Genomic DNA, 56728 nt, shown 5'->3' with positions numbered 1-56728 from the left:
TGCGGCGCATAGATCAGGCCGAGCTGCTCGAGATCCGACATCACGTTGCGGACCGAGGCCGGCGACAGCGGTAATGCGATCAGGCGCGAAATGTTGCGCGAACCGACCGGCTCGCCGGTTGCGAGATAGCTTTCGACGATTTGACGAAAAATATCGCGCGAACGCTCGTTGAGCTGGGCGAGCCCGGCATGCGGCGCGATCAGGCCAATCGGATCGTGGTGAGTCACACTCCAGTCCCTCACAATTACTGCATAATTTGTCGATCCGGGAGGCCGATGACAAGCATGCATTCGGCCCCCGTCGTACCGGACCCTACCGGGGCCGAAAACCCTCGCCAAAACCCTTGCCGCTGCCCCTTCCCGCTCCTACAAGCACGGCCAGCCAATTTTCTCGGATTTCTGGAGGATTTCATGCGGCCAAGCCGCCGTGCACCCGATGAACTGCGTCCCGTGTCGCTGGAACGCGGCGTCGTCAAATATGCCGAGGGTTCCTGCATGGTGAAGTTCGGGGACACCCATGTGCTGGTGACCGCCACGCTGGAAGAGCGATTGCCGCCGTGGCTGAAGGGCCAGGGCCGCGGCTGGGTCACCGCCGAATACGGCATGCTGCCGCGTGCCACCCTGGAACGCACCCGCCGCGAGGCTTCGGCCGGCAAGCAGGGCGGCCGGACGGTCGAGATTCAGCGGCTGATCGGCCGCTCGCTGCGCGCGGCCGTCGATCTCGAGGCGCTCGGCGAACGCCAGATCACGGTCGATTGCGACGTCATCCAGGCCGACGGCGGCACCCGCACCGCCTCGATCACCGGTGCCTGGGTGGCGCTGGCCGACTGCATCAACTGGATGAAGACCCGCAACATGCTGAAGACCAACGTGTTGCGCGACAATGTGGCGGCGATCTCCTGCGGCATCTACCAGGGCACGCCGGTGCTCGATCTCGACTATGCCGAGGATTCCGAAGCCGACACCGACGCCAATTTCGTCATGACCGGCGACGGCCGGATCATCGAGGTGCAGGGCACCGCCGAGAAGACGCCGTTCTCGGAAGGCGAATTCCTGGCGCTGATGGCGCTGGCGCGCAAAGGTGTCGCGCGTCTGGTCGACTTGCAACAGATCGCGGTGGCGTAGTCAGATTGGGCATGCACCGCCGAATCACCGGAAGGCTCGTCATCGCCACCCATAATCCCGGCAAGCTTGCCGAGATGCGGGAACTGCTGGCGCCGCACGGCGTGGAGGTGGTGTCGGCCGGCGAGCTCGACCTCGCCGAGCCCGAGGAGACCGGCGACAATTTTCGCGCCAACGCGGCGATCAAGGCGATCGCGGCAGCGAAGGCGACCGGACTGCCCGCCTTCGCCGACGATTCCGGCCTCGTGGTCGATGCGCTCGATGGAGCGCCCGGAATCTACTCGGCGCGCTGGGCCGGCGAGGGCAAGGACTTCATGGCGGCGATGACGCGGATCGAGCGGCTGCTGCAGGAACGCGGCGCCACCGCACCGGACCGGCGCAAGGCGCACTTCGTGTCGGCGTTGTGCGTGGCCTGGCCCGACGATCATCTCGAGCAGGTCGAGGCCCGCGTCGATGGAACCCTGGTCTGGCCGCCGCGTGGCACCGCCGGCTTTGGCTACGATCCGGCCTTCCTGCCCGACGGCTACACGCGGACCTTCGGCGAGATGACCAGCATCGAGAAGCACGGCCTGCCGCCGCTCGGGCTCGGCCTGTCGCATCGCGCCCGCGCCTTCGTGAAGCTCGCGGAGATCTGCCTTGAGCCACGCTGACCGAGAAGCCTTCGGCGTCTACGTGCACTGGCCGTTCTGCCTGTCGAAATGCCCGTATTGTGATTTCAACAGCCATGTGCGGCATGCGCCGGTCGACGAGGAGCGTTTCGTGCGCGCGTTCGCCCGCGAGATCGAGACGACGGCCGCGCGCGTGCCGGGGCGGCAGGTGTCCTCGATCTTCCTCGGCGGCGGCACGCCATCGTTGATGCAGCCGAAGACCGTCGGTGCCGTGCTCGATGCGATCGGCAAGCACTGGACGGTGGCGCGCGATGTCGAGGTCACGCTCGAGGCCAATCCGACCAGCGTCGAGGCGACGCGCTTTCGCGGCTATCGCGCAGCCGGCGTCAACCGCGTCTCGCTCGGCGTGCAGGCGCTCGATGACGTCTCGCTGAAGGCGCTAGGCCGCCTGCACACCGCGCGCGAGGCGCTCGACGCGGTCGCGATCGCGCGCTCTGCGTTCGATCGCTACTCGTTCGATCTGATCTATGCCCGCCCCGACCAGACGCCGCGGATGTGGGCCGATGAACTGAAGCAGGCGATCTCGGAAGCGGCCGAGCACCTGTCGCTCTACCAGCTCACGATCGAGGAAGGCACGCCGTTCTTCGGGCTGCATGCCGCCGGCAAATTGCAGACGCCGGACGAAGCGACTGCGCGCGCGCTCTACGACGTGACGCAGGAGGTCTGCGCGCGCGAGGGGTTGCCGGCCTATGAGATCTCCAATCACGCCCGCGCCGGCGCGGAGTGCAAGCATAACCTCGTCTACTGGCGCGGCGAGGAATATGCCGGCATCGGCCCTGGCGCACATGGCCGGCTCGACATCGATGGCGTCAGGCACGCGACCGCAACCGAGCGGCGCCCCGAGGCGTGGCTGTTGAACGTCGAGGAGCGCGGTCACGGCGTCGTCAGCGATGACAGCCTCAACAGCGAAGAACGCGCCGACGAGTTTCTGCTGATGGGGCTGCGGCTCGCCGAGGGCATCGATCCCAAGCGCTATGCGAAGCTCTCCGGCCGCCAGCTCGACCCGCACCGGATCGCGATGCTGCGCGAGGAAGGCGCGATCGCCGTCGACGCCGACGGACGACTGCGGGTGACGACGTCGGGATTCCCGGTGCTCGACGCGGTCGTTGCGGATCTCGCCGCCTAGAACCTATCCCGTTCCGATTGAATCGGAACGAGGCTCTAGATTCTTGTTTTGACGCGTTTTCTTCACGCGAACCGGTATCCACTTCGCTCGAAACCGCTCTAGGTGCACGCTGCCAAAATATCGAAAACAACCCCATGCAAAGGAGCTGGGGGGTGCCGGCGCTCGACAAGGCAGCTTGACCGCCCGACGAAAATCAAGCGCCAAAGCTCTTCGGCGAGCCTGCCACCGGCGTGCTGCCGCCTGAGGCCACCTTCATGACCGCAAGGCCACGCTCATTGGTGCCGTCGGAGCGGAAGCGGAACAAACCATCGATGCCGGCAAAGCCGGACGGATTGGTCAGTGTCTCCGGCGCAAAGCGCTGCGCCCCTTGCGTGCGCGCGAGCGCCGCCATCAGCGCCACGGCATCATAGGCAAGCGTCGCGGTGCGCACGGGCTCGCCGCCATATTTGCCGCGGTAGCGGCCGGCGAAGCTGCGGAAGCCGGACGGATCGGGCGCGGCGTAGAGGCCACCCTGCAAGACGGGGCTCGCGAACACCCGCGGATTGTCCCACAGCCCGGTGCCGAGCAGCTGGATGTTGCGCAGATTGGCGCCGGCTGCGGTCAAGGCATCGGCGGTCGCGACCACCGAATCACCATCGTCGGCGATCAGCAGCGCATCGGCCTGGCCGAGCGCCTGCGCCACGGTTCGCGCCGGCGTCGCGCGATCGGCGCCATATTTCTCGAATGCGACGACGCGGCCGTTCTTGCGGCCGACCGCCTGCTTGAACGCGGCCTCAACCACGTTGCCATAGGCGTTGTCCGGCACCATCGCGGCGAACGAGCGCTTTCCGATCCCCGCCGAGTAGTCGACGATGCGGTTGATGTCGGACTCCGGCAGGAAGCTCAGCAGATAGACGCCGCGCCCGGCCACGCTCGAATCGGTGGAGAACGCGATCACCGAGGTTCCGCGCGGCCGCGTCAGTTGCGCGACGGCCGGCACCGAGCCTGCGAACAGCGGTCCCAGAATGATCTCGGCGCCTTCGGACAGTGCCTGCTGGGCACCCTGCGATGCGCCCTGCGGGCTGCCGCCATCGTCCTTGATCAGGAGCTGGATGTTCGGGTTCTGAAATTCCGCCAGCGCCATTTCGGCCGCGTTCCGCATCGACTGGGCGGCAAGCCCGGCATTGCCGGACGCCGACAGCGGCAGGATCAGGCCGATCTTGACCTGCCCGGTGCCGACCGCCTGCGGCTGCTGCTGCGGGCCGGCAGGACCGCCTTCCTGGTTGCCGCCGAACGGGCTGGAAAACTGGCTCAAGCTTTGCTGCACGCCGGAACAGGCCGTCAGCAGCGGCGCGCCCACGATGAGGCCGAGCGCGGTCCGCCGGGTGGTGCCCGACGGCGGGGACTTGCGGTGATGCGGGCCTTCCATCGTCTCTCTTCTCTTGGCCGACCGTGATCAGCCAGGACTCCATCCAGCTCTGATGAGGCGGGTGGATTCAGGCATATTCTCGGCGAATAGTTAACTAAAACAAAAGGATTATGGCCCCGCGGCGCCCTTGCCGCGGCCTCCATTTCCCCCGTCAGCCAGCGTTCCGTCACCGCCGTTTGCGGATGTGGCGCAAGCGCCGCCATCCCTCTAGATTGGCATTATGCGCGCAAAAGCCAGTTCCCTCCACAGTTCGGATGCCACGACAGGCGCTGCGGCCAGAACATTTTCGATCGGCGGCCAGCAATTGGCCGCGCCAAGGGCAGCACCCGGGCTCCATCTGGTCGCGACCCCGATCGGAAATCTCGCCGACATCACCCTGCGCGCGCTGGAAACGCTGGCCGGTGTCGACGTCATCGCCTGCGAGGACACGAGAATTACCCGGCGGCTGACCGAGCGTTATGCGATCGCCGCGGAGCTTGCGCTCTACCACGAGCACAACGCGGCCCAGGCCCGTCCAAAAATCCTGGAGCGGCTGGCGCAGGGCGCCGCGATCGCGCTGGTTTCCGACGCCGGCACGCCACTGATCTCCGATCCCGGCTTCAAGCTGGTGCGCGACGTCTGCGCCGCCGGGCATGCCGTCATCGCGGTGCCGGGGCCATCATCGGTGCTGACGGCGCTGTCGGTCGCGGCATTGCCGACCGACCGGTTTTTCTTCGAGGGATTTTTGCCCGCCAAGGAGCACGCGCGCCGCGCCCGGCTCAACGAGCTGGCGAGGGTCGATTCGACGCTCGTGATGTTCGAATCGGGCAATCGCGTACAGGACACGCTGCGCGATCTCGCCGCGATCATGGCCGGCCGCGATGCCGCGATCTGCCGCGAGCTGACCAAGCTGCACGAGGAAATCACGCGCGCGCCGGTCGCCGCGCTGGCGGCAAGCGCGGACGCGCTGGAAACGCGCGGCGAGTTCGTGCTGGTCATCGGACCTCCGGCCGATGATGCCGGGGTGATGGACCAGGATGCGCTCGACGATCTGCTGCGGGCGCAGCTCGGCCGCGGCAGCGTCAAGGATGCGGTCGCCCATGCGGTCGAACTGTCGGGCCGGCCGCGCCGCGAGGTCTATGCCCGTGCCCTCGAGCTTGCGAAGACCATCGGGGACGGCAATGGCGAAGACTGACAGCGCCTCGCCCGAGCGCGTCGCGGCGTTCCGGACCGGCATCTCGGCGGAGAGCCGCGCCGCAGCGCTTCTGATCGCCAAGGGCTATCGCATCCTGGCACGACGCTTCCGCACCCCCTTTGGCGAGATCGACCTGGTGGTGCGCCGGCGCAATCTGCTGGCCTTCGTCGAGGTCAAGGCCCGGGCCAGCCTCGACGACGCCGCCTATGCGGTGACGCCGCGGCAGCAGCTGCGCATCATCAATGCCGCCCAGGCCTGGCTGATGGCGCATCCCGAACATGCCGAATTCGAGCTCAGATTCGACGCCGTGCTGATTGCGCCGAAGAGCCTGCCGCGCCATTTGTTAGCGGCATTCGATGCAAGCCCTTAACGTTATCCTCAGACCTCGCGGAACATGCCTATGAAATTGAAGATCGCCGTCCAGATGGATCCCATCGCGCGCATCAATATTCGCGGCGATTCGACCTTTGCGCTGCTGCTCGAGGCGCAGAAGCGCGGCCACGGCATTTCCTACTACACGCCCGACAAGCTGTCGTTGCGCGGCGAGGAGCTGGTGGCGCCGGTGCAGCCTCTCACCGTGCGCGACGAGGTCGGCAATCATTTCACGCTGGGCGAGCCGAAGCGCGAAGCGCTCAACGGCTTCGACGTCGTGTGCTGCTGCGGCAGGATCCGCCGTTCGACCTCGCCTACATCACCTCGACCCATTTCCTCGAGCGCATCCATCCGAAGACCTTGGTCGTCAACGACCCGGCCAGCGTGCGCAACGCGCCGGAAAAGCTGTTCGTGATGAACTTCCCGAAGCTGATGCCGCCAACCTTGATCTCGCGCGATCTCGACGAGATCAACGCATTCCGCGACCATCATGGCGCCGTCGTCATGAAGCCGCTGCACGGCCATGGCGGCGCCGCCGTCTTCCGCGTGATGCCGCAGGACATGAACTTCGGCTCGCTGTTCGACATGTTCTCCGTCACGTTCAAGGAGCCCTGGGTGATCCAGCGCTTCCTCCCCGAGGTGAAGCATGGTGACAAGCGCATCATCCTGGTCGACGGCGAGTTCGCCGGCGCCGTCAACCGCGTGCCGGCGGCGGACGATCTGCGCTCCAACATGGTCCGTGGCGGCGCAGCCACGGCGACCGAACTCTCGGATCGCGAGAGCGAAATCTGCGCCACGCTCGGACCGGCGCTGCGCGAACGCGGCCTGCTGTTCGTCGGCATCGACGTGATCGACGGCAACCTGACCGAGATCAACGTCACCTCGCCGACCGGCATCCGCGCAATCCAACGGCTCAATGGCCCCGACGTCGCGGCGATGATCTGGGATACCATCGAGAAGAAGCGCGCCGCGAAATAATCCTCCCTTGTGCGCCGCACAGCTGGCTGAAATTTTAGCCAGCGTTCGATCGCGCATGCGTTCTCCTTATTCTTCTTGCCAGCTTGCGCAGGCGAGGGCAGCATCCGCTTGCCTGCGTCAGGTCAAGCAGCGGGTCAACGCGCGGGCACAACGCGAAAATCTTATAAAAATTCTGGAGGAAGACGTTATGACGCTCAATGTCTCACGACGATCCTTGCTCGCGCTCGGTGCCGGTCTCGGCGCCAGCACCCTGCTCGGGGGCACCGCACAGGCACGCGCGCCGAAGCTCGGCACGCAGACACCCTATTGGCACCGCTTCATGCTCGGCGAAGCCGAAGTGACCGTCGTATCCGACGGGCCGCTTCCGCTCGGCGATCCCTCCGGCACCTTCACCGGTGTGCCGAAGGAGGAGGTGAAGAAGATGCTCTCCGACAACTTCCTCTCGCCCGACAATGTCGTGCTCGAGCAGAATTCGCCGATCGTCAATACCGGCGACAAGCTGATCCTGTTCGACACCGGCATGGGCACGTCGCAACTGTTCGGCAAGACCACCGGGCGGCAGCAGAAGAGTATGCAGGAAGCCGGCATCAAGCCGGAGGACATCGACGCCGTCGTGCTGTCGCACGCGCATATCGATCATATCGGCGGCATCGTCGGCGCCGACGACAAGCCGTTGTTCCCGAATGCGCAATATTACATCGCGCAGAGCGATCTCGAGTTCTGGACCGACGAAGGCAAGATGGGCAGCCCGTTGAAGGATTTCATCGTGCACGCCCGCAAGAACCTGCTGCCGGTGCGCGACCGCATCGTGTTCTTCAAGGACGGCCAGGAATTCCTGCCCGGCGTGACGGCAATCGCGGCGCCAGGCCACACCGTGGGCCACACCATCTTCATGGTGAGCTCGGGCGGCAAATCCTTCGCCTTCCTCGGCGACCTCTCGCATCACGCGGTGCTGCTGCTGGAGCGGCCGCGGATGGAGTTCTCCTACGACACCGATCCGAAGCAGGCGGCGGCGTCGCGGGTCAAGCTGCTGGAAATGCTGGCCGCGAACAAGACGGCCGTGATGTCCTATCACTTCGCTTGGCCGGGCTACGGCCACGTCGCCAAGGCCGGCGAAGGCTTCCACTACTATCCGGAGCCGATGCAGATGAACCTGTGACGGACTGATTGCGAAGACGGACTGCCTCGGGAGCGGCCGCCGCCGCTCCCGAATGCATTTGCCGCCCGGTGTAAGGAGTGCACGGGGCGCCCGGCCTATTCCGCCGGCGCAAGGCGGCTCGCGGAGCGAGTGCGCATCGTCTCTCGCGCGCCAATCCGCGCACGACGTTTGCGCCACCAGATCACGACGCCCGTCACCGACAGCGCCGCAACCACCAATCCCATCAGCGAGATCAGGATGCGCCCGGGCAAGCCGGCGATCCGGCCGGAATGCAACGGAAGCTGCATCTGCACGAACACGTCGGCCGCGGTGCCGACCCATGGCAGCCGCTCGCCGAGCGGACGGCCGTCCTCGCTGTCGTAGTAAAGCTGCGCCGGCCCGACGCCCGCGGCGCCATGTTCGTCGCCCGGCTCGAAGAATGCGACCGCATAGACGCCATGGGCCGGACCATAATTGATCGAACCGATCGGTGTGGTCCAGCCGCGCGCCTTGCCGTCGGCCGCGGCGCGCGCGGCGATCTCCGCATAGGTGATCCTCGGCTCGATCGGATCGTCGAGATGACGGTATGGTCGCTGCTCGTAGGGTGTCGGCGTGTAGTCGGACACGGTCTTCATCAACGGCGAGAACACCTCGAAATAGAGGTTCAGCGAGAATGCCGTGAATGCGATCACGAACAGCAACGCCCAGGTCCACAGGCTGAAGGCGCGATGAATGTCGAAATTGATTCGATAGGCGCTGCCTGAGGTCTTGATCTTCCAGGCCGGTGCCCAGCGGGTCCAGAAGCTCTTGCCGCTCGGGCCTGATATCGCCGACGCCCGCTGTGCACTTGCGCGCCGCCGCGACGGCAGGGTCAGGTAGAAGCCGACGAAACAATCGATCGTCCAGATCACGGCGATGACGCCGAGGAAGCGCATGCCCCAGCGATCGCTGCCCCAGAATTCGGGGATATGCATCGTGTAATGCAGCTTGTAGAGGAACGAGACGAAGTTTTCGCGGGTCACCGGCCAGACCGCGCCCCAATAGCGGCGTCCGAGCTCGACGCCGGTGTTTGGATCGAGGAAGACCTGGTTGTAGTCGAGCGTGTAGCGTTTGCCGGTCGCCGGATCGATCCGCGGCAGCACGAAGAACCACAGCGATTCGCCCTTCTCCGCCGTCATGAACATGTGGACGACGCGGGCGCGATGATCGCGCTGCTCGATCAGCCGGGCGAGCTCCACCGACGGGATCGCCGGTCCGGAGCTTGTCACCTCGAACAGCTTCCTGTTGAGCACATCGTCGATCTCGTGGTCCCACGAGATGATCGCGCCGGTGACGCCCGAGAAGAACAGGAAGGCCGCGGTGACAAGGCCCGCCCAGCGATGCAGTCGTCCGAAGATCGGTCTCATGGGGATTTCAGCAAGTTGTGGGGTGATCACCAGCGATAGGTCAGCTTCGCGATCGCCTTGCGGCCCTCCGCGTAGAAGCAGCTGGTGTTGCCGTAGCAGGCTGCCACGTAGCGCGTGTCGGCGAGGTTGGTGACGTTGAGCGAGAGGCGATAATTGTCCCTGGTATAGGCGACGAGCGCATCGACGACCGTCGACGCCGGCACCTTGAAGGTGTTGGCATCGTCACCGAACGTCGATCCGACATAGCGGACGCCGGCCCCGAACTGGACCCCGGCGAGCGGACCGCCCTGAACGGTGTAATCGCCCCACAGCGAGAAGCGGTTGAGCGGCACCGTGGTCGGCGCCTTGCCGACATTGACGGGATCCTTGGTGACTTCAGCGTCGACATAGGCGTAGCCGCCGCGGATGTTGACGCCCTCGACTAGTGTCGCGGTGCCCTCGAGCTCAACGCCGCGCGACCTGACTTCGCCGGTCTGCTCGGCGAAATAGAACGGCGGGGCGTAGGTGACGACGTTGGACCGGGTCAGGTCGAAGGCGGCCAGCGTGATCAGCGCATTGATGCCGACCGGCTGGTACTTGACGCCGATTTCGTACTGCACGCCGGACTCCGGCTTCAGCAGCTCGCCGGCGGCATTGGTGCTCAGCACCGGCAGGAATGACTCCGAATAACTGAAATAGGGCGCGATGCCGTTGTCGAAATTGTACATCACGGCGGCGCGACCGGTGAATGCCGAGGCGTCGGTCGACGTCGACGTTTTCGCGAGATTGTTGTCGAGGTCGGTGGTGACGAAATCCTGCCGCCCGCCAAGCAGAAACGACAGCCGGCCGAGCCTGATCTGGTCCTGCAGATAGAGGCCGGCCTGCGACTGCTTGATGCCGGTGTCGTCATACGGTCCGTTGTTGGTCCAGCTGTTGGTATAGACTGGCGCGAAGACGTTGAGCTTGCCGGTGCTGTAGCTCGAGGCCATGTCGCGGAACGAGGTGTTGCGGTAATCGACGCCGAACAACGTCGTATGGCTCAGCATGCCGGTGACGAACTTGCCCTGCAGCTGGTTGTCGACCGCGAAGGAATCGATCGTCGAGCTGCCGCCGGCGCCGCCGCGCGACAGCAGGCCCGCGGCTTCGTCGGCCGCCGATGCATAGCCGGTGCCGTAGAAGCTCTTCTGCTCGTTGTGCATCCACGAATAGCGCAGGTTCTGGCGGAAGGTCAGCGCCTCGTTGAAGTCGTGCGACAGCATGTAGCCGACCGAGGATTGCTCGGTGTCGAACTGGTTGAAGCCGGGCTCGCCGACGAAGCGCGTGTTCGGAATGTAGCGGCCGTTATTGGCCCAGACGGTGCCGGACGGCGGCAGGAATTGCAGGCCCCAGCCGGTGCGTTCCTTCTGGTAGTTCGCGAGGAAGGTGATCGTGGTGTCCTCATTCGGCTTCACGGTGACGGCGGGCGCAATGAAGACGCGATTGTCCTTGGTGTAGTCGACCTGGGTCTCACCATCGCGCGCGACGCCAGTCAGGCGCCACAGCACCGTTCCTTCCTTGTTGGCGCGGCCGCCGATGTCGAACTCGCCCTGATAGCGGTTGAAGCTGCCGCCCGACAGCGACACTTCCCCGAACTCGCGTGCAGTCGGCAGCTTGCTGACATAGTTGAGGATGCCGCCGGTGCCACTGCCGCCGAACATCGCCGAGGATGGCCCCTTCAGGACCTCGAGGCGCTCGGCTCCGTACGGATCGAGCCCGAGGAAGTGCACATAATTGCTGCTCGGCAGCCGCAGGCCGTCGAGATAGAGGCCCGGCATCGTCATGTCGAAGCCGCGGATCTGCAGGCCGCCGAAGCGGGTGTCCGATCCGCCATTCACGTCGCCGCTGACGCCGGCGGTGTAGCGCAATGCCGCGCCCACCGATTCCGCACCCTGGTTCCTGATCTGGTCCGTGGTGACGACCGAGATCGATTGCGGGATTTCGATCAGCGGCGTGTCGGTCTTGGTCGCCGTGCCCGAACGCGCGGCAACGAACCCGACCACCGGACCGCCGGCTCGCTCGCCGGCGCCGGCACCGGATCGTGCCGCCGCTGGCGGCGTCGCCTGCTGGGATCGAGCCACGCGGTTGGCGCGGCTCGCGCGTGCGGCCACCGGACGACGAACCGGTTTTGCATTCGCAGTGATCGCGCGCTGCTGAGGCGCGTCCACGCTCACCGGCGGCAGTTCCGATTGCGCGTCGGCGCGTTCAGTCGTGACTCCTGCGGCAAGGACGGCGGCGGTACACAGACCGATCGTTCGCAGCGCTGGATGTTGACGGGTGGAATGCGAAGCAAGTCGATCGATCACGCGAAGGCGCCCCTGATGTCAGCCTGGATGGATTTGTGATCCGGCTCTACAGCGCGGGGCTCGCGAGTACAGACCTCGGCAGTTGGAATAGATCGAGACTGCGCGCGCGATCAGCGTGCGAACACTGAAACCGCGGGGAAATCGACGACGCGCTGCGACAATAAGCGCGCGATGCTCGTCGTGCTGGAATGATTCTTGAGAATGATTCCTGCAGTTGTCGACGATGCGAGCTGTGTTCGATCGCGCGAGGCGCGTCATGGCGCGCGACGCCCGACGCCACCGCGCCGGCCGGAAACGGAAGCGCCGCGCGGTGAATTGGTACCGGGCGACCAGCCCTCGGCGCCGCGAACGTTCTTGTAATGTTCTTGCACTTGCCGCTCGGTTCCGCTACCTTCGATTGCGGAAGAATAGGGGCAGCATGGTCCAGCGCGTTTCCACCGTCGCATTCGAGGGGATCGAGGCCCGCGCGGTCGACGTGCAGGTGCAGGTTGCGCCGGGATTGCCGGCATTCGCGATCGTCGGCCTGCCCGACAAGGCGGTGTCGGAAGCCCGCGAACGCGTGCGTTCGGCGCTGATCGCCTCCGGCCTCGCGCTTCCCGCCCGCCGCATCACCGTCAACCTCGCACCCGCTGACCTGCCCAAGGAGGGCAGCCATTACGACCTGCCGATCGCGCTCGGCCTGATGGCGGCGATCGGCGCGATCCCGCCGGATGCGCTGAACGGCTTTACCGTGCTCGGCGAGCTCGGGCTCGACGGCTCGCTCGCGCCGGTGGCGGGCGTGCTGCCCGCGGCAATCGGCGCCAATTCGCGCGACGAGGGATTGATCTGCCCGGCCGCCTGCGGCTCGGAAGCCGCCTGGGCCAGTCCGGACATCCAGATCATCGCGGCAGAATCGCTGATCCAGATCGCCAACCACTTCAAGGGCACGCAGGTGCTGTCGCGGCCGCAGCCGAAGGTGCATGAGCGCGAGGAAACGCTTTTGGACCTGCGCGACATCAAGGGCCAGGAGAGCGCGAAACGCGCGCTCGAGATCGCCGCCGCCGGCGGTCATCATCTTCTGATGATCGGCTCGCCCGGCGCCGGCAAATCGATGCTGGCGGCGCGACTGCCCTCGATCCTGCCGCCGCTGTCGCCGTCGGAGCTGCTCGAAGTCTCGATGATCGCCTCGGTTGCCGGCGAGATCCGCGACGGCGCCCTGACCGCGCGACGCCCGTTCCGCAGCCCGCATCATTCCGCCAGCATGGCCGCGCTGACCGGCGGCGGCATGCGCGCCAAACCGGGCGAGATCTCGCTGGCGCATCAGGGCGTGCTGTTCCTCGACGAATTGCCGGAGTTCGATCCGCGCGTGCTGGATTCGCTGCGTCAGCCGCTGGAGAACGGCGAGGTTTCGGTGAGCAGGGCCAACCACCGCGTCACCTATCCGGCGCGCTTCATGCTGGTCGCAGCCATGAACCCGTGCCGTTGCGGCCATGCCTATGAACCCGGCTATTCCTGCAAGCGCGGCCGGCTCGACCGCTGCACCGGCGACTACCAGATGCGGATCTCCGGCCCGCTGATGGATCGCATCGACCTGCGGATCGAGGTGCCCGCCGTGACCGCGGCCGATCTGATCCTGCCGCCGCCGGCGGAGGGATCGGCCGAGGTTGCCGCCCGCGTCGCGGCCGCGCGCGACATCCAGCTCGCGCGCTATGCGGCTGCCGGCATGCCGCATGTCCGCACCAATGCGGAAGCGCCGAGTTCGCTGCTCGAGACCATCGCGCAACCCGACGCGCATGGGCAGAAGCTGCTGCGCGAGGCCGCCGACAACATGCACCTCACCGCGCGCGGTTATCACCGCGTGCTGCGGGTGGCGCGCACGCTTGCCGATCTCGACGGCGCCGAGACGATCGGCCGGCTACATCTCGCCGAAGCGCTGTCTTATCGTGCATTGGCCGACGATTTGCGCCGCGCGGCGTGATCTCCGCCGGCTTCCGGCCGGTGCCCGCCGCGTCAACGTGACAGTAACCACTCTCATTTACGCTCCGCAAACCATAAGCACCGCGATCGGCGGCAAGCTTGGGTCGAGCGAGTTGTGTCATGTTGCGTTTGAAGATTTTGACCTCGGTGGTCCCCCTTGCCGTGGCCGCGGTCCTTGCCCGCGCCGAATTCCTGCCGGGCCCGCGGCCCTGCATCGAGGTGGGCGGCGCCACGATGCAGATCGCATCGATCCCCCGGCTGGCGCAGCTTCACGTCAGCTTCACTGACGACCCCAGCCAGGCCACCGTCCGGGTCCAGATCGCCGACAGCGCCGACGCCGCCGACTTCACCGTGATCGACGACATCGACGACGCCGAGGCCGGCGCCTGCGAGAGCAGCGCGACGGCGCAGCTGATCGGGATTTCCGGCGATGCCTCGGCAACCGGCCCCGTCATCTATCTGACGCGTGATGCTGGCCCGTCCGACTATCGTGTCTTCGTGCAGTCGAAGACGTTCTCAGCGCGGGATGCCGCGGCCCTGATCGTCAGCGCCCGCGGCGGACACCGCCGCCTCGAAGCCGCAACGCCCGCACCTGACAAGCGCGTCCCGAACCGGGTCATGGCGGAATTAACCTCCCGCTAACCTTGTTCTGAGGGCAGCGCGAAATGGCCACCAATTTCAAGCACTTTGCAAGCTGGCCGACGCATCGTCAGCGCCAGATCAAGCTGTCTCAGGGTCACCATTGATGGGGCGTTTCTTCCGGATCAAGTTGCGCCTTCGCCGCTTCCTCCGGCGCCATTCCTGGCTCGCGACGATCGTGCGCTCGTTCACGATCTTCTCCGTCGCGTTTGGCAGCGCCTTCGGGTTCATTTCGGGCGCGCTCTCGCAACAGAGCGGCTACGATCCCAATGCATTCGCGATCGGGGTCAGCTTCCTGTTCGCGCTCGCCTGCCTTTGGATCGTGACGCTCGGCATCCGCCTGCGGCTGATGCGCAAGCGGCTGCGCACCATCGCCATGCACAATGAAGCGATGGCCGACCGCAACTGGGAACTGCAGGAGGCCGAGCAGCGCGCCTCTACCCTGTTCGAGGCGCAGGACGATTTGATCGTGCTGCGCGACCTCGACGGGCTCATCACCTATGCCAACGATGCCTATTGCGAGCTGGCGCAGAGGCCCCGCAGCGAATTGATCGGCAGCACCGCAACGCTGAAGGTGCTCGAACAAGGCGACACCGCGCTCGAATCCAACGGCACGCGGGTCTACGACCAGAAGATCGAGGGACCGCTCGGACCGCGCTGGATCGCGTGGCGTGAAGGCCTCGTGCGCAACGATGCCGGCGCGCCTGCGGAGATGCAGAGCGTCGGCCGCGACGTCACCGACCGCACCGAGAGCGAGCGCGCGCTCGCCGAAGCGCGCGATCAGGCCGACGCCGCCAACCGCGCCAAGTCGCGCTTCCTTGCGATGGCGAGCCACGAGATCCGCACCCCGCTGAACGGCATCATCGGCATGAGCGGATTGCTGATGGATACGCAGCTGACGTTGGAGCAGATGACCTACGTCAAGGCGGTCAAGACATCCGGCGACGCGCTGCTCGCGCTGATCGAGGAGCTGCTCGATTATTCCAAGATCGAGGCCGGCAAGATCGATCTCGAACACCGCGCGTTCGCGCTGTCCGGCCTGATCGAGGACATCACCGAGCTGCTGGCGCCGCGTGCGCAGACAAAGGGCATCGAGATCGCCGCCTATGTCGACGAACGGCTGCCGATGCAGGTGACCGGCGACGCCGCGCGGCTGCGTCAGGTGCTGCTCAATCTCGCCGGCAACGCCATCAAGTTCACCGCGACCGGTGGCGTGGCGCTGATCGTCGAGCCCGGCATCTGGCCGAACGAGATCAGCTTCCTGGTCCGCGACACCGGTATCGGCATCGCACCGGATGCGCAGCAGCGTATCTTCCGGGAGTTCGAGCAAGCCGACGACCGGATCGCGCGCAGCTATGGCGGCACCGGCCTCGGCCTTTCGATCAGCGACCGCATCGTCAAGCGGATGGGCGGCCGCATCACGCTCGCAAGCACGCCGGGCGCCGGCTCGACCTTCGAGGTGTCGATCCCGCTCGTCGCCGCCGATACCGGCGAGGCCAACGGCTTCGCCGCGCCCGACTTGACGGGACAGTCGATCATGCTGGTGGCGCCACACAGCATCGAGGTCTCGCTGATCTCGCGGCGGTTGCAGCGCTGGGGCGCACAGACCTGCATCGTGTCGGATGCCAACGTCGCCGAGGCGCTGCTGCCGGAGCGGAGCTGGCATGCGGTGCTGATCGACCACACGCTCGGCACGCCGGCGATGGAGGCGTTTGCCGACGCCTCCCGCCTCCATGCAACCCATCGCATCGTGATGTTCACGCCGGCGACGCGGCAGGACCTTTCGGCTTCCGAGTCAGCCATGTTCACCGGCTACCTGGTGAAGCCATTGCGCGCGTCGTCGCTCGCCGCGCGCCTGACCGCATCGCCGGAAGTCGCTGCGCCGAGCCTCGCGATCGAGGCGGCCGCCGAGTCCGCGCCCACAGCGCTTGCGTCCGCGCTGCCGGACAAGGGGCTCTCGATCCTGGTCGCCGAGGACAATGAGATCAACGCGCTGTTGATGCGCTCGCTGCTCACCCGGCTCGGCCACAACGTGGTCATCACCACCAATGGTGAGCAGGCGATGGAGTCCTGGCTGTCGGCGACCTCAGCCGGCACGCCCTATGATCTCGTGCTGATGGACATCCAGATGCCGCGCCTCAACGGCATCGAGACCACCAAGCAGATCCGCACCCATGAAGCGGCACAATCCGTCCGCCGGACCCCGATCCTGGCACTGACGGCAAATACGCTGGTGGAAGACCGCTATGCCTGCTTCGAAGCCGGCATGGACGGTTTTCTGATCAAGCCGCTCGACCGCGAAAAGCTGGAAGAAGCGCTCGCGGGCCTCGCCGCCGCACGGCACATTGCGGCGTAGCAGCCAATACCTCAGTGTCGTCCCTGCGCAAGCAGGGACCCATAACCACCGAAGCCAGTTTTGCGTCCGCTGGGGCTACAGCGCTGCAAATCACAGGTACCTGTGGTTATGGGTCCCCGCGTTCGCGGGGACGACAGCTGTGATGTGGCGCTTTCGCTGAGATACGGTTCCTACTACAGCCGGCGCAGCGCGACCGATTGCACCACGTGGTCGGCGCCCTTCTTCAGGATCAGCGTCGCGCGCGGGCGGGTCGGCAGGATGTTGTCCTCGAGATTGGCGAGGTTGGTGCGCTCCCAGATCGCGATCGCGGTCGCCGTGGCTTCCTCGTCCGACAGCGGCGCATAGCGGTGGAAGTAGGACCTCGGATCGGTGAACGCGGTGTCGCGCAGCGCCAGGAAGCGCTTGATGTACCACTCCCGCAGCACGGCCTCGTCGGCGTCGATATAGACCGAGAAGTCGAAGAAGTCGGAGACGAACGGCACCGCCTTGCCGTCGCGCGGCAGCCGCCCGGTCTGCAGCACGTTGACGCCCTCGACGATCAGGATGTCCGGCTGGTCGATCTCGACCCATTTGTTCGGCACGATGTCGTAGGTCAGATGCGAATAGACCGGCGCGCGCACGCGGCGCCGTCCCGCCTTGATGTCGCTGAGGAACGACAGCAGCGTCGGCAGGTCGTAGCTTTCCGGAAAGCCCTTCTTCTGCATGATGCCCTGCCGCTCGAGCACGGCATTCGGAAACAGGAAACCGTCGGTCGTGATCAGGTCGACCTTCGGCCGCGGCGACCAGCGCGCCAGCAGCGCCTGCAGCACGCGAGCCGTGGTCGACTTGCCGACCGCGACGGATCCGGCGACGCCGACGATGTAGGGCATCTTGCGGTCGCGGATGTTGAGGAACTGGCGCTGCGAGTAATACAGCCGCTGCGTCGCATCGACATAGATCGAGAGCAGCCGCGACAGCGGCAGGTAGATGTCCTCGACCTCCTGCAAATCGAGGCGATCGTGCATCGAACGCAGGCGATCGAACTCGCCGGGCTCGAGCGTCATCGGCGTATCGTCACGCAGATGCGACCATTGCTGGCGCGTGAAGATGCGGTAGGGGTTGTACTGTTGATCTGGTGCCCGGATGTCCATGAGGCCGCCCCTCTCGATGCGCTCGATCATTTGCGCTAGTCGCGCTTGCGCGACGCCTTCTCTTCCAGTCCCGACATCGAGGTGCGCTTCTCCAGCGCGGCCTCGACGTCCTCCAGCTTCACGCCGCGGGATTTCAACAGAACCAGCAGGTGAAACACGAGATCGGCACTTTCGGCGATGAGGTGATCGCGGTCATTCTCGACCGCGGCGATCACGGTCTCGACCGCTTCCTCGCCCAATTTCTTGGCGCAATGCTCCGCGCCCTTGTCGAGCAGCTTGCGGGTGTAGGACGCCTCACCGCCCGTTGCAGCGCGGGCGTCGATGGTGGCGGCCAGATCGTGGACCGTGAAACGCGACATCAACTCAACTCAAGCATGCACAGCGGCACCGCACGGGTACCATCCCTTAGGTGGGGACTTAGCATTTTTGTGACAAGGAGTCCCAGCTCTCCCTGTTTGAGCGTGGTCTTCACGGAAAACCGGTTTCCACTTTTCCTGACCACGCTCACGCTAGGGATCGAGCCGCATCGGCAGGCCGGCGCGCACCATGTGATCCTTGGCCTGGCGGATGGTGAATTCCCCGAAGTGGAAGATCGACGCGGCCAGCACGCCGGTGGCGTGACCCTCGCGGACGCCGTCGACCAGGTGGTCGAGATTGCCGACACCACCGGACGCGATGACCGGTACGGGGACACTGTCCGCGATCGCCCGAGTCAGCGGCAGGTCAAAGCCCTGCCTGGTGCCGTCCCGGTCCATCGAGGTCAGCAGGATTTCGCCGGCGCCGAGCGAGACGACCTCCTGGGCGTATTCGATGGCGTCGATCCCGGTGGCATTCCGTCCACCATGAGTGAAGATCTCCCAGCGGTCCGAGCCGCCGGCGCGCTTGACCCGCTTGGCGTCGATCGCGACCACGATGCATTGCTCGCCGTATTTCTCGGCCGCTTCCTTGACGAATTCGCGCCGGCTAACGGCCGCTGAATTGATCGAGACCTTGTCGGCGCCGGAGCGCAGCAGGGTCTTGATGTCGTCGACGGTGCGGACGCCGCCGCCCACGGTCAGCGGCATGAAGCAGGCTTCCGCCGTCCGCCGCACCACGTCCAGCATGATGCCGCGGTTTTCATGGGTGGCGGTGATGTCGAGGAAGGTGAGCTCGTCGGCGCCGGCGGCGTCATAGGCGATCGCGGCCTCGACCGGATCACCGGCGTCGCGCAGATCGACGAAGTTGACGCCCTTGACCACGCGGCCGTCCTTGACGTCGAGGCACGGGATCACGCGAACCTTGAACATGATCTCCTCCTACGCGCCGCGGATCAGCTGAAGGGCAGCGGCCGGATCGAGCCGTCCGTCATAGAGCGCACGGCCGACGATCGCACCGGCCAGCTTCTTCGCACGCGGCTCCAGCAGCGCCTTGACGTCGTCGATCGAGGCAAAGCCGCCGGAGGCGATCACTGGAATCGAGATGCGGTCGGCAAGCGCGATGGTGGCGTCGAGGTTGAGGCCCTTGAGCAGGCCGTCGCGGGCGATGTCGGTAAAGATGATCGCGGCTACGCCGGCATCCTCGAAGCGCTGCGCGATCTCGAGCGCGGTCACATGCGAGGTCTCGGACCAGCCTTCGACCGCGACCTTGCCGTCGCGCGCATCGAGGCCCACGGCGACACGGCCGGGGAATGTCTTCGCCGCGCCCTTCACCAGCTCAGGATCGCGCACCGCGGCGGTGCCGATAATGACGCGCGTGATGCCCTTGTCGAGCCAGGCCTCGATGGTCTTGAGGTCGCGGATGCCGCCGCCGAGCTGCACCGGCATGGTGACGGCCTTCAGCATCGCCTCCACCGCATGCGCATTCATCGGCTTGCCGGCGAAGGCACCGTCGAGATCGACCACGTGGAGATATTCGAAGCCCTGCGCGGCGAAGCTCGCCGCCTGCGCCGCCGGATCGAGATTGAACACGGTGGCGCGCGCCATGTCGCCCTGCTCCAGGCGCACGCACTGGCCGTTCTTCAGATCAATCGCTGGAAAGAGAATCACGGCTTCCACTTCAAGAAATTGGCGATCAAAGCGAGGCCGAAGCGCTGGCTCTTCTCGGGGTGAAACTGGGTGCCGATCGCGGTGTCCTTGCCGACGATCGCGGTCACCGGCCCGCCATAGTCGGCGCGCGCGAGCACGTCCGCCTCATTGGCGGCGTTGAGGTGATAGGAGTGCACGAAATAGGCGTGACGTCCTTTCGGCCCGAGCGGCAGCCGCTCCAGCACCGGATGCTCGCGCACCATGTCGAGCGTATTCCAGCCCATATGCGGGACCTTCAGGCTCTCGTCGCGCGGCTCGATCTTCTCGACATCGCCGCCGATCCAGTTGAAGCCCTCGGTGATCACGTGCTCCTTGCCGCGCGTCGCCATCAGCTGCATGCCGACGCAGATACCGAAGAACGGCCGGGCCTTGACCCGCACCGCCTCGGTCAGCGCCTCCAGCATGCCGTCGACCGCGTCGACGCCGCGGCGGCAATCGGCGAACGCGCCGACGCCGGGCAGCACGATGCGATCGGCGCGATACACCGCATCGGGATCGCGCGTCACCTTGATGGCTTGCGGATCCTCCATGCTGCGCGCGGCGCGCTCAAAGGCCTTGGCCGCCGAATGCAGATTGCCGGAGCCGTAATCGATGATTGCAACGGTCATCGCGTTCCTCCTGGCTCTGGAAACAATCCGATGATGCCGCCTTGCGGCATCGACGGGGGTTTTGAGAATGACTGACCCGGAACGTCGCGGGTCGGCGGCGGCGCGCCGCGATCGACCGAGCGCTGATCGTGGACGGCGCCGCGATGCCGCGCGGTCCAGCGCGCGAAGAAGCGGCGCTCAGCGGCCTCCGCATCGTCGCCCACGACGATGTCGATCTGGCGCCACCTGCGCCGCGACAGCGTCCAGCGCTGCAGGGTCGCGGCCTCGAGGCCGAGCAACACCATCAGCACCAGGTCGACTAAGAAGATCGCGCTACGGCCGACACCAAGCTTGGCCAGCGCGTAATCGATCACGAAAGTAAGAACGAACCAGCCGATCAGCGCCAGCCAGAGCCGATGCCAGGCCAGCCAGATCACGCCCGCAACCGCGGCCCAGAAATGGAAGCCGTCGCGCACGAAGACGAACTTGTCGGTCGCCGCGAGATCGGCGCCGTTGGCCACGGGGGCATGCACTGTATAGACCGGCATCGAACGCTCCGCCGAGGATGGACTCTTAGTTAAAGCACGATCTTTCGGAAAACCGGCATCCACTCTCCCGGATCATGCTCCAGAGATCAGCCGCCGAGCTGACCCTTGGTCGAGGGCACTTCGCCCTGGGCACGCGGATCGATCGCAATTGCCGTCCGCAGCGCCCTCGCCAGACCCTTGAAACAGGATTCGGCGATATGATGGCTGTTCTCGCCATATAGGGTCTCGACGTGCAGAGTCACGCCGGCGTTCATCGCGAAGGCGTTGAACCATTCGCGCACCAGCTCGGTGTCGAACTCACCGATCTTGTCGCGCGGGAATTCGGCCTTGAACACCAGCACCGGGCGGCCGGAAATGTCGATCACGACGCGCGAGAGCGTCTCGTCCATCGGCATGTGGATCGAGGCATAGCGGGTGATGCCGGCCATGTTGCCGAGCGCCTGCTTCACGGCCTGTCCGAGCGCGATCCCGACGTCTTCGGTGGTGTGGTGGTAATCGACATGGAGATCGCCATCCGCCTTCACCGTGATGTCGATGCGCGAATGCCGGGCCAGGAGGTCGAGCATATGGTCGAAGAAGCCGATCCCGGTCGAAACCGTGGATACGCCTGCTCCGTCGAGGTTGACCGTCACCTCGATGTCGGTCTCCTTGGTCTTGCGCTTGATGGTTGCGGTGCGCATGAAAATTAAGCTTTCCCGTGCCGAAAACGCCGGTCTTTTAACAGGCTGATGTCACCTTCGCTACTGCGGGATGACCTCGAAACGCCCCAACTTCCGGCCATGGTGACCGGAATTCGTTGTCGATCTGGTTCTGCCGCGCTTTCCTCACGCGAACCGGTACCCACTTCGCCTGAAAACACGCCGATTTCGTCCCGATTGTAACCCCCTGCCCGACCGCCTAAATCTGCCCGGAAGAGAGGTAACCTATGCAAGCATCCCCAAATGAGCTGCCGGTCTGGCATGGCACCACGATCTGCACGGTCCGCAAGGGCGGCAAGGTGGTGATCGGCGGCGACGGGCAGGTCTCGATCGGCCAGACCGTGATCAAGGCCAATGCCAAGAAGGTCCGCCGGATCGGCAAGGGCGACGTGATCGGCGGCTTTGCCGGCGCCACCGCCGACGCCTTCACCCTGTTCGAGCGACTGGAAAGCAAACTGGAGCAATATCCGGGGCAGCTCACCCGGGCGGCCGTCGAGCTCGCCAAGGACTGGCGGACCGACCGCTACCTGCGCCGGCTGGAGGCCATGATGATCGTGGCCGACAAGGACGTTTCCCTGGTGCTGACCGGCACCGGCGACGTGCTGGAGCCCGAATCCGGGGTCATGGCGATCGGTTCCGGCGGCAATTACGCCCTCGCCGCGGCCCGCGCGCTGGTCGATACCGACAAGGACGCCGAGACCATCGTCCGCCGCGCCCTGGATATCGCCGCTGATATCTGCGTCTACACCAACCGGAACGTGACGATCGAGACGATCGGCGGCTGAGCATGGCCAGCCCCTATCATTTCCGCCCGATGACGCCGGCCGACCTGCCGCTGGTCAAGCAGTGGCTGGCATTGCCGCATGTCCGGGAATGGTGGGGCGATCCGGCCGAGCAATATGCGCTGGTCAGCGGCGACCTCGATGAGCCGGCCATGGACCAGTTCATCGTCGCGGCCGATGCGTCCGATTTGGGCTACATCCAGTGCTACGACCTGACGGCGTGGAATTCCGGCTTCGGGGTCCAGCCTGAGGGCACGCGCGGGGTCGACCTCTTCATCGGCGAGCCCGACATGATGGCAGGTGGCCACGGCTCGGCGCTGATCCGCGCCTTTGTCGATGACCGGCTGGCGCAGGGCGCGCCACGCATCGTCACCGATCCCGATCCGGCCAATGCGCGCGCGATCCGCGCCTACGAGAAGGCGGGTTTTCGAAAGATGGGTATGGTCGATACGCCGGACGGGCCGGCGCTGCTGATGGCACGCGACGCATGACGATCGCGCACAAGCCCATCACCGGCGTTTCAGCGCGGCATTGGCTGGCGATCGCGGCAGCGCTGCTGGTGCTGCAGGCGGCGCTGCTTTATGCGATGGGCCGTCTGCCGATCTGTGCCTGCGGCTACGTCAAGCTCTGGCATGGCTCGGTTCAGAGCTCGGAGAACTCGCAGCACATCGCCGATTGGTACACGCTGTCGCATGTGCTCCATGGCCTGCTGTTCTACGGTCTGACCTTCCTCCTGTTGCCGCGCCTCGCCTGGCCCGGGCGGCTGATTGTCGCGATGCTGATCGAAGGCAGCTGGGAGCTCGTCGAAAACTCCAACTGGATCATCGAGCGCTACCGCGCCGGCACGATCTCGCTGGACTATTACGGCGACACCATCGTCAATTCGGTGTCGGACACCCTTGCGATGGTTGTCGGCTTCCTGCTGGCGCGCAAGCTGCCGATCGCGGCGACCGTCGCGCTCGGCGTGTTGTTCGAAACCGTGCTGCTGCTTCACATTCGCGACAATCTGACACTGAACATCATCATGCTGATCCACCCGTTCGAGGCGATCAGGCAGTGGCAGGCCGGGCCGCCGATTCTTTAGGGGACGATGCCTTGGAGGACTGCCGCTTGCCGAGACCGCGATTCCAACCTAGCTAGAGCCAATGACTCACTTCTCTCCCCGTGAAATCGTTTCTGAACTCGACCGCTTCATCGTCGGCCAGACCGACGCCAAGCGCGCCGTCTCGATCGCGCTGCGCAACCGCTGGCGGCGGCTGCAGCTCGCCGGTTCCCTGCGCGAGGAGGTTCTGCCCAAGAACATCCTGATGATCGGGCCGACCGGCGTCGGCAAGACCGAGATCGCGCGGCGGCTGGCCAAGCTCGCCGGCGCGCCGTTCCTCAAGGTCGAGGCCACCAAGTTCACCGAGGTCGGCTATGTCGGCCGCGACGTCGAGCAGATCGTCCGCGACCTCGTCGAGGTCGCGATCGCGCAGACCCGCGAGCGCAAGCGCAAGGACGTTCAGGCCCGCGCCCAGCTTGCCGCCGAGGAACGCGTGCTGGACGCGCTGGTCGGCCCGGGATCGAGCCCGGCGACGCGCGAGTCGTTCCGCAAGAAGCTGCGCGCCGGCGAGCTCAACGACAAGGAAATCGAGATCGAGACGCAGTCGGGCGGCAGCGGCATGCCGATGTTCGAAATCCCCGGCATGCCCGGCGCCCAGATGGGCGCGATCTCGCTCGGCGACATCTTCGGCAAGATGGGCGGACGCAGCAAGACCCGCCGCCTGACGGTGGAGGGCTCGCACGAAATCCTCGTCAACGAGGAATCCGACAAGCTGCTCGACACCGATCAGCTGGTGCAGGAAGCGATCAACGCGGTCGAGAACAACGGCATCGTGTTCCTCGACGAGATCGACAAGATCTGCGTGCGCGAGAACCGCGCCGGCGGCGACGTCTCCCGCGAGGGCGTGCAGCGCGACCTGCTGCCGCTGATCGAGGGCACCACGGTCTCGACCAAGCACGGCGCCGTCAAGACCGACCACATCCTGTTCATCGCCTCGGGTGCGTTCCATATCGCCAAGCCGTCGGACCTTTTGCCGGAGCTGCAGGGCCGCCTGCCGATCCGCGTCGAGCTGCAGGCACTGACCCGCGACGACATGCGCCGGATCCTGACCGAGCCGGAGGCGTCGCTGATCAAGCAATATGTCGCGCTGATGAAGACCGAAGGCGTCACGCTCGACATCACCGACAATGCCATCGACGCGCTGGCCGATGTCGCCGTGGCGGTGAATTCCACGGTCGAGAATATCGGCGCAAGGCGGCTGCAGACCGTGATGGAGCGGGTGCTGGACGAGATCTCCTTCACCGCGCCCGATCGCCACGGCGAGACCATCCAGGTCGACGCCGACTACGTCACCAAGCATGTCGGCGACCTCGCCAAGAACACCGACCTGAGCCGATTTATTTTGTAGGCGGCCACCATAGTCGTCCCGGCGAAAGCCGGGACCCATAACCCCGACAGTCCGCGGTGACAAAGACTCGGGCCGACATTCCTTCTAGAACTACCTTCGGTGGTTATGGGTCCCGGGTCGCGCTTCGCTTGCCCGGGACGACGAGAGTGGGCGATCGATGAATCTGCGGGTGCGGCAAAACCCCTGGCGCCTGATGCTGGCCGTCAATGCGGCGGTGCTGGTCGGCGTGTTCCTGCACAAGATCGCGCTGCCGCCCTTCGTTCCCTACATCCATCTGCTGGTCGACTATCATTACGGCTTCACCAAGCGCGCGCTGGTCGGGGCGATCGTGTCGCTGTTCACCGACAAGGTGCCCGTATGGCTGGTGTTCGCGCTGGCCGGCGCGATCTGGCTGGTGACGCTGGGGCTGTTCATCAAACTGTTCCGCCGCACATTCGGCTTCAACGACGCGCATTGGCCGTTATTCGTCTTCATCGCGGGCTCGCCGTTCTTCCTGAAGAACTTCATGCACACGCTCGGCCATTTCGACATCTATGGCTGTGCGCTGACGATCGTGCTGCTGCTGATCCCGGCGCGCTCAGTGGCGTATGTGCTGATTGCCGCGCTGTTCTCGATCCTGCTGATCCTGGTCCATCACATCTTCGTCTTGATGTATGTGCCGACCATCACGGCGATCGTGGTGCTGCGCTTTTATCTGGTGCAGGGCGTGACGCCGCGGAACGCCGTCTTCGGCATCGCAGCGCTCGCAGGCATCGGCATCCTGTTCCTGGTCGCGCAATTCGCTGGCACGGTCGACGTGCCCTATGACGAATTCATCCGTCATCTGCAGAGCCGGATGGCCGATCCGTCACGCACCGACCTGCTTCAGTTCGGCTACATCTGGTACCAGCCGCTGTCGAAGGAGTTCGCCGACACCTGGGCGCGCATGCCCTCGAACATCCTGGGCGTTCCGGTGTTTGCGCTGCTGATCTGGCTGCACACGCCGCTGTGGCGCTATTTCGCGCGACTGATTGGCGCGCTCGCGAGTGAACTGCATCGCCGGATCGTGCTCGGAGCGCTCGTTGTGATCAGCGCCGGCTATTTCGTGATGTTCGTGACCGTGTTCGACTATTCGCGCTGGATCTCGAACTGGGCGGTCTGCATGTTCCTGATGCTGCATGCCACCAGGATGCTGCCGGCGTCGAAGGACGTGCCGGCGATCCCGTCGGACGACCGCAAGACGACGATATCAGGCTGGATCGTAACGCTGATCCCGCGCGTCGGGATCGTCCGCCCGTTTTAGCTTTAGGCTCGCGCGCGCCGGACACGCACGTAAAGCGCGCCCTCGCCGCCATGGCCGATATGCGCTTCCTCGAAGCCGACAACCAGCGAGCGGAATTCCGGCAGGCTGAGCCATTCCGGGACCTGGCGGCGCAGCACGCCGCGTTCGGAATCGAGACCACCGACCTTGCCCTTGCCGGTGATGACGAGCACGAAAGTGAGCCCGTCGCTGTGCGCGCGCTGCAGGAAGGTGAACAGCACGCGATGCGCGCGCAGCTGGGTCATGCCGTGCAGATCGAGCCGCGCATCGATCTCCTGCCGGCCGCGCGAGAGCTTTGCACGTTCGCGACGGCCGATCGGCGCCAGCGGCGGCGCGTGCGGGCGTTGCGCCGGCGCAGCCTTGACCGCTGTCGCCGGCTTGACCGGGATGGGCTTGGCAATCGCGTGATGGGTGGCCGGGTCAGAGGCGGCGGCGGGGGCCTTCGCGGCGACCGGCCGCTTGCGCAGTGGCTTGACCTGCTTTGCCACGCTCTCCCAGAGCGCGCGCTCCTCTTCGCTCAGCGCGCGCTTGCGCCGCGACGGCGCGGACAGATCGGGGATCGGCGCGGGTCGTTTCATTGATCGCGGTAATGGCGATAGCGCCGGAAGCGCCGCTTCTCCGGTTGCGGAATATCGGGCCGGGCGACCGGCAGCGGCACCGGTTCTGCCACAGGTGCGGCCTGCGCGACAGGGGTCGTTGCTGCCGGCGTTGCGGGCGCGACATCCTTCGCGGCCGGGTTCCTGGCGGCGCTATTGCCTGAGTCTTTCACCGCGCTTCTGGCGATGCCGGCGGTCGGCACATCCGCAGCCTTCGCCGCCGGCTTGTCCTTCGGCGGCTCGGTCTGCGGAAACAGCTTTGCGATCTTGGCCGAGGGCCGCTCATCCGGGAGAGGCAGCTTGTGGCCGCGCGCGACAGGGTCGAGACCCCTCGGCACCAGCATGACGAACTGCATGTTGTGCCGCAGGCGGCCCGAGACCTTTCCAGCTTCCGCGCCGGCGCCGAAATAAAGATCGGCGCGCGCCGGGCCGACGATCGCAGAGCCAGTGTCCTGCGCGATCATCAGCCGGTGGAACGGCGTCTTCGACTGCTCGGATTCGATCGGCAGCTCGCCGGCGATGAAGAACGGCGTGCCGTAGACATGCAGCGCCTTGTCGACCGCGATCGAGCGGCCCGGCGTCAGCGGCACGCCCTGCGCGCCGACGGCCTCGTCCTTGTCGGACAGCGGAACCTCGCGGAAGAAGACGAAGGAGCGGTTTTGCCGGCGCAGGTCCTTGGCGCCGTCGGGGTTCTGCTCCATCCACTCCCTGATCTTCTGCATCGACATCTGATCCTTCGGGATGATGCCGCGGTCGATCAGGACGCGTCCGACCGGCGTATAGGGATAACCATTATGCGCGTCGTAATTGATGCGCAGCGTGATGCCGTCCTCGAGCTTGATCCGCGCCGAGCCTTGGATCTGCGCGAACAGGAGATCGGTCTGGCTCTTCAGCCAGCAGATCTCGAGCCCGCGGCCGGCGATCGCGCCGTCCTCGATCTGGCCGCGGTCGTAATAGGGCACGAGCTTGCGGCGGCCGATCTTGCGATACACCGCGCCGCCATTGGGCAGCCCGACCGAATTCTGCGTCTTGCCGCGCACGAACAGGTTGGACGGACGGCGATAGACCGGCACGTTGTAGACGTCGGTCTGGGTCCGCGATCCATCGAGCACCGGCTCGTAGTAACCGGTGACGAAGCCGGCGTCCTCGCCGAGCCGCGAGATACGCAACGGCACGAAATTCTGCTCGAAGAAGTCCTTCGCCTTGACGCCGTCGCTCAGCGCGAGTCCCTTGGCGATCCGGCAGGGATCGCGCAGCGAGCTTCCAAGCGCTTTCGAATCTGCAGGCGCACCCTGCTGGGCCGCGATCGGCTTGCAGCTGGTGCGAAACGCCTGGTAGGCCGCGAGATGATCGTCGGCGCTCCAGCCGGCGACGTTGGACCAGGCGAGCGGCTCGTACTGGCTGCCGCTGACCTGCAGCGGCATTTCCAGATTGGGATAGGGGATCGGGTGGCTATGCTCGTGTCGCGGCGGAGGGTGCCGGCTTGATCTGTAGCGCGCGGCAATCGCTGCGGTGGAGCACAGCACCGCGAGCGCGCAGCACGCCACCGCGAGCCGCCCGTAGCTGAGATGCTTAGTGAGCGCTTCCAGTGCCAACCAGCTTCCAATTCGGATCGCGGGAAGTCGAGTCGCGGGCGAATGTCCAGATATCGGTGATGTCGGCGACCTTGTCCGGGCTGCCGTCGACGATGGTGCCGGCCTTGTCGCGCGTGACCGAGATCATCTGCGACACGAAGCGGACGGTGAGCTGAGTCGAGCGGTCGCGCGTCTCCGCGCTCACGATCTCGGCCTTGTCGATCGAGACGAACCGCGTCTCGGTCTTCTGCTCGTGCTTCTCGCGATCCTTGATCGCGGCCTCGAAGCTTTCATAGACCTCGGTCGACAGCAGGTCGCGCAGCGCGCGGCGATCGCCATTGGCGAAGGCCAGCACGATCATTTCATAGGCCGAGCGGGCACCTGATAGGAAATGCCGCGGATCGAACGAGGAATCCTGGACGGCCACCGCGTCGAGACCCTGCGCCAGCGCCGTGCCGGGCTCGGCGATGCCCTTCCAGCGTTCCGTGGGCTCGACCGGCTCGGCGGGCGCCGCCGAGGCCGGCTGGTCGATTACCGATCCCGGGATCGGAACGACGTTGTTGTCCTGACCGCGCTGCACGACGTTGGGCGCGGCGCGATCATAAGGCGGCCGCTCGCTTCCCGTGCGCTGTCCGAGAACGCTGCGCAGGCGCAGGAAGATAAACACGGCCAGCGCCAGGAAGATGATGGTGTAAATATCCACGTCGAATTCGCTTTCTGGTCTCTGCCGGCAACGGGCCGGCCGTCAAAGCGTTCCCGGTCGGGAACAGCAGAGATCACATCACCGATAGAGTCCGAAGATGTAGGCACGAAACTATGCCCGGCCAATGGCGCTTTTTGGCACGGGTAGTGTAGCGCGTTTTGACCCCCGGGGGAAACCGTTCCTTTTCAGGAAATCGCGCATCTTCAATAATTTAGGAAGCTGTTAAGAGATTGGACAGGCTCGCGCGCGCTGCCCTTTGCCGGGAGAATTTGCCGCCCGCCCGCCCTTTCGTCGTCCTTGTGGACCGAGCCGGGCCTATGATAGCCACTCGCCCGGCATCGGCATTCTCAACACCTTAACGCGTGCCGTCGGACATTCTGTCCATCGAGCGCTGCTCCAGGAGACATTTTCATGACCAATGGCAACGGCGCCCCCGTCGAACAACCCGCTCCCCAGCTCAACGTACTGGCGCAGTACACTAAGGACCTGTCGTTCGAGAACCCGAATGCGCCGGCTTCGCTCGGCCAGCAGCAACAGCAGCCGGCGATCAACATCCAGATCAACGTCTCCGCCAACAACCTGTCGGAGAACGAGTACGAGGTGATCCTCTCGATCGAGGGCAAGGCCGAGACCGCAGGCAAGGTGATGTTCAGCTTCGACCTCGCCTATGCCGGCGTCTTCCGGATCGTGAATGTGCCGAAGGAGAACCTGCACCCGCTGGTGATGATCGAGTGCCCGCGGCTGCTGTTCCCGTTCGCACGCGAGATCGTCGCGACCGCGGTCCGCGACGGCGGCTTCCCGCCCTTGTTGCTCGACCCCGTCGATTTCCTCGGTCTTTACCGCCAGAACATGGAGCGGCAGGCGGCCGGCCAAGCCGCTCCCGGCGTCAAGCCGAGCTGATCCTGCAAAGTTCAATGACCTTACCCCCGTCATCCTGAGGAGCGCGAAGCGCGTCTCGAAGGATCGACGGGCCACCAGCTGGGCCGTTCATCCTTCGAGACGCCGCTTCGCGGCTCCTCAGGATGACGGGGATACAGAGCAATCTTGATTAGGCCGCCGGTGCCGCAGCAGGCGCTGGCGGCGGCAGGTAATCGTTCCAGATCGGCTTGTCGCCGAGCGTGGCAATGAAGGCCCTGTGGGCCTCTCGATCGGCGTCACTGACCCGCGCGAGTAGCGGGGTTTCGCGCTGCCGCCGCGGCATGTCACCACTATGGCCGCCCACACGCGCATCCGACGTTTCCGATGCCAGGATCAGCTGCGACTGCCGCGCGCCGATCAGGTCGATATAGACCTCGGCCAACAGCTCGGCGTCGAGCAAGGCGCCGTGCTTGGTGCGGCGGGAATTGTCGATCTGATAGCGCGAACAGAGATCGTCGAGCCGGTTCGACACGCCGGGATGCTTGCGCCGTGCCAGCAGCAGCGTATCGACCAGCTGGTCCTTCGGGATCGCCTTCCGCTTGATGCGGTCGAGCTCGGCGTTGATGAAGCTGATGTCGAACGACGCGTTGTGGATCACCAGCGGCGTATCGCCAATGAAGGCCAGGAACTCGTCGACCACTTCAGTGAACAGCGGCTTGGAGGCCAGGAACTCGGTCGACAGCCCATGCACGGCGAACGCCTCCGCCGGCATGTCGCGCTCGGGATTGATGTAGACGTGGTAGGTCTGTCCCGTCGGCATGCGGTTGAAAATCTCGACGCAGCCGATTTCCACCAGCCGGTCGCCGCGCAGCGGATCGAGGCCAGTGGTTTCGGTATCGAGAACGATTTCGCGCATGACGTGAATGAATCCGAAAAGGCGGGCGAATCAGGCGCGCCGCTTCGGCATCTTAACAACCTCGGCCAGAATGTCGCGGATACGCGCCCGCACCGGATCTAGGCCGTGCGAGGTATCCACTATGAAATCCGCGCGTTTTCGCTTCTCGGCGTCGGACATCTGCTTGGCGATGATGGCGTCGAGCTTGGCCGCATCCATCGTGCCGCGGGCCAGCACCCGCTCGCGCTGCAGTTCCGGCGACGTGGTGACGACAACCACGGCATCGACGCGCTTCTCGCCGCCGGTCTCGAACAATAGCGGCACGTCGACAACGACGATCGGGTTACCTGCGGCTTCCGCATCGGCGAAGAATTTCTGGCGCGACGCGCCGAGCATCGGATGCACGATCTGCTCGAGCCGCTTCATCGCAGCAGGATCGTGCACCACGCGCGCCGACAGTTTCGCGCGATCGACCTTGCCGCCGGCAGTGGTGCCGGGAAAGGCGGCCTCGATCGCCGGCGCAGCTTCGCCTTCGTAGAGCTGATGCACGGCCGCATCGGCGTCGTACACCGGCACGCCGGCCTCCATGAACAGTTTGGCCGTGGTGGATTTCCCCATCCCAATCGAGCCGGTCAGTCCAACTATCAACATCGGTTCAGCATCTCTCCCGTCGCCACGCCTCACACCGCGAGCAGTTTCTCAGCACGCAGGAACGCCAGCAGCGACAATAGCGGCAGGCCGAGGATGGTGAAATGGTCACCTTCGATCCGCTCGAACAGATGCACGCCGAGGCCCTCGAGCTGGTAGGCGCCGACGCTGGTCGTCACCGCCTCCCCGGCATGGTTGAGATAGCTCTCGATCTCGGCGGCAGCGAGCCGTCGCATCGTCATGCGGGCCACGCCCACATCGCTGAACAGGACCTTTCCATCGCGTGCGACCGAGACGGCGGAATGCAGCTCATGGGTCCGTCCGGCGAGCAGGCCGAGCTGCTCGGCCGCCTGCGTGCGGCCGGCGGGCTTGCTGAACATGCGCTGCCCCAGCGCCAGCGTCTGGTCGGCGCCGACGACATATTGACCGGGCCTCTGCCTGGAGACGAACAACGCCTTCTCGCGCGCCAGGAGCGATGCGATCTCGCCCGGGGCCGAAAGGCCGGAATTCTTCTGCACCGCGCGTTCATCGATGTCGGCCGGCAGCGCCTCGAAATCGAGGCCGGCATTTTCAAGCAGCATCTTTCGCGCGCGGCTCTGCGACGCGAGGATCAGCTTCTGTGGGCCGCGCCAGATGCTCATGACGTGGGAATCATTCCGACGGCCGCGCGCGCTGGCGGTCGTTGAAGAGTTTCATCACCGCGGCCGCGGTCTCCTCGATCGAACGCCGTGTGACGTCGAGCAGCGCCCAGTTGAATTTCGCGCTGAGGCGCCGGGCAAAGGCGACCTCGTCGGCTACCGACTGCTTGTCGATGTAGGTGTCATTGTCGCGGTCGCCCATCGTGAGCAGGCGGTTCTGCCGGACCTGGATCAGGCGCTCGGGCGTCGCATGCAGGCTGACCACCAGCGGCTTCTTCAGGGTCTCGAGCTGGTGCGGCAGCGGGATGCCCGGCACCAGCGGCACATTCGCCGTTCGGATGCCGCGGTTGGCGAGATAGATCGAGGTCGGTGTCTTCGAGGTGCGGGATACCCCGACCAGCACGACATCGGCCTCCTCGAGGCCTTCGACATGCTGACCATCGTCATGCATCATCGTGTAGTTCAACGCATCGATGCGGCGGAAATATTCCGCGTTCAGCACGTGCTGCGCGCCGACGCGCCCGGTCGTCGCGGCACCCAGATACGCCTCGAACAACTGCATCACAGGCCCGATGATCGACAGGCTCGGAACGTTGATCTCCTTGCACTTGCCCTCGAGCCGGCCGACCAGATCCTTCTCCAGCAGCGTGAACAGGACGATGCCGGGCGATTCCTCGATCTCGTCGAGCACGCGATCGAGCTGCTTCTGGCTGCGCACCAGGGGATAGACATGCTCGACCGCGGTCACATTGGCGTATTGCGCGGCGACCGCGCGCGCCACGGTGATCAGCGTCTCGCCGGTCGAGTCCGACACCAGATGCAGGTGGAAATAATTGGAAGTCGTCGGCACCAGAGCCCCTGTCTATCCTGTGAATCCCTGTGGAGGTCGAGGAGAAGAATCCGGGTCCATGGCCAGGCCCCTGTATATCTCGCCCCCTTCTTCACAGCACGTCGCAAAAGGATAAGTCGACGTCATGGCGGAGATGATAGTGAAGCAGTGTGGATTTGTCTCTTCATAAGCTGGCCATAGAGGCGCACAACCAATTGAGTCCTGCGACAGATTCCGGATATCCGCCGCCGCCGACCGGAATGTTGAGGGATGTGAACAAGCGCGCAGCAACCGCTGGACCGGATTGCATGAGTCAAATTCACTGCCATTAAGACTCAAACCTTAGATTCTAAAATTAATTAGGTTTAGGAGAGCCGTGTGTGCGGATATGTATCCGTCCCTCGCCGGCGAAGCCTTGCGCGCAGCGCTGAGCCCTCCCGAACTGTTCCCCGAAAGGCATCACTGCGATGTTCGACTGGATCAACGCCCTGCCGATCTATGCCTGGGTCAAGGCCCTGCACATCGTCGCCGTGATCTCGTGGATGGCCGGCATGCTCTATCTGCCGCGGCTGTTCGTCTATCATTGCGAGGCCGAGGTCGGCTCCAGGCAGTCCGAGACCTTCAAGATCATGGAGCGGCGGCTTTTGAAGGGGATCATCAACCCCGCGATGATCGTGACCTGGCTGGCCGGGCTTTTCCTGGTCTGGGCCGGACACTGGTACCTATCCGGCTGGTTTCACGTCAAATTTGCGCTGGTGCTCGCCATGTCGGGTATCCACGGCTTTTTGTCCCGCTGCGTGAAGGATTTCGCCGCCGACCGGAATCAACGAACCCAGAAATTCTATCGTATTATCAATGAGGTGCCGACGGTTCTGATGATCCTGATCGTGATCATGGTGGTGGTGAAGCCGTTCTAGACATCACGATGGTCAAGACGCATGCTTCAGTCCTTCTTGCGAAGGACGAATCGATTTTCTATATAGGATTTATCCCACCCCACGCAGGCGGATGTGGTCGCGTTCCGGTTCTTTTCGGACCGGCGCCGCATCAGGTTTGAAAGCCCAAACGGCACTTTCCTGGCTGAGACCTGCGGACCTTCCTTTGGCGTCCGCTTTTTCCAGAGCCACCTCGCACCCCTTCCCTACCTACTTCCTCACAGGACGACCCCAATGCGGGAAATCAAACTCCAGGACCTCAAATCGAAAACGCCGGCCGAGCTCGTCTCGTTTGCGGAAGAGAATGGGGTCGAGAATGCCAGCACCATGCGCAAGCAGGAGCTGATGTTCGCAATTCTCAAGCAGCTCGCGATCGCCGAGACCGACATTATCGGTGAGGGCGTTGTCGAGGTGCTGTCCGACGGCTTCGGCTTCCTTCGTTCGCCCGACGCGAACTACCTGCCCGGTCCCGACGACATCTACGTTTCGCCGTCGCAGATCCGCCGTTTCGGCCTGCGCACCGGCGACACGATCGAAGGCCATATTCGCAGCCCGAAGGAAGGCGAACGCTATTTCGCGCTGCTGAAAGTCAACACGCTCAATTTCGAAGATCCGGAAAAGTCGAAGCACAAGGTCAATTTCGACAACCTCACGCCGCTGTTTCCCAATCAGCGTTTCCGCATGGAGCTCGAGGATTCCACCAAGAAGGACCTTTCCGCCCGCGTGATCGATATCGTCGCGCCGATCGGCAAGGGCCAGCGCGCGCTGATCGTGGCGCCGCCGCGCACCGGCAAAACGGTGCTGATGCAGAACATCGCGCACTCCATCACCGCCAATCATCCCGACTGCTATCTGATTGTGCTGCTGATCGACGAGCGTCCGGAAGAAGTCACGGACATGCAGCGCTCGGTGAAGGGCGAGGTGGTGTCGTCGACCTTCGACGAGCCTGCGGTACGTCACGTCCAGGTCGCCGAGATGGTGATCGAGAAGGCCAAGCGCCTCGTCGAGCACGGCCGCGACGTCGTGATCCTGCTCGATTCGATCACGCGCCTCGGCCGCGCCTACAACACCGTCGTGCCGTCATCCGGCAAGGTGCTGACCGGCGGTGTCGACGCCAACGCGCTGCAGCGGCCGAAGCGCTTCTTCGGTGCCGCGCGCAACATCGAGGAGGGCGGTTCGCTGACCATCATCGCGACCGCGCTGGTCGATACCGGCAGCCGCATGGACGAAGTCATCTTCGAAGAGTTCAAGGGCACCGGTAACTCCGAACTGATCCTCGACCGCAAGGTTTCGGACAAGCGGACCTTCCCGGCGATCGATATTGCCCGTTCCGGCACCCGCAAGGAGGAGCTGATCACTGATCCGCAGGTGCTGAAGAAGATGTACGTCCTGCGCCGCATCCTCAATCCGATGGGCACCATGGACGCCATCGACTTCCTGCTCGACAAGCTCCGCAATACGAAGAGCAACTCGGAATTCTTCGATTCCATGAACACCTGAGGCCACGGCCGAAAAGAACAGGCGCTCCGCACAAACGGGGCGCCTTTTTTCATGCTGCGGATTTGCTGCAGCGAAGTGCAGCATAAAGGGAGCGGCTCCCCCCACTAACTTCTCATTTAACTATCTGAATTTATTTATATTTATATCGTAGCTTTGTGAGCTAGCTGACGACACCCGCAGCAAAATTGCTGCGCGGCTGTTTGCAGTGAAACCAGACGATGCTGCGCTGCAACATTCTTCTGCGGGAAGGCGTGCGAAATCGAAGCGGCATTGCCTTTGCCGATTTGCTGGAAGAAATAGGCGATGCATCCGCGCGACCAGACTATTTTCGCATTATCCTCGGGGCGGCCGCCGAGTGCGATCGCCATCGTCAGGTTGTCTGGCCCAATGGCCGAGTCGGTCATTGCAGGACTGGCGGGCAAGACGCCGGTGCCGCGGCTGGCGACCCGCGCGCTGCTCCGCGATTCGAACCATCAACCGATCGATGACGCGGTCGTGCTGTGGTTTCCAGGCCCGGCCAGTGCCACCGGCGAAGACGTCGCCGAATTTCATGTCCATGGCGGACGCGCGGTGTTGGCGGCGATGTTCGATGCGATCGCGGCATTCGACAATGTGCGGCCGGCCGAGCCGGGCGAGTTCACCCGGCGGGCCTTCGAGAACGGCAAGCTCGACCTGACCGAGGCCGAGGGCCTCGACGACCTGATCCACGCCGACACCGACCGTCAAAGGCGCCAGGCGCTGCGCCAGCTGAAGGGGTTGCTCGGCGACCGCGCGCGGGACTGGCGCGAGCGGATCATCGCGGCGTCGGCGCTGATCGAGGCCGGCATCGATTTCTCAGACGAAGGCGATGTGCCGGCCGAGCTGATCGCGCCGGCGCTCAAGCGGATTCGCGCGCTGCATGATGAGATCAAGCAAGTCCTTGCAGGGCAGGGGCAAGGTGAACGGCTGCGCGACGGCCTCGTGGTCGCGATTGCGGGTCCGCCGAATGTCGGCAAATCGACCCTGATCAATCAGCTTGCCAAGCGCGAGGTCGCGATCGTCTCGCCGCATGCCGGAACAACCCGCGATGTGATCGAGGTGCAGCTCGACCTCGACGGCTATCCGGTGACGGTCATCGACACCGCCGGCATTCGCGAGACCGACGACCCGGTGGAGCAGGAGGGCGTCCGCCGCGCCCGCGCCCGCGCCGCGGAGGCGGACCTGGTGCTGTGGCTGGCCGACAGCGGCGATGCAAAGGCGGGACATGGCGGAGCGACGCCGACCTGGCTGGTGCGGAACAAGATCGACCTGGTCAGGACCGCGGCGGGTGAGGGCGGCAGTTACCCCGAATTCAGGATCTCGGCTGCTCGTGGTGATGGGTTGCCAGAGCTGATCGCCGCGCTGGTCGGGTTCGCTCAGGACTATTTTGGAACCAGCGAAGGCGGCTTGATCAGTCGGACGCGGCAGCGCGGATTATTGCAGGAGACCGTCGAATCCCTTCAGCGCAGCATCGACGTGGTCGGGCAGGGGGAAGAGCTGGCGGCGGAGGAACTGCGCCGAGCTGCCTACTCACTCGGTCGTTTGCTCGGCCGGGTGGATGTTGAAGACATCCTTGATGTTATCTTCCGCGAGTTCTGCGTCGGGAAGTAGCGGGCGCCCATCTTGTTTCACGTGAAACGTGGTTTCGATCCGGTTAAGGAGCCCTCGGCCTGTTTCACGTGAAACAATTGCCGGTCAGACAGCCGCACTGTTTCACGTGAAACGGTTCCGCCTGTCATTGCGAGCGAGGCGAAGCAGTCCATATTTGCCTCGGGCTTCGGTCTCAGAGCGGCGATCCCAACTTCGTTCTTCCGGCTTTCACGACTCCACGATAGAAGTCCCGGCATGACTTCCAGGGCAGATTCATTTGACGTCATCGTCATCGGCGGCGGCCATGCCGGCTGCGAGGCCGCGAGCGCTTCTGCCCGGATGGGCGCCAAGACCGCCCTGGTAACCCATCGTTTCGTGACCATCGGCGCGATGTCGTGCAATCCCGCCGTCGGCGGGCTCGGCAAGGGCCATCTGGTCCGCGAAGTCGACGCGCTGGACGGTCTGATGGGCCGGGTGGCCGACGCCGGCGGCATCCAGTTTCGCATGCTGAATCGCCGGAAGGGTCCAGCGGTTCGTGGCCCCCGGGCCCAGGCTGACCGCAAGCTCTACGCTGCGGCGATGCAGGCGGCGATCACCGAGACCGCGAACCTCAGCATCATCGAAGGCGAGGCGGATGAACTGATCGTCGTCGATGGTCGCGTGACCGGCATTTGCCTGGGCGATGGCCGCCGGCTGTCGGCGGGGGCGGTTGTCATCACGACCGGGACCTTCCTGCGTGGTCTGATTCATCTCGGCAAGAAGAATTGGCCGGCGGGCCGGGTCGGCGAGGCGCCGGCCATGGGCCTGTCTGCGTCCTTCGAACGGGCAGGGTTTGTGCTCGGCCGGCTCAAGACCGGGACACCGCCGCGCCTCGACGGCACCACGATCGACTGGTCCGCGGTCGAAATGCAGCCTGGAGACGAGCCTCCGGAGCCGTTTTCGGTCATGACTGACCGGATTACGACCCCGCAGATCCAGTGCGGCATCACCCGGACCACGCCGGCGGCCCACGAGGTGATCCGGGCCAATGTGCATCGCTCGCCGATGTATTCCGGCCAGATCAAGAGCTCCGGACCGCGCTATTGCCCCTCGATCGAGGACAAGATCGTCCGCTTCGGCGACCGCGACGGTCATCAGATCTTCCTGGAGCCGGAAGGGCTCGACGACACCACGGTCTATCCGAACGGCATCTCGACCTCGCTGCCGGAAGAGGTCCAGCTTGCGATCCTCGCCAGCATCCCGGGCCTCGAGCGGGTCAAGATGGTCCGGCCGGGCTATGCGATCGAATACGACCACGTCGACCCGCGCGAGCTCGATCCGACCCTGCAGACCAAGCGTCTGCGCGGGCTTTTCCTGGCCGGCCAGATCAATGGCACCACGGGCTATGAGGAGGCCGCGGGGCAGGGTGTTATCGCCGGACTCAATGCCGCGCTCGCTGCCGGCAGTGCAGATCCGATCGTGTTCGACCGCGCCGACGGCTATCTCGGCGTGATGATCGACGATCTCGTGACCCGCGGGATCACCGAGCCGTATCGCATGTTCACTTCGCGCGCCGAATATCGGCTGACGCTGCGTGCTGACAATGCCGACCAGCGCCTGACCGACAAGGGCATTGCGCTCGGATGCGTCGGAACGGCGCGCGCCGAGCGCCATCGGACCAAGATGGCGGCGCTGGGGGCGGCCAAGCGGCTGGCGAAATCGCTCGCGATTACGCCGAATGAGGCCGCCAAGCACGGGCTCGCGCTCAATCGCGACGGCCACCGCCGGTCGGCCTTCGAGTTGCTGGCTTACCCCGAGATCGAGTGGCCCGCGGTCCGGGCCATCTGGCCGGAGCTGTCGGCCATTGACCCTGCGATCGCGGTGCATCTCGAGATCGATGCCAAATACGATGTCTATCTGAAGCGCCAGACCGCCGATGTCGATGCCTTCCGGCGTGACGAGGGTCTGGTTCTGACCGACGTCGACTATGCCGATGTTCCCGGTCTTTCGAACGAAGCGCGCGTCAAGCTGCAGAAGGCGCAGCCGCGGACGGTCGGGCAGGCGGGCCGGATCGACGGCATGACGCCGGCGGCATTGGGTATCCTAGCGGCCTATCTGCGGCGCGAGGCGCGACGGAAGACTGCGAAGGCCTCTGCCTGACGTTTCACGTGAAACGGCGGCGGCCCTCGTCATTGCGAGGAGCGGAAGCGACGAAGCAATCCATCGCTTCCTCACGCGGCACTACGGATTGCTTCGCTTCGCTCGCAACGACGAGCTCGACCGGCATTCCAGAGAATGGCTTCAATTTCGCAATCCGCCGAACTCAGTGTCTCCGCCAAGGACAAGGCCGCGGCGCTCGCGCTGACGCCTGTTTCACGTGAAACAGAGGCGCGGCTCGACCGCTACGTCGCCCTCCTCCTGGCGTGGCAGGCCAAGACCAATCTCGTCGCGCCATCGACGCTGCCGACCCTCTGGACCCGCCACGTCTCCGATTCGCTGCAGCTCCTGAGTCTGGCGCCGACGGCGAAGTCGTGGGTCGATCTCGGTAGCGGCGGCGGCTTCCCCGGCGTCGTGCTGGCCTGCGCACTGGCCGAAACTCCGGGCGCGTCGATTCATTTGGTTGAGCGAATCGCCAAGAAGGCGGCATTCTTGCGCGAGGCGATACGGGTGACGGGCTCGCCGGGGACGGTGCACCTGGCTGATATCGGGGATACTGTGGATAGAACCCCGGGGCCCATCGATTGCGTCACCGCGCGGGCGCTGGCTCCGTTACATCAACTCATCGGCTTTGCGGAGCCGTGGGTCAAAAAGGGCGCCAAGGCGCTGTTTTTGAAGGGTCAAGATGTAGAGGCCGAATTGACCGAGGCCACTAAATATTGGATTATTGAGCCAAAGCTACACTCCAGCCGGACCGGCGGACAGGGCTGGATCGTCGAACTCGGGTCAATCGAGCGGCGCTAGGGGACTCCGCGAGAGCAAATGGTATCTTGGTATGACTGTGATGGACGAGGTTTATCAAGAGGATAAGGCGTCCCAGCCGCCTGGCCATCCGCGCATCCTGTCGCTCGCCAACCAGAAGGGCGGCGTCGGCAAGACCACCACAGCGATCAATCTTGGGACCGCACTCGCTGCGATTGGCGAGCGCGTCCTGATCGTCGATCTCGATCCGCAGGGCAACGCCTCGACCGGCCTCGGCATCGATCGCCGCAACCGCAGCTGCTCGACCTACGACGTCCTGATCGGCGAAGCGCCGCTGCGCGATGCCGTGGTCGCGACCGCGGTGCCGCGACTGCACATCGCGGCTTCCACCATGGACCTCTCCGGCCTCGAGCTCGAGCTCGGCACCACGCCGGGCCGCGCGTTCCGGCTGCGCGATGCGATCGCAGGATTGAACAACAATGTCTCGCCGGAAGCCGACTACACCTACGTGCTGATCGACTGCCCGCCCTCGCTCAATTTGCTCACGGTGAATGCGATGGCGGCGTCGGACGCGATCCTGGTGCCGCTGCAATGCGAGTTCTTTGCGCTCGAAGGTCTGTCGCAATTGCTGCAGACCGTGGAGCAGGTGCGCTCGACGCTCAATCCGAACCTTTCGATCCACGGCATCGTGCTGACCATGTTCGACTCGCGCAACAACCTCTCCAACCAGGTCGTTGCCGACGTGCGCCAGTTCATGGGCGACAAGGTCTACGACACCATGATCCCGCGCAACGTGCGCATCTCCGAGGCGCCGTCCTACGGCAAGCCGGTTCTGGTCTACGACCTCAAATGTGCCGGCAGCGATGCGTATCTCAAGCTCGCCACCGAAGTGATCCAGCGCGAGCGCGAGCTGCGCACGCATTGATGTTGCGTAGGATGGGTAGAGCGAAGCGAAACCCATCACTCTCATTGCGAGCCGCGATGGGTTTCGCTTCGCTCTACCCATCCTACGTTTCTTTTGAAATTCAAGTCTGGAGTACTGCGTGTGAATCCAAGGGAGCTCGCAACAATGGCCGATGAAGCGCGTTCGCGACTGGGGCGCGGGCTGGCAAGCCTGATCGGAGATGTCGGCGGCGAGGCGGCCGCGCATGTCGAGCGGCCGCGCAACCAGCGCAAGGTGCCGATCGAATTCCTCAAGGCCAACCCGCGTAACCCGCGGCGCACCTTCGCCGACACCGAGCTCGGCGAGCTTGCCGATTCGATCAGGCAGCGCGGCGTGATCCAGCCGATCGTGGTGCGTGCGATCAAGGGCGCGCAGGACCGCTACGAGATCATCGCCGGCGAGCGCCGCTGGCGCGCCTCGCAACTCGCCGGCCTGCACGAAGTGCCGATCGTGCCGGTCGAGGTCTCTGATTCCGACGCGCTCGAGATCATGATCATCGAGAACGTCCAGCGCGAAGACCTCAATGCGATGGAAGAGGCGCAGGGCTATCACGCGCTCGCCGACGAGTTCAAACGCAGCCAGGAAGACATCGCCAAGATCGTCGGCAAGAGCCGCAGCCATGTCGCCAACATGATGCGGCTGACCAAGCTGCCCGTCGAGGTGCAGGCGCTGATCTCGAAAGGCGATCTCTCCGCCGGCCACGCCCGCGCGCTGATCGGCGTGCCGGATCCGCTCGCTGCAGCGAAGCGCATCGTCGGCGAGGGTCTCAACGTTCGCCAGGCCGAGGCACTGGCGCATGAGGAGGGCGTGCCGGAGCGCAAGCCGCAGAAGGCGCGCAGCGGCAGCGCGGCCAAGGTCGACAAGGATGCCGACACGCTGGCGCTCGAGAAGCGCGTCAGCGATGCGCTCGGCCTTGCCGTCACCGTCAGCCATCGCGATCCCGGCGGCACCGTCCAGATCAGCTACCGCAACCTCGAGCAGCTCGACGAGGTGGTGCGGCGACTCGAGGGCGGCTAGCGGTTTCGTCATTCCGGGGCGCGCGTCAGCGCGAACCCGGAATCTCTTTTTCAACATCTCTGGATTCCGGGTTCATGCTTCGCATGCCCCGGAATGACTTCTTCAATTTACCCCCGCCGCTTCGCATTCGCCGCGATCGAGAGCAGCGCGCGCTGCGCGATGACGGCGGCGAGCGAGGCCTGCTTGCGCATGTCGAGTGCCGCGGTGGCGAGCTGATCGATCACGTTCACCAGCCGCGGCGGCGTGAAATTGCGCAGCGCGATCTCGACCGCGGGTTTGCGCGAGAAGTGCAGCCGCGGGAATCCGCCTTCGAGCACGGCTGACGCCGGCGTGCCGTCCGCGATCGCGAGCGCTGATTTGTGCAGCCATGCCGCCTGGCGCTGCGCGGCCGAGATGATCACGCCGGGATAGGTGCCGGCGACCATTGCCTTGGTGAACTCGCTCTCGACCAGCGCGGCGTTGCCGGCGAAGGCGCCGTCGACGATCGGGTCGAGCTTCAGCTCGGAGGCGTCGGACACCACGGTCATGACGTCCTCGAGCGTGATCTCGCCCTTGCCGTGCGCGAACAGCGCCAGCTTGCGCAGCTCGTTGCGCGAAGCCATGCGGTCGCCGCCGAGCAGCGACATCAGTACCGCGCGCGCATCCTGTGCGAGCCGCAGATTCGATGCGCGCAGCTCGTCCTCGATCAGCTTGGTGAGATCGCGCTCGGTGTCGGGATAACAGCCAATCGCCACCGCATTCTTGGCGCGCTCGCAGATCTTGCGCAGCGGCGATTCCGGCCTGAGCTCGCCGGCCTCGATCACGATGCGGCAATCCCTGAGCGCCGTGGTCTCGGTCAGCGTCTCGACGCCACTCGAGAAGTTGCGCGAGCCGGCGCGGACGCGGATGGCGCGGCGGCCGCCGAACAGCGGCACCGTCATGGCCTCGTCGACCAGCCGCGACGGCTCGGCGGCGAGCTCGTCGCCATCGAGCCGCACCAGCGAGAATGGATCGTTGGGATCGTCGACCGCGGAGGCCATCAGCGCGTCGGCACGCTCGCGCACCAGCCCGAGGTCCGGGCCGTACAGCAGGATGATCGGACGGCCGGCGTCAGGCCGGGCGAGGAAGCTGTCGATCTCTTTTCCGCGAAGCGCGACCATCTCGCCTTAAACTGTCATTCCGGGGCGCCTCGTCAGAGGCGAACCCGGAATCTCGATCCATCATCTCCAGATCCCGGGTTCGCGCCGGTGGCGCGCCCCGGAATGACCTCCCGCCTCAGGTTCCGGTGGAGAAGAAGGAGGCGAGGCGGGTCTGGATGTTGTCGGCGATCTCCTGCGCGGCGCGGTCCTCGGCGTCGCGGAAGGCGCGGGCGCGGGCGAAGCGCTGGTAGGAGCCGGGCATGTCATAGGACACGCGCGAGAACGTGGTGCCGGTCATGACCGACTTGTTCGAGGCGATCTCGATCAGGTTGAACTGGGCGTCGATGGCGTAGTTCTCGCTGGTCGGCAGCGCGGTGGCCGGATCGATCATCAGCGAGGAGCGGCTGGTGTTGAAGCGCAGCACCAGCCGATGCGTAGGCGGCATGCCGGTGGCGGTGCCGTAGAGCTTGAAGGCGAGGGCGTTGCGGACCTCGACGCCAACCCGGGCCTCGCGCGAGGCGTTCGGCTTGTCGACCGGCGGAACCTCGACGCCCATCAGCTTTTCGCGCAGCGCGGACGACTGGCCGTCAAGGGTACGCTCGGCATACATCGGCTGGAAGCATCCGGCCGTCAGCGCGGCCAAGGCAGCCACGGCCACGAGCCGGGCGGCGATCCTGATCCTAGCCGACAACATTGACGATCCTCATGGGCACCACGATCACCTTGCGGACGGGTTTGCCGCCCAAGGCGGCTTTTACCGCATCGAGCGCCAAAACGGCAGCCTCTATATCCGCATTTTGGGCCGCCCGTGGCACTGTAACATCACCTCGTTTTTTACCGTTGACCTGGACAACCAGGGTCACGCTGTCTTCGACCAGCAAATCGCGCTCGATTTGCGGCCAATCGGCCTCGGAAACCAGCCCGGTCTGGCCCAGAACCACCCAGCACTCCTCGGCCAGATGCGGCATCATCGGCGAAAACAGCTGCACCAGGATGGTCGCCGCCTCCTTGACGGCCCAAGAAACATCTGGAGCCAGGTCCGGCGCCGGCTTGTCGCCCTTTGCCAGCACCTCGGACAGCGCATTGGCGAACTCGCGGATATGGGCGAGACACACGTTGAAATGCAGCCGCTCGATCCCGGACGACACCTTGTCGAGCGCGCCATGGGCCGCCTTGCGCAGCGCCAGCGCCTCGGCTCCGAACGTGGCCGGCCGGGCCGCCGGCGCCGTCTTGGCAATCTCGGCCGATTCGTTCACCAGCCGCCACAGCCGCTGCACGAAGCGTGAGGCGCCCTGCACGCGCTCGTCGCTCCAGATCACGTCGCGGTCCGGCGGCGAGTCCGACAGCATGAACCAGCGCGCGACGTCGGCGCCGTAGCTCGCGATGATGTCGTCGGGGTCGACGGTGTTCTTCTTCGACTTCGACATCTTCTCGATCGGGCCGATCGCGACGTCCTCGCCGGTCGCCATCAGCACCGCGCGGCGGCCATCGCCGCCAACCTCGATCTTCACCTCGGCCGGCGTGACCCAGCTGCCGTCGGCCTTCTGGTAGGTCTCGTGCACCACCATGCCCTGGGTGAACATGCCGGCGAACGGCTCGCTCATGTCGACGTGGCCGGTGGCCTTCATCGCGCGGGTGAAGAAGCGGCTGTAGAGCAGATGCAGGATCGCGTGCTCGACGCCGCCGATATACTGATCGACCGGCATCATCCGGTTGGCGACCGCAGGCGTGGTCGGCGCGGTCTCGTTCCACGGGTCGGTGAAGCGCGCGAAATACCAGGACGAGTCCACGAAGGTGTCCATCGTGTCGGTCTCGCGCACGGCCTTGGCCCCGCACTTCGGGCAGCTGACGTGCTTCCAGGTCGGGTGATGGTCGAGCGCGTTGCCCGGCTTGTCGAAGCTGACATCCTCCGGCAGCGTCACCGGCAGCTGGTCGTCGGGCACCGGCACCACGTCGCATTTCGGGCAGTGGATCACCGGGATCGGGCAGCCCCAGTAGCGCTGGCGCGAAATGCCCCAGTCGCGCAGGCGGAAATTCACCTGCCGCTCGCCGACCGGCGCATTACCGCGGACTTCGCTTTCCAGCCGCTTGGCGACCTCTTCCTTGGCCGCTTCGATCGTCATGCCGTCGAGGAAGCGCGAATTGATCATGCGGCCGTCGCCGTCATAGGCGACGTCGGTGATGACGAACGTCTTCGGGTCCTGGCCCTCGGGGCAGACCACCGGCGTATTGCCGAGATTGTACTTGTTGACGAAGTCGAGGTCGCGCTGGTCGTGCGCCGGGCAGCCGAAGATCGCGCCGGTGCCGTATTCCATCAGCACGAAGTTCGCGACATAGACCGGCAGCTTCCAGCTCGGATCGAACGGATGCACCGCCTTGATGCCCGTGTCGAAACCCTGCTTCTCGGCGGTGTCGATGATCGACTGCGCGGTGCCGATCTTCTTGATGTCGGCGATGAACTCCGCGAGCTTCGGGTTCTTCGCGGCAGCCGCTACCGCCAGCGGATGATCCGCCGAGATCGCCATGAACTTGGCGCCGAACAGCGTGTCCGGCCGCGTGGTGAAGATCTTCAGCTCGCTCTCGCCGGCCGGCGTCGTCGCCGCATCCAGCGCAAAGCGGATCAACAGGCCCTCGGAGCGGCCGATCCAGTTGCGCTGCATCAGCCGCACCTTGTCGGGCCAGCGGTCGAGACCATCCAGCGCTTCCAGGAGCTCCTGCGAGTACTTCGTGATCTTGAAGACCCACTGGCTCATCTCGCGCTGCTCGACGACGGCGCCCGAGCGCCAGCCGCGGCCGTCGATCACCTGCTCGTTGGCGAGCACGGTCATGTCGACCGGATCCCAGTTCAGCTTGCGCTTCTCGCGCTCGGCGAGGCCGGCGCGCAGCATGTCCAAAAACATCTTCTGCTGATGCTTGTAGTAGCTGGGGTCGCAGGTCGCGAACTCGCGCGACCAGTCGAGCGACAGCCCGATCGACCGCAGCTGCTTCTTCATCGCGGCGATGTTGTCGTAGGTCCAGGCCTTCGGCGCCACCTTGCGCTCGATCGCGGCATTCTCGGCCGGGAGGCCGAACGCGTCCCAGCCCATCGGGTGCAGCACGTTGTAGCCCCTGGCGCGCATGAAACGGGCCAGCACGTCGCCGAGCGTGTAGTTGCGGACATGGCCGATATGGATGCGCCCCGACGGATAGGGGAACATCTCGAGCACGTAGTATTTCGGCCGCGGATCGTCGTTCTTGGAGGCGAAGATCGCCTTTTCGTCCCACAGGCGCTGCCAGCGGGGCTCGGATTCACGGGCGTTGTAGCGTTCGGCGGTCATGAAATCGCAAGGATTTTGGGTGGCTTTGGGTGGTTTTCGGGTCCCGTCCGGGGACGGCGGACTAGGCCACAAAAGCGCCTGCGCGGTCAACGGCTTGGGGCCTCCAAACGTCCCATCCCCTCGCGCAGCCGCCCTGCCGCTGTCGCAGGGGCGCCGTCTGCAGCCTCCTCGATGTCCTGGCGAAGGCCTGGACCACAGAGCTTTGTCGAGGAAGGGATCGTGGCCCCAGCTTCGCGCAATAATAAACGGTGGGGGTAATCGGTCCTGACCTTCGCCAGGACGACGCTGAATATGCGGCGTCGCCGATGGTCATGGTTCCGCGCTCATGGCGCGGCTCGATCACGCACGATCTCAACTCGCCAGCGCCATCCCGGCTTCGTCCAGCGTCTGCAGGAAGCCGTGCTCGATCACGGCGTTCCTGCCGCGGCGCTTGGCGGCGTAGAGGGCGGCGTCTGCAGCTTCGATCAGGTCGCCGGGGCGCTGGGTCTCGTTCGGTCTGGTCGTCGCGACGCCGACGCTGACGGTGACGACGCAATGGCTCGAGGACGCGTGCGGCACGGCGAGGCCGAGCACGGCGGTGCGCACGGTCTCGCCGATCGCGAGCGCATGCGCGGCGTCGGTGTTCGGCAGCAAGAGGCAGAATTCCTCGCCGCCATAGCGGCCGGCGAAGCCCATGGTGTCGGCGGCGATCCCCGACAGCACTTCGCCGATTCGGGTCAGGCAGGCATCGCCTTCGGGATGGCCGTAGGTGTCGTTGTAGAGCTTGAAGTGATCGACATCGATCATCATCAGCGACAGCTCGCATTCATATTGCTGCGCCCGCATCCACTCGAAGTCGAGCCGGCTCTGGAAGCCGCGGCGATTGGCAAGGCCGGACAGCGCATCGATCGAGGCCATCACGGTGAGACGATCGTTGGAGGCGACCAGCTCGCGCTCGCGCTGGCTGAGCTGCGCCGCCATCGCGTTGAAGGCACGCGCCAGCGGCACGAATTCCGCCGGCAGCTTGTGCTTGGCGACGCGCGCCGACCAGTCGCCCTCGCCGAACCGCCGCGCCATGCCGGTCATCAGCTCGATCGGATGGATGACGAGCCGCTCGGCGCCGACCAGGGCGCCCAACAAGACGAAAAGGCAGACAAATCCAAGCTGCAGATAGGCGGTGCGGATCTCGCGGTTGATCGCCGCCGTCACCTTGGCCTCGTCCATGCTCACGATCAGCCGGGACTGCGTGCCGGCGATGCGCGCGAAGCTCAGCGTGCGCTGTGCGCCGTCGGACGCGGTGAACGACACCGAGCCGGACGGCTCGTCATAGCTCAACGCCTTCTCGGCGATCGCTGCCATCAGCGGGATGGTGTCGAGCGAGCGGCCGATCAGGCTCGCATGATCGGCGGGCGCGGCGATCACGACGCCGGTAGAGTCGACCAGCACGGCCGACATGCCGGGCTGGCCGCCGAGATTGGCCATGATCTGCGACAGCCAGTCGATATTGATGCCGGCGACCACCACGGCATCCTGCTCCGGATTGATCGCGGCGACCGGATAGGCGGCCATCATCATCGGGCGGCCATTGGTCCTGCCGCGCAGATAGTCGCTGAACACGAAGCCGCGGTTGTCCTGCGCCTTCTTGAAATATTCGCGGTCGCCGACATTGAGGCCGACCTGGACGTTGAGGGTCGAGCATTGCACCAGCCCGTCCCTGGAGACAAACATAATGCTGCGGATCCAGGGCAGCACCGTCGGCAGGCTGGCGCGCAGCACCTCGCAGCTCTGCGCGATGCCGCCGGAGGCGCGGATATAGGCGGCGGATTTCAGCATGGTCTCGACCGAGGAGACCACCTCGCGCTGGGTTTCCGCGGCATGCGCGGTGAGGCTGGCATAGCCGGCCGCGGCCTGCGCGATCTGCTTGCTGCGGGAATCCTCCAGCGTGCGGACGCGGTCCAGCATCAGGGGCGCGACCAGCATCAGCGCAAGGAAGGCCAGCCGGGCACGAATTCCCAGAACCTTCTTGAGCCTGACCCGGTTGCGGTTGAAAGTGACGCCCGACATTCTATTCCCTTGCCCGTGCGCAAGTTAGAATGCAGGGCTTCAAAAAGCCTTTCCCGAATTTGGTAAAATTCGAGCCAACCCCCCGCACCTGTCAGAGAACGGCACAAGCATGACGCAAAGCCCGACCACGCCGTTACCGGCCGATTCACCACATGGCCTCGCCGCCGTCGAACGCGAGATCGCCCATGCCTGCAAGGAAGCGCGGCGCGACCGTGCGTCGGTGACCTTGATCGCGGTGTCGAAGACGTTCGCGGCTGACGCAATTTTGCCGATTATCGGCGCCGGACAGCGCGTATTTGGCGAAAATCGCGTGCAGGAGGCCAAGAGCAAGTGGCCGGTGCTAACCCAGGCTCATCCGGGATTGCAGCTGCATCTGATCGGGCCGTTGCAGTCGAACAAGGCCAAGGAGGCGGTCGCGCTGTTCGATGCGATCCATTCGGTCGATCGCGCCAGCATTTGCGAAGCGTTAGCCAAGGAAATCAAAAATCAAGGCAAGCACCCGGAACTGTTCGTCCAGATCAATACCGGCGAGGAGCCGCAGAAGGCCGGCGTGGCACCGCAGGACGCAGATACCTTCATCGCGGCATGCCGTGACACCTACGGCCTGCCGATCTCGGGACTGATGTGCATCCCGCCGGTCGACCAGGCGCCGGCGCCGCACTTCGCGCTCTGCGCCAAGATCGCCGCGCGCAACGGGCTGACGAATCTCTCGATGGGCATGAGCGCGGATTTCGCGGTGGCGATCCAGATGGGGGCGACCCACGTGCGGGTGGGCTCGGCGATCTTCGGGACACGGACGGCGCCGCATAACTAGTGTCGTCCTGGCGAAAGCCAGGACCCATACTCCGCGGCCATTGCAAGGGACACGCGGCCAGATCGGCGGACAACAACTAACTTCGGTGGTTATGGGTCCCCTGCTTTCGCAGGGACGACATTGGTGTGTGTGGCGCGTGCGCAGCCTACGCGAACTTCACCGACACTTTTCCGATCGCGCCGAAATCGGCCGCGAATTCGTCGCCGGAGGCGATCGGCAGCGGCGGGTGGCAGGTGCCGGTGGTGACGACCTCGCCTGCCCGCAAGGTCAACCCGAGTGCGGAGAGTTCGTTGGCGCACCAGGCGAGCGCTGCGCAGGGATCGCCGAGCACGTTCTTGCCGTGGCCGATATAGCGCTCGCCGCGCAGCGTGATGACCGGGCGGTCCTCGACCAGGTCGATCGCGCGCCAGTCGGCCGAGGTTGCGGGTCCGAGCACGAACAGATGCGCGCAGGCATTGTCGGCGATCAGCTGCGCCTCGCCGGCGGCGACAAAATCGGCGAAACGCGAATCCGGAATCTCGATCGCCGGATGCAGCGTCCCGACGGCCTCCAGCACCTCCTGCACGCTGTACGGCGTCGTGCGCGGCGCGAGATCGCGCGCCATGCGGAAGGCGTATTCCGGCTCGCCGACGCGCATCTCGTTGCCCTGCATCGACGCGGTGCCGCCATCCGGTATCACCGTCTCGGCAATGATGCGCCCGGCGAGCGGTCCGGCGACATTGATGTGCTTCTGGCCGGCCGCGCTGGTCGCCGCGATCTTCCAGCCGAACAGTTTTTTGCGCGACGTCTTTTCCAGTTCGGCCTGCACCGCATAGCCCTCGGCGCGATCGCGCGGCCGAATGGCGACATCGAGCGCTGCGAGCTTGGTGCCGGCGTGCCAGTGATCGTGCAGGACCTTCGAGGCGGCGGCGATCTTGTTGTTGTCGAGCATGCTGTTTCGCTCCCCGCGGGAATGATTTTCTGTTGTGCACGATCTCAGCACAAACGCGTCGCGTCTGTCGCGTGGGAAAACCGATGCTGAGCTATTCCACCACCCTACCCAATAACGATCCGGGTCTGCGGCGACATCCGCCGCAACAGCCGCAGCATCGAGGTCTTCGTCATCGAGACGCAGCCCGCGGTCGGCGAGAAATTCGGCCGCGCCAGATGCAGGAACACCGCGCTGCCGCGGCCGGCGACTCGCGGTGCGGCGTTGTGATCGATCTCGATAATGAAGTCGTAGAGATGGTCCTCGCGAGTCAGGCGGTCGCCGCCTTGCATCCGATCGAGCCGGATCGGCTGGTTGTAGTGACGGTCGGCGGGGTCCTCGCACCAGGCGTCCTCGCGGCGGATCGGCCGGGTCGGCAGGAAAGTCGCCGGACGCTGGTGCCGGTCGGCGCGCCACCAGAGCTGGCGCGGATGGAAGACGCCGCGCGGCGTGCCGCCGTCGCCCTCGCGCTTGTTGGCGAGGATTCCGCCGCGCCCGAGCGCCACCGGCACGGTCCAGCCGTCGGCCGACAGCCAGCCCCGGCGCGGGTCGCCGGCGGCTGCTCGGACCTCGATGATGGAGAGCGGGCGATCACGTTTGGCTGTCATATAAGTGATTGAACTAGCTGACCTTCCCCTAAGAATCGTTCCAAACTGAGCTTGCCTTGGGTGTTCAGAACATCCTATCTCCCGGCATTACAGGACATTCACGTCCTGCCCCGCCGGATTTGAGGTAGACTGCGTTGCCTTGTGAATCGGTAACAATCGCCTACCTGAACACATATCTAGCCGATGTTACGGCGATAAGCGTCCTCTGCTTCTGACCGCCCGCCCCCGAAGGATTGTACCTATGGCCAATGCCCGCAAGATCTTGATCGTGGATGACGATACCGATCTGCGCGATACGCTGGTCGAGCAGCTGTCGCTGCACGAGGAATTCGAAGCCTCCGCAGTCGACACCGGCGCCAAGGGCGCCACTGCCGCCAAAGCCAATTCCCCCGATCTGGTCTTGATGGACGTCGGCCTGCCCGACACCGATGGCCGCGAAGTGGTCCGCTCGCTCCGCAAGGGCGGCTTCAAGGCTCCGATCATCATGCTGACCGGCCACGACACCGATTCCGATACGATCCTGGGGCTCGAATCCGGCGCCAACGACTATGTGGCGAAGCCATTTCGCTTCGCGGTGCTGCTGGCCCGGATCCGGGCGCAGCTCCGCCAGCACGAGGCCAGCGAGGACGCGGTGTTCTCGGTCGGTCCGTACTCGTTCCGGCCCGGCTCGAAGATGCTGACCGGCGCCAATGCCAGGAAGGTGCGGCTGACCGAGAAGGAAACCGCGATCCTCCGCTTCCTCTACCGCGCCGGCCAGATGCCGGTGTCGCGCGAGACGCTGCTCCAGGAAGTCTGGGGCTACAATTCCGGTGTCACCACCCACACGCTGGAAACCCACATCTACCGCCTCCGCCAGAAGATCGAGAAGGACGCCGCCAACCCGGAAATCCTGGTGACGGAAGCCGGTGGCTACAAGCTGGTGCCGTGATACGCTTTGCGCTCAACGATTCGTGAAATCGAGGCGCACCGCGGTTACCGGACCTGAATGTCGATCGATGATGACGTAGCCCTGCTCGAGCGGGTCCCGACAATGCGTCTGTTGGGCGAAAGCTCCTTGCGCATGCTGGCGATCGGCTCCGAGCAACGTGATTTCAACGCAGGCGACGTGCTGTTCAAGGCCGGCGACGCCGCGGACGCCGGCTATGTCGTGCAGCGCGGCACCTTCCGCGTCGAGGAAGGCGGCGCCGAGATCATCGCCGGTCCCGGCGCGCTGATCGGCGAGCTCGCATTGATCGTCGCGATGAAGCGGCCATCGACCGCCACCGCGCTGGAGCGCGGCTCGGTGATCCGAGTCGCGCGTAGCCTGTTCCAGCGCGTGCTGGAAAGCGATCCCGCCGCGGCCCTTCGGCTGCGCGACGAGCTCGCGCTGCGCACCAGCCAGCTCGCAAGCGATATCCTGATGGCGGGCGGGAAGCTGAGTACGTGATCTTTCCGCGCGTCATTCCGCAAGTTCATTGAACCGTCACCCTGAGGTGCGAGCCTTGCGGCTGGGCGAGCCTCGAAGGGTCGACGGCCACCAGCCGGGCCGTGCACCCTTCGAGACGCGCGTTGCGCGCTCCTCAGGATGACGGGTCGAGGGTCGGCGGCGCCCTTAAACCTCCATCACCGCCGTCACCGGCACGTGGTCCGACGGGCGCTCCCAGCTGCGGGCGTCGCGGGTGATCTTGAAATCGCTGACCTGATCCTTCAGCGCGCGCGAGACCCAGATGTGATCGAGCCGTCGGCCGCGATCGCCGACGGTCCAGTCCGCCGCGCGGTAGCTCCACCAGGTGTAGACCTTTTCCGACATCGGGATCCGCTCGCGCGCGATGTCGAACCATTCGCCATGCGCCTGCGCGGCGAGCAGCTTCTCGGTCTCGACCGGCGTGTGCGAGACCACCTTGAGCAGCTGCTTGTGCGACCACACGTCGTTCTCATGCGGCGCGACGTTGAGGTCGCCGACCAGGATGTGGCGGTCGTCGCCGCGCGGATGCAGCGGCTCGCAGGCCTTCATCTCGTCGAGGAATTGCAGCTTGTGCTCGAATTTCGGATTGAGCGCGGGATCGGGAATGTCGCCGCCGGCCGGCACGTAGAAATTATGCAGCACCAGCGGCTTTGACAGCTGCGCCTTCTCGCCGAAGGACACCGAGATGTGTCGTGAATCGATCTTGTCGCAGAACGTCCTGATGTCGGTCGTCTCGAACGGCAGGCGCGAGACGATGGCGACGCCATGATAGCCCTTCTGTCCGTTCAGCGCGACGTGCTCATAGCCGAGCCGCTTGAAGCGCTTGAGCGGAAACGCATCGTCGATGCATTTGGTCTCTTGCAGGCACAGCACATCCGGCCGCGCGCTCTTGATGAACTTGGCGACGGTGTCGATGCGCAGGCGCACCGAGTTGATATTCCAGGTGGTGACGGAGAACCGCATGAGAGGTGCGTCTTAGCACGGTTCTCGGTGCGGATTTCAATTGTCCACAGGGAGGCTCCCACCTCGCCCCGCTTGCGGGGAGAGGTCGGATCGCATGGAGCGAAGCGCAATGTGATCCGGGTTGAGGGGGACTCTCCGCGTACTCGCGTCTTTCGGATTCCTGGAGGCAGCCCCTCACCCAACCCTCCAAGAGCGAGCTTCGCTCGTCTCGACCTCGCAAGAGCGGGGCGAGGGAGAAGGAAAGGCGGTCAGCCCGGCGAGGTGCCGGGATAGGTCGTGAAGTCGATCTTGAACAGCGCCGGATCGGGCTTCTGCGTCGCGTCGAGATTGTAGACCGCAACTGTCGTGTCGTAGCCCTGCGGGTCGGTAACGGTCCACTGCTTGAGCTTGCCGTCCTTGGCGCCGATCATCAGCAGGAAGCGGCTGGTGCCGACCAGCGCCTGCTTTTCCTCGATCGTGATGCTGACGAACACGTCGTCGGCGGTGACGCTGATGACGTTGGTGTCCTTCATCAGGTCGATGCGGTCCGACAGCAGATAGCGCAGCGGGGTCTGCGACAGCGGATAGACGTCCTGGGTGGCGAGCCTGCGGTCGCGCACCGCGACCGAGGAGCCGTCCGCGATCACCTCGATCGGGCTCGGATCGTCATATTCGAAGCGCAGCTTGCCGGGCTTCTGGATATAGAAATCGCCCTTGGTCTTGGTGCCGTCGGGGCCGACCTGGACGAAATTTCCGACCAGCGTTTGCAGCGACGAGAGATAGGCCGAGACCTTGGCGGCCTGCGCCTTCTGGTTGGCGTCGAAGGTCTGGAAGATGTTGGCGGGCACGTTGCGGCGCGGATCGGGAATCACCGGGTTCGGCGGTGCCTGGGTGGCGCCCGTCGTCGTCGGACCCTTGTCCGCATTGGTCTGCGCGCCGGCGTCCTTCTTTGGCGCAGCCTTGGATCCGGCGTTGGGCGCGGGCTTCGGGGGCGGCGCATTCTGCGCAGTCGCAGCGCCGGCGATCGCGGCGGTGACGAGAAGAGCCAGCGCGGTGCGCGTGCCGCGGTCAATGAGGTGTTTTGCCATCAGATATGTCAGGTCTCTGTTCGACGTCGTCCCGCTGCGCCGGATTTTATCCCGCCTCTTCCGAGGGAGATATGGTTTTTCCGTGATGATCGTCCCCGATCAGAACTGGCCTTCTTCCTCCCCGACCAGGATTTCGCGCTTTCCGGCGTGATTCGCCGGACCGACGATGCCCTCAAGTTCCATCCGCTCCATCAGCGAGGCCGCGCGGTTATAGCCGATCTGCAGCCGGCGCTGAATGTAGGAGGTCGACGCCTTGCGGTCGCGCTTGACGATCGCAACCGCCTGCGTGAACAGATCGCCGCCGCCGTCGCCGCCCATGCCGGTGGCATCGAACACGGCGCCGTCCTCGTCGGTCGGCTCTTCCGCGGTGACGGCTTCGAGATATTCCGGTGCGCCTTGCGTCTTGAGGTGACGCACGACCTTCTCGACTTCCTCGTCCGAGGCGAACGGTCCGTGCACGCGGCTGATGCGGCCGCCGCCCGCCATGTAGAGCATGTCGCCCTGGCCGAGCAGCTGCTCGGCGCCCATCTCGCCAAGGATGGTGCGGCTGTCGATCTTCGACGTCACCTGGAAGGCGATCCGGGTCGGGAAGTTCGCCTTGATCGTGCCGGTGATGACGTCGACCGACGGACGCTGCGTGGCGAGGATGACATGCAGACCGGCGGCGCGAGCCATCTGTGCGAGGCGCTGCACCGCGCCTTCGATATCCTTGCCGGCGACCATCATCAGGTCGGCCATCTCGTCGACGATGATGACGATGTAGGGCAGCGGCTCGAGGTCGAGCTTCTCTTCCTCGTAGATCGCCTTGCCGCTCTCTTTGTCGAAGCCGGTGTGGACGGTGCGCGTCAGCTCTTCGCCCTTGGCCTTGGCTTCGACGAGGCGCGCATTGTAGCCGTCGATGTTGCGCACGCCGAGCTTGGCCATCCGCTTGTAGCGCTCTTCCATCTCGCGCACGGCCCATTTCAGCGCCACCACCGCCTTCTTCGGATCGGTGACGACGGGCGTCAACAGATGCGGGATGCCGTCATAGACGGAGAGTTCGAGCATCTTCGGATCCACCATGATCAGGCGGCATTGATCCGGCCGCAGCCGGTAGACCAGGCTCAGGATCATGGTGTTGATCGCGACCGATTTACCGGAGCCGGTGGTGCCGGCGATCAGCATATGCGGCGTGCGCGCCAGATCGATGATGACGGGGTCGCCGCCGATCGTCTTGCCGAGGCACAGCGGCAGCTTCGCAACCGAATCGACGCTTTCCTTGGCGACCAGAAGCTCGCGCAGATAGACCTTCTCGCGATGCGCGTTGGGCAGCTCGATGCCGATCGCGTTACGGCCGGCGACGACCGCGACGCGGGCCGACAGCGCGCTCATCGAGCGCGCGATGTCGTCGGACAACCCGATCACGCGCGACGACTTGATGCCGGGCGCCGGTTCGAGCTCGTACAGCGTGACCACCGGGCCGGGATTGGCCTTGACGATCTCGCCGCGCACGCCGAAGTCCTGCAGCACGCCCTCGAGCGAGCGCGAATTGGCTTCGAGCTCGGCCTTGCTCAGCGGCTGTCGATCGCTGGCTTTCGGCGCGCTGAGCACGGAGACCGAGGGCAGCTCGAACTTGTCGGAATTCTTCTTCTTCGGCTTCGGCTCGGCCTTCTTGCGCGGGGCGCGGGCGGCGGGAGCTTCGTCCTCCTCGTCCTCCTCTTCCTCATCGTCGTCGAAAGCTTCAGCCTCGTCCTCATCATGGTCTTCATGCGCGGGCGCGATCGAGGGCGCCGAGCGGCCGCCGCCGATATTCGGCTCTTGGCGCTCGAACGCAGCGCTGCGGCTCTGGGCTCCGCTCGAGATCAGCGATTTGTAGGCGGTGGTCAGCAGCCAGCCGAGCCGCGCTTTGGCGCTCATCAGCGCATGGAACAGCCAGCCCAGCGAGACCGAGCTGCGGTCGTTGTCTTCTTCCTCGACGAACGGCTCGTCGTCGTCGGAGATCGGCGTCAGCTCGTCGTCCTGCTCCTTGGCACCCCAGCCGCAGGCGAACAGGAAGCTTGCCGCCATCGCGACGAACAGGATCAGGCCGAGCACGACGCGATAGATGAAGCCGGGCGGGCCGAACACGACGGCCGGCGCACGCAGCAGCGCGTCGCCGACCACGCCGCCGAGCCCGGTCGGCAGCGGCCATGCGGTGTTGTGCGGCCAGCAGCTGGCGAAGCCCGCCGCGATCACCGTGCACAGGATCCAGCAGCCGAGCCGCAGCGCCTCGCGGTCGAACGGGCGATGCGTCAGCATCCGCCAGCCCCACACCGCGACCGGCAGCAGCAGCATGATCGCGCCGAGACCGAGAATCTGCATCAGGAGGTCGGCGCCGATCGCGCCGGGATAGCCGAGCACGTTGCGGATCGTGCGCGAGGTGGCGTGGCTCAGCGACGGATCCTGCACCGACCAGGTCATCAGCGCCGCCGTGATGGCGCCGGACAGCGCGATCAGGCCGAGCCCGGTGAGTTCGCGCAGCCGTCGCGCCAGCGCCTCGCGGAGC

The 56728-nt window shown here is 65.1% G+C and carries 53 protein-coding genes and 1 pseudogene (2 of these 54 cut by a window edge); 26 read left to right on the top strand and 28 right to left on the bottom strand.

From position 1 onward, the window contains the following. Positions 1–227, bottom strand: the 5' end (the start) of a protein-coding gene (gene hrcA, locus ACVI1L_RS13635) for a heat-inducible transcriptional repressor HrcA (protein ID WP_168856177.1). Its footprint begins 862 nt before the window's first position; only the first 227 of its 1089 coding nucleotides appear in the window; its start codon is at positions 225–227; its stop codon lies beyond the left edge, outside the window. A 183-nt stretch (positions 228–410) separates the two neighbouring features. Between hrcA and rph the strand changes: the two genes are divergently transcribed. The 3 genes from rph to hemW are packed head-to-tail and all read left to right on the top strand — an operon-like array spanning position 411 to position 2915. After that, positions 411–1124: a ribonuclease PH gene (gene rph, locus ACVI1L_RS13630; RefSeq protein ID WP_456783099.1), complete on the top strand. Its 714-nt coding sequence runs from the start codon at positions 411–413 to the stop codon at positions 1122–1124. Positions 1125–1135: 11 nt separating this feature from the next. Continuing rightward, a complete protein-coding gene (rdgB, locus tag ACVI1L_RS13625; RefSeq protein ID WP_057020354.1) occupies positions 1136–1771 on the top strand; it encodes an RdgB/HAM1 family non-canonical purine NTP pyrophosphatase in 636 nt (211 codons plus the stop codon). Beyond that, positions 1758–2915, top strand: coding sequence for a radical SAM family heme chaperone HemW (gene hemW / locus ACVI1L_RS13620; RefSeq protein ID WP_253588381.1), 1158 nt, complete (start codon positions 1758–1760; stop codon positions 2913–2915). Before rdgB ends, hemW begins: the two co-directional genes overlap by 14 nt. A gap of 193 nt (positions 2916–3108) precedes the next feature. Here the strand turns inward: hemW and ACVI1L_RS13615 are convergent, their stop codons facing one another. After that, positions 3109–4323 (bottom strand): penicillin-binding protein activator, encoded by a 1215-nt coding sequence (locus tag ACVI1L_RS13615; RefSeq protein ID WP_057020352.1) that lies wholly within the window; start codon positions 4321–4323, stop codon positions 3109–3111. A gap of 220 nt (positions 4324–4543) precedes the next feature. On the opposite strand from ACVI1L_RS13615, the gene rsmI reads away from it, so the two are divergent. From rsmI to ACVI1L_RS13595, 4 genes and pseudogenes are all read left to right on the top strand, one after another. Further along, positions 4544–5497 carry a 16S rRNA (cytidine(1402)-2'-O)-methyltransferase gene (gene rsmI, locus ACVI1L_RS13610; protein WP_456783098.1) on the top strand — a complete coding sequence of 318 codons (954 nt, stop codon included), beginning with the start codon at positions 4544–4546 and terminating at the stop codon, positions 5495–5497. Next, positions 5484–5867, top strand: a complete 384-nt coding sequence (locus ACVI1L_RS13605; protein ID WP_028335783.1) for a YraN family protein — start codon at positions 5484–5486, stop codon at positions 5865–5867. Before rsmI ends, ACVI1L_RS13605 begins: the two co-directional genes overlap by 14 nt. Positions 5868–5897: 30 nt before the next feature. Further along, a pseudogene (gene gshB / locus ACVI1L_RS13600) lies at positions 5898–6847 on the top strand (glutathione synthase). A 187-nt stretch (positions 6848–7034) separates the two neighbouring features. Next, complete coding sequence (locus tag ACVI1L_RS13595) at positions 7035–8006, top strand: MBL fold metallo-hydrolase (RefSeq protein WP_456783097.1); 972 nt, start codon at positions 7035–7037, stop codon at positions 8004–8006. 95 nt (positions 8007–8101) lie between these two features. Here ACVI1L_RS13595 and fsrB read toward each other — a convergent pair whose 3' ends face one another. Together fsrB and ACVI1L_RS13585 are read right to left on the bottom strand one after the other, a co-directional pair. After that, positions 8102–9391: a siderophore utilization protein FsrB gene (gene fsrB, locus ACVI1L_RS13590; protein WP_456783096.1), complete on the bottom strand. Its 1290-nt coding sequence runs from the start codon at positions 9389–9391 to the stop codon at positions 8102–8104. 26 nt (positions 9392–9417) lie between these two features. Then, positions 9418–11409 (bottom strand): TonB-dependent siderophore receptor, encoded by a 1992-nt coding sequence (locus ACVI1L_RS13585; protein ID WP_456785551.1) that lies wholly within the window; start codon positions 11407–11409, stop codon positions 9418–9420. Between the two features lie 721 nt (positions 11410–12130). Here ACVI1L_RS13585 and ACVI1L_RS13580 point away from each other — a divergent pair. From ACVI1L_RS13580 to ACVI1L_RS13570, 3 genes are all read left to right on the top strand, one after another. Further along, positions 12131–13669: a YifB family Mg chelatase-like AAA ATPase gene (locus tag ACVI1L_RS13580; RefSeq protein WP_456783095.1), complete on the top strand. Its 1539-nt coding sequence runs from the start codon at positions 12131–12133 to the stop codon at positions 13667–13669. Positions 13670–13788: 119 nt separating this feature from the next. After that, complete coding sequence (locus tag ACVI1L_RS13575) at positions 13789–14310, top strand: hypothetical protein (protein WP_456783094.1); 522 nt, start codon at positions 13789–13791, stop codon at positions 14308–14310. A 103-nt stretch (positions 14311–14413) separates the two neighbouring features. Beyond that, a complete protein-coding gene (locus ACVI1L_RS13570; RefSeq protein ID WP_456783093.1) occupies positions 14414–16663 on the top strand; it encodes a response regulator in 2250 nt (749 codons plus the stop codon). Between the two features lie 173 nt (positions 16664–16836). Here the strand turns inward: ACVI1L_RS13570 and coaA are convergent, their stop codons facing one another. From coaA to hisB, 7 genes are all read right to left on the bottom strand, one after another. Then, the gene (gene coaA / locus ACVI1L_RS13565) at positions 16837–17793 is read right to left on the bottom strand and encodes a type I pantothenate kinase (protein ID WP_026192056.1); all 957 of its coding nucleotides are present in this window, start codon (positions 17791–17793) and stop codon (positions 16837–16839) included. 35 nt (positions 17794–17828) lie between these two features. Next, positions 17829–18152, bottom strand: coding sequence for a phosphoribosyl-ATP diphosphatase (locus ACVI1L_RS13560; RefSeq protein WP_028341982.1), 324 nt, complete (start codon positions 18150–18152; stop codon positions 17829–17831). 150 nt (positions 18153–18302) lie between these two features. Further along, positions 18303–19079 carry an imidazole glycerol phosphate synthase subunit HisF gene (gene hisF, locus ACVI1L_RS13555; protein WP_038382736.1) on the bottom strand — a complete coding sequence of 259 codons (777 nt, stop codon included), beginning with the start codon at positions 19077–19079 and terminating at the stop codon, positions 18303–18305. Positions 19080–19088: 9 nt separating this feature from the next. After that, positions 19089–19817, bottom strand: a complete 729-nt coding sequence (gene hisA / locus ACVI1L_RS13550) for a 1-(5-phosphoribosyl)-5-[(5-phosphoribosylamino)methylideneamino]imidazole-4-carboxamide isomerase (protein WP_057020434.1) — start codon at positions 19815–19817, stop codon at positions 19089–19091. Further along, the gene (hisH, locus tag ACVI1L_RS13545; protein ID WP_028341984.1) at positions 19814–20464 is read right to left on the bottom strand and encodes an imidazole glycerol phosphate synthase subunit HisH; all 651 of its coding nucleotides are present in this window, start codon (positions 20462–20464) and stop codon (positions 19814–19816) included. The genes hisA and hisH overlap by 4 nt, the downstream gene beginning before the upstream one ends. Continuing rightward, entirely contained in the window at positions 20461–20991 is a 531-nt protein-coding gene (locus ACVI1L_RS13540) for a DUF2628 domain-containing protein (protein ID WP_456783092.1), read from the bottom strand. Before ACVI1L_RS13540 ends, hisH begins: the two co-directional genes overlap by 4 nt. 86 nt (positions 20992–21077) lie before the next feature. Continuing rightward, positions 21078–21671: an imidazoleglycerol-phosphate dehydratase HisB gene (hisB, locus tag ACVI1L_RS13535; RefSeq protein ID WP_016841476.1), complete on the bottom strand. Its 594-nt coding sequence runs from the start codon at positions 21669–21671 to the stop codon at positions 21078–21080. Between the two features lie 245 nt (positions 21672–21916). Between hisB and hslV the strand changes: the two genes are divergently transcribed. The 5 genes from hslV (at position 21917) to ACVI1L_RS13510 (ending at position 26203) form a co-directional block, all read left to right on the top strand. Then, positions 21917–22474: an ATP-dependent protease subunit HslV gene (gene hslV / locus ACVI1L_RS13530; RefSeq protein ID WP_057020343.1), complete on the top strand. Its 558-nt coding sequence runs from the start codon at positions 21917–21919 to the stop codon at positions 22472–22474. Positions 22475–22476: 2 nt separating this feature from the next. After that, complete coding sequence (locus tag ACVI1L_RS13525) at positions 22477–22962, top strand: GNAT family N-acetyltransferase (RefSeq protein WP_456783091.1); 486 nt, start codon at positions 22477–22479, stop codon at positions 22960–22962. Continuing rightward, positions 22959–23555 (top strand): DUF2585 domain-containing protein, encoded by a 597-nt coding sequence (locus ACVI1L_RS13520; RefSeq protein WP_076833688.1) that lies wholly within the window; start codon positions 22959–22961, stop codon positions 23553–23555. The genes ACVI1L_RS13525 and ACVI1L_RS13520 overlap by 4 nt, the downstream gene beginning before the upstream one ends. 61 nt (positions 23556–23616) lie before the next feature. Further along, entirely contained in the window at positions 23617–24921 is a 1305-nt protein-coding gene (gene hslU / locus ACVI1L_RS13515; protein ID WP_057020340.1) for an ATP-dependent protease ATPase subunit HslU, read from the top strand. Positions 24922–25078: 157 nt separating this feature from the next. Beyond that, entirely contained in the window at positions 25079–26203 is a 1125-nt protein-coding gene (locus tag ACVI1L_RS13510) for a hypothetical protein (RefSeq protein WP_456783090.1), read from the top strand. 2 nt (positions 26204–26205) lie between these two features. Here the strand turns inward: ACVI1L_RS13510 and ACVI1L_RS13505 are convergent, their stop codons facing one another. Genes ACVI1L_RS13505 through ACVI1L_RS13495 form a run of 3 tightly spaced genes read right to left on the bottom strand, consistent with a single transcriptional unit; the run spans position 26206 to position 29094 of the window. Next, positions 26206–26799, bottom strand: coding sequence for a Smr/MutS family protein (locus tag ACVI1L_RS13505; protein ID WP_168856142.1), 594 nt, complete (start codon positions 26797–26799; stop codon positions 26206–26208). After that, on the bottom strand, positions 26796–28412 hold the full coding sequence (gene mltA / locus ACVI1L_RS13500; RefSeq protein ID WP_410469808.1) for a murein transglycosylase A: 1617 nt from the start codon (positions 28410–28412) through the stop codon (positions 26796–26798). Before mltA ends, ACVI1L_RS13505 begins: the two co-directional genes overlap by 4 nt. Beyond that, entirely contained in the window at positions 28390–29094 is a 705-nt protein-coding gene (locus tag ACVI1L_RS13495; protein WP_057020336.1) for a Tim44/TimA family putative adaptor protein, read from the bottom strand. The genes mltA and ACVI1L_RS13495 overlap by 23 nt, the downstream gene beginning before the upstream one ends. Before the next feature lie 411 nt (positions 29095–29505). Here ACVI1L_RS13495 and secB point away from each other — a divergent pair, with 411 nt between their 5' ends. Continuing rightward, on the top strand, positions 29506–29994 hold the full coding sequence (gene secB, locus ACVI1L_RS13490; RefSeq protein ID WP_057020335.1) for a protein-export chaperone SecB: 489 nt from the start codon (positions 29506–29508) through the stop codon (positions 29992–29994). Between the two features lie 148 nt (positions 29995–30142). On the opposite strand, the gene dnaQ is transcribed toward secB, so the two are convergent. From dnaQ to ACVI1L_RS13470, 4 genes are read right to left on the bottom strand one after another with little or no spacing between them, the layout of a single operon-like run. Beyond that, positions 30143–30868 (bottom strand): DNA polymerase III subunit epsilon, encoded by a 726-nt coding sequence (gene dnaQ / locus ACVI1L_RS13485; protein ID WP_168856141.1) that lies wholly within the window; start codon positions 30866–30868, stop codon positions 30143–30145. A 30-nt stretch (positions 30869–30898) separates the two neighbouring features. Next, positions 30899–31498 carry a dephospho-CoA kinase gene (gene coaE / locus ACVI1L_RS13480; RefSeq protein WP_456783089.1) on the bottom strand — a complete coding sequence of 200 codons (600 nt, stop codon included), beginning with the start codon at positions 31496–31498 and terminating at the stop codon, positions 30899–30901. A 29-nt stretch (positions 31499–31527) separates the two neighbouring features. After that, positions 31528–32136 (bottom strand): Maf family protein, encoded by a 609-nt coding sequence (locus ACVI1L_RS13475; protein WP_253588386.1) that lies wholly within the window; start codon positions 32134–32136, stop codon positions 31528–31530. 10 nt (positions 32137–32146) lie between these two features. After that, on the bottom strand, positions 32147–32983 hold the full coding sequence (locus ACVI1L_RS13470; RefSeq protein WP_016841463.1) for a pyruvate, water dikinase regulatory protein: 837 nt from the start codon (positions 32981–32983) through the stop codon (positions 32147–32149). 473 nt (positions 32984–33456) lie between these two features. Here ACVI1L_RS13470 and hemJ point away from each other — a divergent pair, with 473 nt between their 5' ends. Further along, on the top strand, positions 33457–33879 hold the full coding sequence (hemJ, locus tag ACVI1L_RS13465; protein WP_057020433.1) for a protoporphyrinogen oxidase HemJ: 423 nt from the start codon (positions 33457–33459) through the stop codon (positions 33877–33879). Positions 33880–34131: 252 nt separating this feature from the next. Next, entirely contained in the window at positions 34132–35397 is a 1266-nt protein-coding gene (gene rho / locus ACVI1L_RS13460) for a transcription termination factor Rho (protein WP_021078151.1), read from the top strand. 140 nt (positions 35398–35537) lie between these two features. On the opposite strand, the gene ACVI1L_RS13455 is transcribed toward rho, so the two are convergent. Beyond that, a complete protein-coding gene (locus ACVI1L_RS13455; RefSeq protein ID WP_456785684.1) occupies positions 35538–35801 on the bottom strand; it encodes a hypothetical protein in 264 nt (87 codons plus the stop codon). On the opposite strand from ACVI1L_RS13455, the gene mnmE reads away from it, so the two are divergent. The 5 genes from mnmE to ACVI1L_RS13430 all read left to right on the top strand — a co-directional run bounded on the left by mnmE (position 35701) and on the right by ACVI1L_RS13430 (position 41863). Then, positions 35701–37026 (top strand): tRNA uridine-5-carboxymethylaminomethyl(34) synthesis GTPase MnmE, encoded by a 1326-nt coding sequence (gene mnmE / locus ACVI1L_RS13450; RefSeq protein ID WP_456783088.1) that lies wholly within the window; start codon positions 35701–35703, stop codon positions 37024–37026. The genes ACVI1L_RS13455 and mnmE overlap by 101 nt on opposite strands. Before the next feature lie 234 nt (positions 37027–37260). Beyond that, the gene (mnmG, locus tag ACVI1L_RS13445; protein WP_456783087.1) at positions 37261–39144 is read left to right on the top strand and encodes a tRNA uridine-5-carboxymethylaminomethyl(34) synthesis enzyme MnmG; all 1884 of its coding nucleotides are present in this window, start codon (positions 37261–37263) and stop codon (positions 39142–39144) included. A 135-nt stretch (positions 39145–39279) separates the two neighbouring features. After that, entirely contained in the window at positions 39280–39945 is a 666-nt protein-coding gene (rsmG, locus tag ACVI1L_RS13440) for a 16S rRNA (guanine(527)-N(7))-methyltransferase RsmG (protein WP_456783086.1), read from the top strand. A 31-nt stretch (positions 39946–39976) separates the two neighbouring features. Continuing rightward, entirely contained in the window at positions 39977–40828 is an 852-nt protein-coding gene (locus tag ACVI1L_RS13435; RefSeq protein ID WP_028335813.1) for a ParA family protein, read from the top strand. Between the two features lie 144 nt (positions 40829–40972). After that, entirely contained in the window at positions 40973–41863 is an 891-nt protein-coding gene (locus ACVI1L_RS13430) for a ParB/RepB/Spo0J family partition protein (protein ID WP_456783085.1), read from the top strand. 107 nt (positions 41864–41970) lie between these two features. Here ACVI1L_RS13430 and holA read toward each other — a convergent pair whose 3' ends face one another. The 4 genes from holA to ACVI1L_RS13410 all read right to left on the bottom strand — a co-directional run bounded on the left by holA (position 41971) and on the right by ACVI1L_RS13410 (position 48341). Then, entirely contained in the window at positions 41971–43002 is a 1032-nt protein-coding gene (gene holA, locus ACVI1L_RS13425; protein ID WP_057020328.1) for a DNA polymerase III subunit delta, read from the bottom strand. 115 nt (positions 43003–43117) lie between these two features. Then, positions 43118–43675: an LPS assembly lipoprotein LptE gene (lptE, locus tag ACVI1L_RS13420; protein WP_076833672.1), complete on the bottom strand. Its 558-nt coding sequence runs from the start codon at positions 43673–43675 to the stop codon at positions 43118–43120. Beyond that, a complete protein-coding gene (gene leuS / locus ACVI1L_RS13415) occupies positions 43662–46298 on the bottom strand; it encodes a leucine--tRNA ligase (protein ID WP_456783084.1) in 2637 nt (878 codons plus the stop codon). Before leuS ends, lptE begins: the two co-directional genes overlap by 14 nt. A 351-nt stretch (positions 46299–46649) precedes the next feature. Continuing rightward, the gene (locus ACVI1L_RS13410; protein ID WP_456783083.1) at positions 46650–48341 is read right to left on the bottom strand and encodes a sensor domain-containing diguanylate cyclase; all 1692 of its coding nucleotides are present in this window, start codon (positions 48339–48341) and stop codon (positions 46650–46652) included. Positions 48342–48450: 109 nt separating this feature from the next. Here ACVI1L_RS13410 and ACVI1L_RS13405 point away from each other — a divergent pair, with 109 nt between their 5' ends. Continuing rightward, a complete protein-coding gene (locus tag ACVI1L_RS13405; protein ID WP_456783082.1) occupies positions 48451–49155 on the top strand; it encodes a YggS family pyridoxal phosphate-dependent enzyme in 705 nt (234 codons plus the stop codon). Positions 49156–49300: 145 nt separating this feature from the next. Here the strand turns inward: ACVI1L_RS13405 and ACVI1L_RS13400 are convergent, their stop codons facing one another. Together ACVI1L_RS13400 and ACVI1L_RS13395 are read right to left on the bottom strand one after the other, a co-directional pair. After that, positions 49301–50086, bottom strand: a complete 786-nt coding sequence (locus ACVI1L_RS13400) for a 2-keto-4-pentenoate hydratase (RefSeq protein WP_456783081.1) — start codon at positions 50084–50086, stop codon at positions 49301–49303. A 104-nt stretch (positions 50087–50190) separates the two neighbouring features. After that, entirely contained in the window at positions 50191–50730 is a 540-nt protein-coding gene (locus ACVI1L_RS13395) for a L,D-transpeptidase family protein (RefSeq protein WP_456783080.1), read from the bottom strand. A 241-nt stretch (positions 50731–50971) separates the two neighbouring features. Here ACVI1L_RS13395 and ACVI1L_RS13390 point away from each other — a divergent pair, with 241 nt between their 5' ends. Then, a complete protein-coding gene (locus ACVI1L_RS13390) occupies positions 50972–51658 on the top strand; it encodes a response regulator transcription factor (RefSeq protein ID WP_016841446.1) in 687 nt (228 codons plus the stop codon). 57 nt (positions 51659–51715) lie between these two features. Then, the gene (locus ACVI1L_RS13385) at positions 51716–52156 is read left to right on the top strand and encodes a cyclic nucleotide-binding domain-containing protein (protein WP_076833662.1); all 441 of its coding nucleotides are present in this window, start codon (positions 51716–51718) and stop codon (positions 52154–52156) included. A gap of 165 nt (positions 52157–52321) precedes the next feature. Here ACVI1L_RS13385 and ACVI1L_RS13380 read toward each other — a convergent pair whose 3' ends face one another. From ACVI1L_RS13380 to ACVI1L_RS13370, 3 genes are all read right to left on the bottom strand, one after another. After that, positions 52322–53137 (bottom strand): exodeoxyribonuclease III, encoded by an 816-nt coding sequence (locus ACVI1L_RS13380; RefSeq protein ID WP_028335822.1) that lies wholly within the window; start codon positions 53135–53137, stop codon positions 52322–52324. Positions 53138–53385: 248 nt separating this feature from the next. Next, positions 53386–54204 (bottom strand): outer membrane lipoprotein carrier protein LolA, encoded by an 819-nt coding sequence (locus ACVI1L_RS13375; RefSeq protein WP_028335823.1) that lies wholly within the window; start codon positions 54202–54204, stop codon positions 53386–53388. Positions 54205–54303: 99 nt separating this feature from the next. After that, positions 54304–56728, bottom strand: the 3' portion of a protein-coding gene (locus ACVI1L_RS13370) for a DNA translocase FtsK (protein ID WP_456783079.1). 56 nt of this gene lie beyond the right edge of the window; only the last 2425 of its 2481 coding nucleotides appear in the window; its start codon lies off the right edge, out of view; its stop codon occupies positions 54304–54306.

Source organism: Bradyrhizobium sp. USDA 4516, assembly GCF_054055915.1.
The sequence above is the reverse complement of the archived record's forward strand: the minus strand, read 5'-3'. Positions and strand labels throughout refer to the sequence as shown.

Bases quoted from the DNA above. Each gene is read 5' to 3' on its own strand.
- rph (WP_456783099.1), top strand. From the start codon at position 411: ATGCGGCCAAGCCGCCGTGCACCCGATGAACTGCGTCCCGTGTCGCTG.
- rdgB (WP_057020354.1), top strand. From the start codon at position 1,136: ATGCACCGCCGAATCACCGGAAGGCTCGTCATCGCCACCCATAATCCC.
- ACVI1L_RS13615 (WP_057020352.1), bottom strand. From the start codon at position 4,323: ATGGAAGGCCCGCATCACCGCAAGTCCCCGCCGTCGGGCACCACCCGG.
- rsmI (WP_456783098.1), top strand. From the start codon at position 4,544: ATGCGCGCAAAAGCCAGTTCCCTCCACAGTTCGGATGCCACGACAGGC.
- ACVI1L_RS13605 (WP_028335783.1), top strand. From the start codon at position 5,484: ATGGCGAAGACTGACAGCGCCTCGCCCGAGCGCGTCGCGGCGTTCCGG.
- ACVI1L_RS13595 (WP_456783097.1), top strand. From the start codon at position 7,035: ATGACGCTCAATGTCTCACGACGATCCTTGCTCGCGCTCGGTGCCGGT.
- fsrB (WP_456783096.1), bottom strand. From the start codon at position 9,391: ATGAGACCGATCTTCGGACGACTGCATCGCTGGGCGGGCCTTGTCACC.
- ACVI1L_RS13580 (WP_456783095.1), top strand. From the start codon at position 12,131: ATGGTCCAGCGCGTTTCCACCGTCGCATTCGAGGGGATCGAGGCCCGC.
- ACVI1L_RS13575 (WP_456783094.1), top strand. From the start codon at position 13,789: ATGTTGCGTTTGAAGATTTTGACCTCGGTGGTCCCCCTTGCCGTGGCC.
- ACVI1L_RS13570 (WP_456783093.1), top strand. From the start codon at position 14,414: ATGGGGCGTTTCTTCCGGATCAAGTTGCGCCTTCGCCGCTTCCTCCGG.
- coaA (WP_026192056.1), bottom strand. From the start codon at position 17,793: ATGGACATCCGGGCACCAGATCAACAGTACAACCCCTACCGCATCTTC.
- ACVI1L_RS13560 (WP_028341982.1), bottom strand. From the start codon at position 18,152: ATGTCGCGTTTCACGGTCCACGATCTGGCCGCCACCATCGACGCCCGC.
- hisF (WP_038382736.1), bottom strand. From the start codon at position 19,079: ATGTTCAAGGTTCGCGTGATCCCGTGCCTCGACGTCAAGGACGGCCGC.
- hisH (WP_028341984.1), bottom strand. From the start codon at position 20,464: ATGACCGTTGCAATCATCGATTACGGCTCCGGCAATCTGCATTCGGCG.
- ACVI1L_RS13540 (WP_456783092.1), bottom strand. From the start codon at position 20,991: ATGCCGGTCTATACAGTGCATGCCCCCGTGGCCAACGGCGCCGATCTC.
- hisB (WP_016841476.1), bottom strand. From the start codon at position 21,671: ATGCGCACCGCAACCATCAAGCGCAAGACCAAGGAGACCGACATCGAG.
- hslV (WP_057020343.1), top strand. From the start codon at position 21,917: ATGCAAGCATCCCCAAATGAGCTGCCGGTCTGGCATGGCACCACGATC.
- ACVI1L_RS13525 (WP_456783091.1), top strand. From the start codon at position 22,477: ATGGCCAGCCCCTATCATTTCCGCCCGATGACGCCGGCCGACCTGCCG.
- ACVI1L_RS13520 (WP_076833688.1), top strand. From the start codon at position 22,959: ATGACGATCGCGCACAAGCCCATCACCGGCGTTTCAGCGCGGCATTGG.
- hslU (WP_057020340.1), top strand. From the start codon at position 23,617: ATGACTCACTTCTCTCCCCGTGAAATCGTTTCTGAACTCGACCGCTTC.
- ACVI1L_RS13510 (WP_456783090.1), top strand. From the start codon at position 25,079: ATGAATCTGCGGGTGCGGCAAAACCCCTGGCGCCTGATGCTGGCCGTC.
- ACVI1L_RS13505 (WP_168856142.1), bottom strand. From the start codon at position 26,799: ATGAAACGACCCGCGCCGATCCCCGATCTGTCCGCGCCGTCGCGGCGC.
- secB (WP_057020335.1), top strand. From the start codon at position 29,506: ATGACCAATGGCAACGGCGCCCCCGTCGAACAACCCGCTCCCCAGCTC.
- dnaQ (WP_168856141.1), bottom strand. From the start codon at position 30,868: ATGCGCGAAATCGTTCTCGATACCGAAACCACTGGCCTCGATCCGCTG.
- coaE (WP_456783089.1), bottom strand. From the start codon at position 31,498: ATGTTGATAGTTGGACTGACCGGCTCGATTGGGATGGGGAAATCCACC.
- ACVI1L_RS13475 (WP_253588386.1), bottom strand. From the start codon at position 32,136: ATGAGCATCTGGCGCGGCCCACAGAAGCTGATCCTCGCGTCGCAGAGC.
- rho (WP_021078151.1), top strand. From the start codon at position 34,132: ATGCGGGAAATCAAACTCCAGGACCTCAAATCGAAAACGCCGGCCGAG.
- mnmE (WP_456783088.1), top strand. From the start codon at position 35,701: ATGCATCCGCGCGACCAGACTATTTTCGCATTATCCTCGGGGCGGCCG.
- ACVI1L_RS13455 (WP_456785684.1), bottom strand. From the start codon at position 35,801: ATGACCGACTCGGCCATTGGGCCAGACAACCTGACGATGGCGATCGCA.
- mnmG (WP_456783087.1), top strand. From the start codon at position 37,261: ATGACTTCCAGGGCAGATTCATTTGACGTCATCGTCATCGGCGGCGGC.
- rsmG (WP_456783086.1), top strand. From the start codon at position 39,280: ATGGCTTCAATTTCGCAATCCGCCGAACTCAGTGTCTCCGCCAAGGAC.
- ACVI1L_RS13435 (WP_028335813.1), top strand. From the start codon at position 39,977: ATGACTGTGATGGACGAGGTTTATCAAGAGGATAAGGCGTCCCAGCCG.
- ACVI1L_RS13430 (WP_456783085.1), top strand. From the start codon at position 40,973: ATGGCCGATGAAGCGCGTTCGCGACTGGGGCGCGGGCTGGCAAGCCTG.
- holA (WP_057020328.1), bottom strand. From the start codon at position 43,002: ATGGTCGCGCTTCGCGGAAAAGAGATCGACAGCTTCCTCGCCCGGCCT.
- lptE (WP_076833672.1), bottom strand. From the start codon at position 43,675: ATGTTGTCGGCTAGGATCAGGATCGCCGCCCGGCTCGTGGCCGTGGCT.
- leuS (WP_456783084.1), bottom strand. From the start codon at position 46,298: ATGACCGCCGAACGCTACAACGCCCGTGAATCCGAGCCCCGCTGGCAG.
- ACVI1L_RS13410 (WP_456783083.1), bottom strand. From the start codon at position 48,341: ATGTCGGGCGTCACTTTCAACCGCAACCGGGTCAGGCTCAAGAAGGTT.
- ACVI1L_RS13405 (WP_456783082.1), top strand. From the start codon at position 48,451: ATGACGCAAAGCCCGACCACGCCGTTACCGGCCGATTCACCACATGGC.
- ACVI1L_RS13400 (WP_456783081.1), bottom strand. From the start codon at position 50,086: ATGCTCGACAACAACAAGATCGCCGCCGCCTCGAAGGTCCTGCACGAT.
- ACVI1L_RS13395 (WP_456783080.1), bottom strand. From the start codon at position 50,730: ATGACAGCCAAACGTGATCGCCCGCTCTCCATCATCGAGGTCCGAGCA.
- ACVI1L_RS13390 (WP_016841446.1), top strand. From the start codon at position 50,972: ATGGCCAATGCCCGCAAGATCTTGATCGTGGATGACGATACCGATCTG.
- ACVI1L_RS13385 (WP_076833662.1), top strand. From the start codon at position 51,716: ATGTCGATCGATGATGACGTAGCCCTGCTCGAGCGGGTCCCGACAATG.
- ACVI1L_RS13380 (WP_028335822.1), bottom strand. From the start codon at position 53,137: ATGCGGTTCTCCGTCACCACCTGGAATATCAACTCGGTGCGCCTGCGC.
- ACVI1L_RS13375 (WP_028335823.1), bottom strand. From the start codon at position 54,204: ATGGCAAAACACCTCATTGACCGCGGCACGCGCACCGCGCTGGCTCTT.